The sequence below is a fragment of the Micromonospora sp. R311 genome, assembly GCF_056780015.1.
In genome coordinates this window covers 166,410-220,345 of the sequence record NZ_JBSWCE010000007.1, presented here as the reverse complement: position 1 = coordinate 220,345, position 53,936 = coordinate 166,410, and the positions used below count along the sequence as shown (strand labels likewise).

Genomic DNA, 53,936 nt, shown 5'->3' with positions numbered 1-53,936 from the left:
CAACAAGACCGGCGCACCCGTCACCCGGTCACTGATCGCCTACGACCACTGACCGGGATTCGGAACTACTCGTCTAGTCCGGCGGGCGGCGCACCGGGCTGGCCGACGCCGGTGCGCCCGCCCCCCGGTGAAGCGGCGGGCGCACCGCCCCCGTCGGATACCGGCAACCGGTACCCCCGGTCGAGTGTGGGCCGCACGCCTGTCGATTCGCTATCACATCGCTATCGCCTCGACGCGGTGACCGCGGGGCTACCCTGCTGGAAGTTGCACCATAAGGGCGAGGGAGCAGATGCGGTTCGAGATCCTGGGACCACTGCGGGTCGGCGGCGGCCAGGCCACCGTCACCGCGGGTCGCGACCGGGTCGTCCTCGCCATGCTGCTGTTGCGAATGGGCCGGGTCGTGTCGATCGAGGACCTGGTCGACGCGGTGTGGGAGGAGCGGCCGCCGGCCACCGCCCGGACCCAGTTGCAGATCTGCGTGTCGCGCCTGCGACGGTGGCTCACCGGTGTCGGGCTGCCGCCCGACGTCATCGTCACCGACCCGGTCGGCTACGGCATCCGACCCGATCCGGGAGAGCTGGACGCCGAGGTCTTCACCCGGGGCGTCGACGCCGCCCGGGCCGCCCTCGCCGCCGGCCGGCTCGCCGAGGCCGGGCGGCAGTTCCGGGCCGCGCTGGCGCTCTGGCGCGGCCCGACGTTGAGCGGAATCCAGAGCCGGAGCGTACGCCGCCGGGCCGAGGTCGTCGACGAGCAGCGGCTCACCGCGCTCGAGGAGTGCGTGGACGTCGAGCTGCGCCTCGGCCGGGCGGCCGACCTGCTCGACGAGCTGACCGAGAGCGTCGACCGGCACCCGCTCCGGGAACGGCTGCGCGGCCAGCTGATGCTCGCCCTCTGCGCCGTCGGTCGGCAGGCCGACGCGCTCGTCGTCTACCGGGACGGGCGGCGGCTCTACGCGGAGGAGCTGGGCATCGAGCCGGGACCCGCCCTTCAGGAGCTGCACCAGCGGGTGCTCGCCGGCGACCTCGCGCTGGCCGGCGCGACCCGCGCGCCGGCCGTCCCCGTGCGCACGCTGCCCCGGGCGATCAGCGACTTCACCGGCCGGCAGGAGACGCTGGCCCGGCTGGTCAAGGAGGTCGAGGAGGGGCACACCCGGGTGCAGCTGATCGACGGGATGCCGGGCAGCGGGAAGACCACCCTGGCCGTGCACCTGGCCACCGCGCTCGGCGACCGGTACCCCGACGCGCATCTCTTCATCGACCTGCACGGGCACAGCGACCGGGCGCCCGTCCCGGCCGGCCCCGCCCTCGCCGCGCTGCTGCGCCAGCTCGGCGTGCCCGGCGAGCGGATCCCGGCCGACACCGACGAACGGGCCGCCCTGTGGCGCAGCGAACTCGCCGCCCGACGGGCCGTGCTGGTGCTGGACAACGCCGGCAGCGCCGACCAGGTGGCGCCGCTGCTGCCCAGCGGCCGGGACTGCCTCACGCTGATCACCAGCCGCCGTCGCCTGGTCGGTCTCGACGAGGGGCGGCCCTCGTCGCTGCCGGTGCTGGACGCCGACGAGGCGGTCGAACTGCTCGGCCGGGTGGTGGGCGTCGACCGGGTGGCCGCCGAGCCGGAGGCGGCCGCCGAGGTGGCCCGGCGCTGCGGTTACCTGCCGTTGGCGATCCGGCTGGCCGGCGCCCGGCTGGCCCACCGGCCGCGGTGGCGGATCGCGGACCTCGCCGAGCGGCTGGCCACCGGCCGCGACCCGCTGGCCGGGTTCGCCGTCGGGCAGCGCTCGGTGGGGCACGCCTTCGCGCTGTCGTACGACCAGGTCGGGCCGGCGGCGCAGCGGATGTTCCGGCTGCTCGGCCTGCACCCCGGGGTGCACTTCGACGGCCGGGTGGCCGCCGCGTTGGCCAACGTGGCGTTGCCCGACGCGCAGGACCTGCTGGACGAGTTGGTGGACGCGCACCTGGTGGAGGAGCCGGACGCGGGTCGGTTCCGTTTCCACGACCTGGTCCGCGGCTTCGCCCGCCACCTGTTGGACGACGCCGGATCCGCGGCGGAACGGTCGGCCGCGGTGGACCGGCTGTTGAACTTCCACCTGCACGTCTGGACCCGGATCGGCGCCCGAATGGACCGCTCGGTGAGCGTGGCGCCGTTCGCCCCGCCGCCGGTCGGACGGCCGGACCTGGTCGAGGCGTGCCTGCCGGAGGGAGTCGGCTGGTTCGACGCCAACCGGGACAACCTGGTCGGGCTGGTCCAGCTGGCCGAGTCCGAGGGTCGGTACCCGTACTGCTGGCAGCTCGCCCGGGCCGGCTGGAGCTACTGGTTCGCCGCCGGGCAGATCGACGACCTGGTGGCGGCGCAGCTGACCGGGTTGCGGGCCGCGGAGCGGTACGGCGACGAGGCGGCGGTCGCCACCATGCACAACTACCTCGCCTCCGGCTACCACCGGCTCGGCCGCTATCCCGAGGCGGTGGCGTCCATGCGGGTAGCGCTGACGGTGCGGGAACGCCTCGGTGACGAGGTCGCGCTGGCCGGTGCGCACAAGAACATCGCCGCGGTGTACTCGTCCGCGGGCGACGCCGCAGCCGCGCTGGAGCACTGCGACCGGGCGCTGGCGCTGTTACGGGCGGCGCGGCACGAGCGCGGCGTCATCGTGCTGTACACCAACTGGGCGTCGGTCCTGCTGGCCGCGGGCCGGACCGAGGAGGCCCTCACGCTCTCCCGCCACCAGCTCGCGATGGCCCGGTCGAGCGGCAGCATCGACGACGTGGTGAACGCGATCGGGCACGTCGGCATGGCCCGGGCCCGGCTGGGGCAGCACGAACCGGCGCGGCGCCGGCTCGCCGTGGCCCTGGCGCTCAAGCGCCGGCTCGGCAACCGCTACGGCGTCGGTGAGCTGCTCAACGAGATGGGCGTGCTGGAGCGGCTGGCCGGCCGGCCCGAAGCGGCGGCGGACCGGCACCGGGCGGCGTTGCTCGCGATGACCGAGGTGGGCGACCGGCTCGGCCAGTGCGCCTCGCGCAACCTGCTGGCCCGGGCGATCGCCGAACTCGGCGACCTGCCGAGTGCCCTGGACCTGCACGGCCGGGTGCTGGAGGAGGCCGCCCGGATCAACCTCCGGTACGAGCAGGCCCGGGCGCTGGACGGGATGGCCCGCTGTGTCCGGACGTCGGATCCGGCCGCGGCCCGGTCGTACTGGACCCGGGCGCTGGAGCTGTTCCGCCAGGTGGCGGCGCCGGAGCGGGACGAGGTCGAGCGGCTCCTGGCCGGGCTGGACTGATCGCTCGCGCCGGTACCCGGTCGGCGTACGTTCGACGACTCTTCCGAGGTCATCAAGCCGGTCCTCACCATCGGCCGACACCGAGACGCCGAGACGACGCCGCGCATGATCTTAAGTACCTGACTGCGGACGTGGCCCGGACTTCGGTCATCTCCCATGCTCCTGCCGGCTCCATGGCGGTGGAGCCGGGTGACCGCCCACTTCTGTGCGCACGGATCGGCCGGGGGACATGGATCCGCTCGGCGCGATCATCTGCACGGCGCCGCGCGGCGCGGCAGGATGGTACGCGTGACGACTCCAGAGGCGACGGGCTACCGGATCGAACGCGACTCGATGGGCGAGGTGGAGGTGCCCGCCGAGGCGCTGTGGCGGGCGCAGACCCAGCGCGCGGTGCAGAACTTCCCGATCTCCGGCCGGGGCATCGAGCCGGCCCAGATCCGGGCGCTGGCCCAGATCAAGGGGGCGGCGGCCGAGGTCAACGGCGAACTCGGCGTGATCGACGCGAACGTGGCCGCCGCCATCGCCGCCGCGGCCGCGCACGTGGCCGACGGCGGCTACGACGACCAGTTCCCGGTCGACGTCTTCCAGACCGGGTCCGGCACCTCGTCCAACATGAACACCAACGAGGTGATCGCCACCCTGGCCGGCCGCGAGCTGGGCCGCGACGTGCATCCGAACGACGACGTCAACGCCTCGCAGTCCAGCAACGACGTCTTCCCGTCCTCGATCCACCTGGCCGCCACCGAGGCCGTGGCGCGCGATTTGCTGCCGGCGCTGGCGCACCTGGCCGAGGCGCTGGAGGCCAAGTCGGCGGAGTTCGAGACGGTGGTCAAGGCGGGGCGTACCCACCTGATGGACGCCACGCCGGTGACCCTCGGGCAGGAGTTCGGCGGTTACGCCGCTCAGGTCCGCTACGGCATCGATCGGTTGGAGGGGGCGCTGCCCCGGCTGGCCGAGCTGCCGCTGGGCGGCACCGCCGTGGGCACCGGCATCAACACCCCGCTCGGCTTCGCCGCCGCCGTGATCCGCAAGCTGCGCGAGTCGACCGGGCTGCCGCTCGCCGAGGCCCGCAACCACTTCGAGGCCCAGGGCGCCCGGGACGCGCTGGTGGAGACCTCGGGGCAGCTGCGGACCCTCGCGGTCGGGCTCTACAAGATCGCCAACGACATCCGCTGGATGGGTTCCGGCCCCCGGGCCGGCCTGCGCGAGCTGCGCATCCCCGACCTCCAGCCGGGTTCGTCGATCATGCCCGGCAAGGTGAACCCGGTGGTCGCCGAGTCGATGCGGCAGGTCTGCGCGCAGGTGATCGGCAACGACGCGACCGTCGCCTTCGCGGGCTCGCAGGGCGACTTCGAGCTGAACGTGATGCTCCCGGTGATGGGCCGCAACCTGCTGGAGTCGATCCGGCTGCTGGCCGCCGCCAGCCGGCTCTTCGCCGACCGGCTGGTGGTCGGCCTGGTCGCGGACGCCGAGGTCTGCCTGGCGTACGCCGAGGGCTCGCCGTCGATCGTCACCCCGCTCAACCGCTACCTGGGCTACGACGAGGCCGCCTCGATCGCCAAGGAGGCACTGGCCAAGCAGACCTCCATCCGCGAGGTGGTGATCGCGCGGGGCCACGTGGACTCCGGCAAGCTCAGTGAGACCCAACTGGAGGAGGCGCTCGACCTGCTCCGGATGACCCACCCCTGACCTGCGCCGGCGGCACGACCGCCAGGTGCTGGTGCGGATCGCGGTGACCCGCCGGCTGATGGCGGGCCGGGCCCGCTGGAGGGGCGGTGTCCCGCCGGCCAGCTCGGTCGCCGCACCGGGTTCAGCCCCGGGCGGCGGCCTTGCGGGCGCGGTAGGCGCTGACCGCGGCGCGGTTGCCGCAGCTCGCGTCGCAGAACCGGCGGGAGCGGTTCTTCGACAGGTCCACCAGCACGTCGTCGCAGCCGGGGCGGTCGCAGATCCGCAGCCGGCTCAGCTCGCCGCTGCGGACCAGGTCGGCGATGGCCATCGCCGCCTCGACCGCCATCCGGGTCGCCAGCGGCGCGTCGCGGGGCACGGCGTGGAGGTGGTACGGCTCGTCGTCGTGCGTGATGAGCTGCGGCAGCGCGTTGTGCTCGCGGAGCAGCCCGTTGACGATCCGGACGATCTCGTCGGTGTCGGCGTGCCAGATCCGGCGGAGCCGGGGGCGCAGGTCGCGTACCGACTCGAGTTCGGCCTCGGTGTGCTCGTGCCGCCCGCTGTAGGAGTGGGCGACGAAGAAGGCGTCCAGCGCGGCGACGTCGGGCAGGCCCTCGCCGTCGGTGCCGTCGGTGTTGACGAGCGCGGCGGCGGCGATCAGGGAGCATTCGGTGTCATGGGCGAAAAGCAACTTGACTCCTGTCGGGGTGCCGGCCTAGCGTCATCGGCATAACCATAGTTTGCCCATGACGGCCCGCTCGTGCCAAGGAGAGCCCATGCGTCAACCACCCGTCGCCGGGGTCGGCCTCGGTCTGGCCCTGCTCTCCGCGGTCACGTTCGCCACCTCCGGCACGTTCGCCCGCTCGCTGATCGAGGCCGGCTGGTCGGCTCCCTCCGCCGTGATCGCCCGGGTCGGCATCGCCGCCCTGGTGCTGGCCGTGCCGGCGGCGCTCTCCCTGCGCGGCAGGTGGCACGTGCTGCGGCGCAACCTCGGTGTGCTCGGCGTCTTCGGTCTGCTCGGGGTGGCGCTCGCCCAGGTCTGCTTCTTCAACGCGGTCCGCTACCTGCCGGTCGGCGTCGCGCTGCTGCTGGAGTACCTCGGCATCATCCTGGTCGTGGGCTGGACCTGGCTGGTGCACGGGCAGCGCCCGCGCCGGCTGACCGTGGCCGGCTCGGCGGCCGCGCTGGCCGGACTGGTCTTCGTCCTCGACCTCACCGGCGCCGGCCGGCTCGACCCGGTGGGCGTGCTCTGGGGCCTCGGCGCGGCGATCGGCCTGGCCGGCTACTTCGTGCTGGCCGGCCGGGTCGACGCGGACCTGCCGTCGGCGGTCATGGCCAGCGGCGGGATGGCCGTCGGCGCCGCCGCCCTGCTCGCGCTCGGGTTCACCGGCGCGCTGCCGCTGCACGCCACCTTCGGCGACGTCACCTTCGCCGGGCAGGTCACCAGCTGGCTGGTGCCGATCGCCGGGCTCTCCCTGGTGGCCGCCGTGGTCGCGTACCTGACCGGGATCGCCGGGGCGCGGATCCTCGGCCCCCGGCTGTCGTCCTTCGTCGGGCTGACCGAGGTGATGTTCGCGGTGCTCATCGCGTGGCTGGTGCTGGGCGAACTGCCGACCGTGGTGCAGCTCTTCGGTGGCGCGCTGATCGTCGCCGGGGTCGCCCTGGTCCGCGTCGACGAGCTGCGCGGGTCGCGGCCGGCCGCGGAAGCCGACCAGGGCCCGGCCCAGCCCGTCCTGGCCGCCGAACGGTGACCGCCCACGCGGCGGGCGGCCGGTGCCCGTGCCGGTCGCGCCCCCGGTGAGGGTCGCCGCCCGGGCGGTCGCCTGACACAGTGGTCGTCGTGCTGACCACGGTGGTGTTCGACGCCGACGAGACCCTGCTCGACCTGCGTCCGGCGGTGACCGGTGGGCTGGTGGCCGTACTGGACGAGATGCGCCGGCTGACCCCGGCGGCGGGCGCGGTCTCGCTGGCGGAACTGGAGTCGGACTGGGACGCGGTCTTCGGCGAGCTGAGCGCGGAGCCGGTGCTCGAGATCCGACGCCGGGCGCTGGCCCGGTCGCTCGCCCGCGCCGGGCTCGACGACCACCTGGACGACCTCGCGGCGCTCTTCTTCGCCCGGCGGTTCGCGCTGACCCGGCCGTACCCGGACGCGCGTCCGGCGCTCGCCGCGTTGCGCGAGCGCTGGACGCTCGGCTTCGCCACCAACGGCAACAGCCGGGCCGAACGCTGCGGGCTCGCGGGCGAGTTCTCCTTCGAGTTGTACGCCCACGAGAACGGCCTGCCGAAGAAGCCCGCGCCCGAGTTCTATGCGGCGGTGGTCGAGGCCGCCGGGGTGCCGGCGTCCGAGATCGCGTACGTGGGCGACTCCCTGGCGCACGACGTGGTGGGCCCGCAGCGGGCCGGCCTGCGGGGGATCTGGCTCAACCGGCTCGCCGCGCCCTGCCCGCCCGGCGTCCGGCCGGACGCCCAGCTGTGCACGCTGGCCGACCTGCCCGCGGCGGTGGAGCGTCTCAGCGGGCGATCACGTCACGTTGTCGACCGGTAGCAGCGTGGTAGTGCTGGCGTAGCCGACCGGCCCAGGCTCTCGGTGATCACGGACATCATCCGCGGTCGATTCAGGTCTCTCACCGAGGAGTCCCATTGGGCTGGCTTCGCACGTCCCCTCGCCGATGGAGCGCCCTGGCGCTCACGGCCGTCAGTCTCGGCACGGTTGCCGCGGTGGTACCCACCGCTCCGGCGTCCGCCGCCGCGCCCGCCGATCACGTCCTCTACTGGAACGACGTCCTGCTCCGGACGTACCGCCAGGTCGGCGGCGCGCCCGGACCGCTGGCCCGGGCCGGCGCGATGGTGCACGGAGCGATCTACGACGCGGCCAACTCGGCGCTCTGCGCCACCGGGGCCGACCGGTGCCTGGGCCAGCAGTACCGGATCAAGGTCGCCCCGACCGCGGGCGTCACGCCGGACCTGGCCACCGCCATCGACTACGCCGCCTACGACACGCTGCGCAGCGTCTATCCGGGCATCAACTTCGACGCCGACCTGACCACGGCGCAGGAAGGCACCGTCAGCTCTCCCGCCCGCACCGACGGGCAGCGCATCGGCTCGGCCAGCGCGCAGGCGATGATCGGCTTCCGGAGCGGGGACGGCTCGCCGGACACCTCCACCTACGCCGACGGCACCGTGCCCGGCCAGTGGCGGCGGACCGACCCGACGAGCACGGCCGCCACCCCCGGCTGGGGTCTGGTCAGGCCGTTCGCGATGACGTCGAACACCCAGTTCCGGCCCGGTCCGCCGGCCGGCTTCGCCAGCTACGACACGCTGCTGCGCAGCCCCGAGTACGCCGCACAGGTCAACGAGGTGAAGGACCTGGGCCGGTACAACAGCAGCACGCGCACCGCCAGCCAGACCGAGGCCGCCTGGTTCTGGGCGAACGACCTGGACGGCACGTACAAGCCGCCGGGGCAGTTGTTCGCCCACACCCAGATCGTGGCGAAGTCGGCGAAGCTCACCCAGGCCGGGAACGCCCGGCTCTTCGCGCTGGTCGGCATCGCGATGGGCGACGCCGCAATCGTCGCGTGGGACGCGAAGTACCAGACCAGCGTCGACCTGTGGCGGCCCGAGAGCGCGATCCAGCGGGCGGGCGAGGACAACAACAGTGCCACCACCGCGGACACGGGCTGGAAGCCGCTCTCCGCGGACCGGAACAACGTGAGCTTCTCCCCGCCGTTCCCCGCCTACTCCTCCGGGCACGCCACCTTCGGGGCGGCCTGGGCGGGCGCGATGCGGGGCTTCTTCGGCTCCGATGGCTTCATCTTCGGCGCCACCACCGAGGATCCGCACGCGCTCGGGGTCACCCGGACGTTCACCTCGTTCAGCGCGGCCGCCAACGAGAACGCCCGCAGCCGCGTCTGGCTCGGGGTGCACTACCAGTTCGACGCGGACAGCGGACAGTCGTCGGGCACCGCGCTGGCCAACCACGTGACGGCGAACTTCCTGCGCCCCACCGCGTCGTACACCTTCGACGGCTTCTACCTGGCTGGTGCCAAGGTCACCGGCACCGTGTACGCGGCCCCGCCGCGCTCGTTCCTGTTCGAGTTCTCGCTCCGCGACGCGAGCGGCAACCCGGTCACCGACCTCGGCGCGATCGTCGGTACGTCGTGGAACGGCGACCGGGGCGGCCAGGTGTTCACCGCGCCCACCTACAACGCCACCACGGGCCGGTACCAGGTCTCCGCCTCGGTCAACCGGAACTGCTTCGGGCCGGCGGACTTCTCGGTGCTGCTGCGGGACGGCTCCCGGCGCTCCGTCACGGTCGACTGCGACGTGGCCTGACACCGGACCGACCAGCTGGCGTGGCCGGGTCTCCCGGCCGCGCCGGCGGTCTGTCCGGGGTCAGTGCCGCAGCTCTCCCAGTTCCAGTTGCCGGCGGATGTCCTGCACCATCCGCTCGACCTCGGCGAGCCGGGAGAGAGCCCGGCCGAGGACCTCGTCCCGGGTGCGGGACGGCGCAGGCTCGTCGGCCACCAGCAGCGTCCGGTACGCCGAGGACAACTCCGGGCCCGGATCCAGGCCGAGTTCGTCGCGGAGCAGTTCCCGGGCCCGGTGGTAGCAGGCGATCGCCTCGCTCCGCCGGCCGGCCCGGTGCAGCGCCACCAGCAGGTGTCGCCAGAGCGGCTCGTGCAGGGGGTGCTGCTCGACCAGGGTGGTGAGTTTCGGGATCAGCTCGTGGTGCCGGCCGGCGTCGAGGTCCAGCCTGACCAGCTCGGCCAGCACGCCGAGCCGCTCCTCGGCGAGCCGGGCCGCCTCGGCCCGGGCGAAGGGAGCGTCGACGTCGCCCAGCGGCGGTCCGACGTGCAGGGTCAGCGCGGCGCGGTACGCCTCGGCGGCGGCGACCGGCTGACCCAGGGCGGCGAGCGCCCCGCCGCGACGGGCCAGCCGCCGGAACACCGACACGTCGATGGTGTCCGGGTCGGCCCGGAGCAGGTAGCCGGTGGCATGCGTCCGGATCTCCACGCCCGGCACGGCGAGCAGGCTGCGCCTGATCAACGAGATCTGGGCGTGCACCTGGGTCCGTACGGTGCGGGGCGGCGAGTCGCCCCAGACGGCGTCGATGATCCGGTCGACCGGCACCAGCGCGCCCGGGTGCAGCAGCATCAGTGCCAGCACCGCCCGTGGCCGCTTGCCGTGCAGGCGTACCGGGTGGCCGTTCCCCTCGACGGTGAGCGGGCCCAGCAGTCGGAATCTCATGTCGGACGTCGGTCGTCGTGCGACGGCGCAGACCGGGAACACCCCATCAGTCCTCCACCCCCCGTTTCAGAGGAGAACGCGAAGCTGCCGCAACCATAGAAGTTGCACGATGCAATGGCAATGACACCGACAGTCAAAAACCGGCGCCCGGCCTGCACCTCGGAGGAGCCGATCCCGGAGCCGTACGGGTGCCGGGTCGACGGGCGCGGCCGAGCGCGTGGGCCGGGACGCCCGGTCAGGCGAGGGCGGCGGCGATGGCCTCGGCGGCGGCGAGGACCTGGGCGCCGACCGCCTCGGCGTCCAGCGGGGCCAGCGCCACCACCCCCACGCTCGCCTCCAGGCCGGGCACCCCGAGCACCGGCGCGGCCACCCCGTACGCCCCGGCCTGGAGTTCGCCGGCGCTGCTCACCGGGGCGGCGGCGCCCGCCCGGCCGGCGAGGATGGCCCGCCCGGCCGCCCCCCGCTCCAGCGGGTGCCGGGCTCCGGTGCGGTACGCGACGTGGAACGACGTCCAACTCGGCTCCACCACCGCGATGGCCACCCCTTCTCCGCCCTCGACGACGGTCAGGTGGGCGGTCGCGCCGGCCTGCTCGGCGAGCCGGCGCAGCGCGGGCAGCGCCCCCTCGGCGAGCAGCGGCTGGGCCCGTCGGGCCAGGTGCAGCACCCCGGCGCCGAGGCGCAGCCGGCCCTCGCGGTCGCGGCGCAGCATGCCGTGCCCGGTCAGCGCGCCGACCAGCCGGTAGACCGCGGCCCGGCCGATGCCCAGCCGGTTCGCCGCCTCGGTCACGGTCAGCCCGCCCGGCGCGTCGGCGACCAGGTGCAGCAGCCGCAGCCCCCGGTCCAGCGTCTGCGCGGTCTCCCCGGCGCCGGCCGCCCGGTCACCGGGCCCCCCGGGCGGCGCGCCGGGACCCGCCGGGTCGCCCGGCCGGGTCGTCCGGTCGCCGGGCCCGCCGGGTCGCGCCGCCGTGTCCACAGCACGCAGCGTACGGCCAGGCTCCGGCCGACCCGGAAAGAGCCGGACGGCTACCCTTGTGAGGTGACGCTACGCCTGTATGACACCGCCACCCGATCGGTGCGGGACTTCGTCCCGCGGGAAGCCGGCAAGGTGGGGGTCTACCTGTGTGGTCTCACCCTCCAGGCGGCACCGCACATCGGCCACCTTCGCTCCGGCGTCAACTACGACGTGCTGCGCCGCTGGCTGCTGGCCTCCGGCTACGAGGTCACCTTCATCCGCAACCTGACCGACATCGACGACAAGATCCTGGTCAAGGCGGGGGAGCAGGCGCGGCCGTTCTGGTCGATCGCGTACACCAACGAGCTGACCCTGGCCGCGGCGTACCGGGAGCTCAACGTGCTGCCGCCGACCTACGAGCCGCGCGCCACCGGGCACATCCCGGAGATGCACGAGCTGATCGGCAAGCTGATCGCCGAGGGGCACGCCTACCCGGCCACCGACGGCTCCGGCGACGTCTACTTCGACGTCACCTCCTGGCCGGCGTACGGGTCGCTGTCCAACCAGTCGCCCGACGACATGCAGTCCGCCGGTGACGCCCCGGAACGGGGCAAGCGCGACCCGCGGGACTTCGCGCTCTGGAAGGGCGCCAAGCCCGACGAGCCGGCGAACGCCTACTGGCCGTCACCGTGGGGCCTGGGCCGCCCCGGCTGGCACATCGAGTGCTCGGCGATGTGCTGGCGCTACCTGGGCGCCGAGTTCGACATCCACGGCGGCGGGCTCGACCTCACCTTCCCGCACCACGAGAACGAGCTCGCCCAGTCCCGGGCCGCCGGCCTGCCGTTCGCCCGCTACTGGGTGCACCACGGCCTGCTCAGCATCGGCGGCGCCAAGATGGGCAAGTCGCTCGGCAACAGCCTCGACCTGGCCTACGTCGACTCGCTCGGGGTGCGCCCGGTGGAGCTGCGCTACTACTACGCCGCCGCGCACTACCGCTCCCGGATCGACTACTCCGAAGACGCGCTCCGCGAGGCGGCCACCGCGTACCGGCGGATCGAGGGGTTCGTGCAGCGGGCCGCCGAGCGGGTGGGCGCCGGGCAGCTCGGCGAGCTGCCGGCCGGGTTCGTCGCCGCGATGGACGACGACCTGAACACCTCCGCCGCGCTGGCCGTGCTGCACGACCTGCTGCGCGACGGCAACACCGCGCTGACCGACGGCGACGATGTGACCGTGCGCACCACGCTGGCCGCCGTCCGCGCGATGCTGGATATCCTCGGGGTCGACCCTCTCGACCCGGCGTGGGGCGGTGGCGGCCGCGCGAGCGACCTGCGTGCCGTGGTGGATTCGCTGGTCGCGCTGGCCCTGGAGCAGCGCGCTCAGGCCCGCGCCCGCAAGGACTGGGCCGCCGCGGACGCCGTACGGGACCAGCTCAATCAGGCCGGTGTGGTGGTCGAAGACACCCCCCAGGGCCCCCGTTGGACTATTGGAGAGCAGGACTGATGGCCGGCAACTCACAGCGCCGTGGCCGGCGACTGACGCCGAAGGCGGGCGCCCCCAAGGGCTCGGGCGGCAAGAACCGGGACGCCCTGGCCGGGCGGGGTCGCACCCTGCCCGCCGACGAGCGGCCCTGGCACAAGGCATACTCGGGCACCGAGAAGCTGCCCCAGCGCACCGCCTGGAAGCAGGAGAAGGAGCGCCGGGCGGCCGTCGAGGAGGGGCGCGCCCCGAAGATCGGCCAGCCGGGCACCAAGGACACCACCTGGGGCAAGGGTGGTGGCCGGGGCGTGCCGGGTGGCGGTCGCGGGGCGGCCGGTCGGGGCGGCAAGCCCGCCGGTCGGGGCGGCCCGCGGGTCGCTCCCGGGCGGAAGTTCACCCCGCCGAAGGACAGCCCGGAGCTGCTGGTCGGCCGGAACCCGGTGCTGGAGTCGCTGCGCGCCCAGGTGCCGGCGACCGCGCTCTACACGGCCCAGGGCATCGACATCGACGACCGGGTCAACGAGATCGTCCGGACCGCGGCCGACCGGGGCATCGCGATCCTGGAGGTCAGCCGCGCCGAGCTGGACCGGATGACCGGCGGCGTGCTGCACCAGGGCGTCGGGCTGCAGGTGCCGCCGTTCGCTTACGAGCCGTTCGAGGACCTGGTCGCGGCGGCCCTGGAGTCCAGCGCCCCGCTGCTGGTGGCGCTGGACGGGGTGACCGACCCGCGCAACCTCGGTGCGGTGATCCGCTCCGCCGCCGCCTTCGGCGCGCAGGGCGTGTTCGTACCGGAGCGGCGGGCGGCCGGGATCACCGCGACCGCCTGGCGGACCAGCGCCGGCGCGGCCGCGCGGGTGCCGGTGGCCCAGGTGACCAACCTGACCAGGTCGCTGAAGGCCTGCCAGGACGCCGGTTTCGTGGTGGTCGGGCTGGACGCCGACGGCGAGACCGACCTCTACGACCTGGAGGCCGCGGTCGGCCCGCTGGTCGTCGTGGTCGGCTCCGAGGGCCGGGGGTTGTCCCGGCTGGTCGGGGAGACCTGTGACCTCACGGTGAGCATCCCGATGGTCACCGAGGTCGAGTCGCTCAACGCCAGCGTCGCCGCGGCCGTGACGCTCGCCGAGGTGGCGCGCCGCCGCGCCGCCAGCTGAGTCACGCGGACGAAAAAGGGGCGGCCCGCCGGTTGGCGGGCCGCCCCTTTCGGCGTACGTCAGATCCGGTTGCCGGTGGCGGCGTTGAACACGTGGGTACGGCCCTCGCGCGGCTTGACGAACACGGTGTCGCCCATGTTCGGCATGGTGCGGCGGTCGGTGCGGACGACGAAGCGCTCGGAAGCGCCGCCCAGCGCGGCGTGCCCGTAGATGTTCGCGTCCGAGCCCAGGTCCTCGACCAGCTCGACCACGACCGGCATACCGCCCTCGGTCGGGCTGACCAGGTCGCAGTCCTCCGGACGGAAGCCGACGGTCACCTTGTCGTCGCCACCCTCGGCCCGGGCCGCCTCGACCTGCTCACGGGTGAGCGGGATGTTCATCTCGGCGAACGCGGCGCCGGTGTCGCTCAGCGGCACGGTCTTGATGTTCATGGCCGGGGAGCCCATGAAGCCGGCGACGAAGACGTTGGCCGGGGTGTCGTAGAGCGCCCGCGGGGTGTCCACCTGCTGGAGGACGCCGTCGAGCAGCACCGCGACCCGGTGGCCCATGGTCATCGCCTCGACCTGGTCGTGCGTCACGTAGACCGTGGTGACGCCGAGCTTGGCCTGCAGCGAGGCGATCTGGGTACGGGTCTGCACCCGCAGCTTCGCGTCGAGGTTCGACAGCGGCTCGTCCATCAGGAAGACCTGCGGCTCGCGGACGATCGCCCGGCCCATCGCGACCCGCTGGCGCTGACCGCCGGAGAGCGCCTTCGGCTTGCGGCCCAGGTACTCCTCCAGCTGGAGCAGCGCGGCCGCCTCCTTGACCCGCCGGTCGATCTCCGACTTCGAGGTCTTGCGCAGCTTGAGCGCGAACGCCATGTTCTCGTACACCGTCATGTGCGGGTAGAGGGCGTAGTTCTGGAAGACCATCGCGATGTCGCGGGCCTTCGGCGGCAGGTGGGTGACGTCGCGGTCGTCGATGTAGATCGAGCCCTCGTCGACATCCTCGAGGCCGGCGAGCATGCGCAGGCTGGTGGACTTACCGCAACCGGAGGGGCCGACCAGGACGAGGAACTCGCCGTCGCCGATCTCCAGGTCCAGGGCGTTGACGGCGGGGCGCTCGGTGCCCGGGTAGATCCGGGACGCCTTCGAGTAGGTGACCGTAGCCATGGTGGAGCGCTTCCTTTCACCGGCAGGAACGTGCCGGACGATCCGAGTGAAGAGGAGCGACCGGCACGGTGCCCGTGCCGGCCAACGGGCGACGTGCCGGTCACCGGGGGTGGTCGGGGTGTCGTCCGTGTCACTGCACGGTAAACGGTCTTGGCTGCGCTGCCAAGGCGCGGGACCCGGTTGGGATCGACGGCATACCGCATTCCGGTCAGTCGGGCACGGTCGACCATCAATCGCCGCGCGGGCCCGGGTCGGGACGGTCGGGATGTTGACGTTTCCCGTGCTCGCAAGGCCTGCCGAGCGGGATATTCGGACGTCAGTCGCTATGCTGACCACGACACGACACGCCCCTGTAGCTCAGCTGGCCAGAGCACTCGCCTTGTAAGCGAGATGTCGCCGGTTCGATCCCGGCCGGGGGCTCCAGATCCACCAGGCAGGTCCTCCCGAGCACCGCCGCGCGCCGGCCGACGGCAACGCTGACGGCAGCGCGTCGAGCGCCGCCGGCCGTGCGGAGCCGGTCGATCTCGTCCGCCTGTTGGCGGCCTCGGGGACCGGCCCGGCCGCGGCATATCCTGGCTGCGAGTGAGGGGGTCGGGTGAGCCGCGCGGTCGAGGAGTCGAACCGGGCCATGCTGCGCGCCCGGGACGCCATGGACCGGTCGTACGCGCAGCCGCTGGACATCCCGGCGCTGGCCCGGATCGCGCACGTCTCGGAGGCCCACTTCATCCGGACCTTCCGGGCCACCTTCGGCGAGACCCCGCACCGCTACCTCCAACGGCGGCGGGTGGAGCGGGCGATGTACCTGCTGCTGCAGACCGACCAGGACGTCACCGACATCTGCTACGCGGTGGGCTTCGGCAGCCTGGGCACGTTCAGCCGGACGTTCCGGCAGATCGTCGGCGAGTCACCCACCGAGTACCGCAGGCGCAAGCCGCCCGCGGCCCCGGTGCCGACCTGCTTCACCAAGGCCTGGACCAGACCCAGCAGTTTTGGATAAGCAGCAGGTCAGGGCCGTCTCCTAGGGTCATTGGCATGACGATGATGAACGCACTGACCCGCTCCCAGATCTACGTCCTCGACCAGGACGAGGCGCTCGACTTCTACGTCGGCAAGCTCGGCATGGAGGTGCACACCGACGCCGACCTCGGCTTCATGCGCTGGCTGACCGTCAACGTCCCCGGCGACCGGCAGCGGGAGATCCTGCTGGAGAAGCCCGGCGCGCCGCGGCTGGACCCGAAGACCGCCGAGCAGGTCCGGGAACTGCTCACCAAGGGCGCGATGGGCGGCAGCCTCTTCCTCACCACCGACGACGCCCACAAGACGTACGAGGACCTGGTCGCCAAGGGCGTTGACGTCACCGACGAGCCCACCGACCGCCCGTACGGGATCGACTTCGGCATCCGGGACCCGTTCGGCAACCACATCCGCATCGGTCAGATGCACCCGCAGGGCTGAGGGGAGCGGACCGATGAGCGAGGTGACCGTCGGCGCCCGGCCGGTGGACCGGGTCGCGGGGGACCGGGCGCTGCTGGCCGGCGGCGCGCTGGCCGGGCCGCTCTGGGTGGCCGTCGCCCTGGCGCAGGGGCTCACCCGGGACGGCTTCGACTTCCGGCGGCACCCGGTCAGCGTGCTGAGCACCGGTGACCTGGGCTGGCTCCAGATCGGCAGCTTCGTCCTCGCCGGTCTGCTCTGCCTGGGGGCGGCGGCCGCGCTGCGCCGGGTGCCGCACCCCGGCCTCGGGCCGCGCACCGCTCCCTGGCTCGTCGGTCAGTACGGGCTGGGCATGGTGCTCGCCGGCGTCTTCACCGCCGACCCGCTGGACGGCTTCCCGGCCGGTACGCCCGCCGGTCCGGGTGAGGTGAGCTGGCACGGCCTGGCCCACCTGGGCGCCGGTGTGCTGGCGTTCACCGCGCTGATCGGGGCCTGCCTGGTCGCCGGGCGCCGGTTCGCCCGCCGGGGCGAGCGGGGCTGGGCGGCGTACAGCGTCGCGAGCGGGGGCTACTTCGCGGTGGCTTGGCTGGCGCTGATGGCCTCCGGCGGCGACCCGGTCGCCATGGTCGCCTTCGGGGTGGCCGCGGTGGTCGGCTGGGCCTGGCTCACCGCGACCCTGGTGCGGGCCCTGCGGACGGGCTGACGGCGGTGGCCGTCATGATCGGGAGGCGCGACGGTTGTCGCGCCTCCCGATCCGTGTGAGGTGACCGCGATGGCGACCCGCCTGCTCTACCTGGCCCGGCACGGCGAGCAGGACCGGCCGCCGGAGGCCCCCGCGGGCGTCGACCCGCCGGCGGCCGGGCTCTCCGCCCGGGGCCGCCGGCAGGCGACCCTGCTCGGCGAGCGGCTGCGCGGCGTACCGTTCGACGCGGTGCACCACGGCCCGCTGCCCCGGGCCGCGCAGACCGCCGAGCTGGTCGCCGCCGCCCTGCCCGGGGTCCCGGTGCACGCCGGCCAGGAGGTCGGCGACCACCTGCCGCACGACACCGACCCGGCCGGCCTGCCCCCGGCGTACGCCCGGTTCCTGGCCGGCTTCACCCCGGCCGAACGGGCCGACGGGCCGCGACTGACTGCGGCGGCCGTGCGCCGGTTCGCGACCCCGCCGGCCGACGGCGACCGGCGCGAGCTGATCGTCACGCACACGTTCCTGATCGCCTGGTTCGTCCGGCACGCGCTGGACGCGCCGGAGCGGAGGTGGCTGGGCTTCAACGCGCACAACTGCGGGTTGACGGTGATCCGCTACCGCGAGGCCGCCCCGCCGAGCCTGATCGCGGTCAACGACGTCGCCCACCTGCCGCCGGAGCTGCGGGCCACCGGCCTCCCCGCCGACTACCGGGTCTGAGCCGCGCCGAGGACCTCCACCACGGCCTCGGCCAGGGCCCGGGCGGACTGCGGGTTCTGGCCGGTGACCAGGCGGCCGTCGACGACCACCTGCTCGGTCCAGTTCGGCGCCGGGACGTGCTCGGCGCCGGCCTCGGTGAGCCGGTCGGCGAGCAGGAACGGCACCACCTCGGTCAGCCCGACCGCGGCCTCCTCGTCGTTGGTGAAGCCGGCCACCCGCTTGCCGGCGACCAGTTGCGAGCCGTCGGAGAGCTTCAGGTCGACCAGGGCGGACGGCCCGTGGCAGACCGCCGCGACCAGGCCGCCGCGCTCGTAGACGCCGGCGGCGACGCGGGCCAGCTCCGGGTTGCCGGGGAAGTCCCACATGGTGCCGTGGCCGCCGGCGAAGAGCACCACGTCGTAGCCGTCGGGGTCGACGTCCGCCACCGGACGGGTGCGGGTCAGGTCGTTGGCGGCGAAGAAGTCGTTCTGGGTCGGGTCCGCGACGTCCCGGCCGTCCACCGGGGGCTCGCCGCCGGCCACGGTCGCCAGGTCCACCTGGTAGCCGGCGGCGCGGAACACCTCCCACGGCTCGGCGGCCTCGCCGACGTAGAAGCCGGTCTGCCGGCCGGTGTCGCCGAGGTCGCGGTGACTGGTCAGGACGATGAGTGCACGAGTCATGCCGACCATGCTGACCCGGAGAATCCATAGTCAGCCAATAGGCGCACCTCAGCGCCGCGATAGGTTTCCTGATGTGAAGGTCTCGCTCGACCTGCTCCGCAGCTTCCTCGCGGTGCACCGCTCCGGCTCGATCACCGGGGCGGCCGAACTGCTCGGCCTGGCCCAGCCGACGGTCACCGCCCAGCTGCGCGCGCTGGAGGAGGCGCTCGGCCGGCCGCTCTTCGACCGGGTGCCGCGGGGCGTGCTCCCCACGGCGGCCGGCGACGAGCTGGCCCGCCGGGTGGCCGACCCGCTGGACCGGCTGGACGAGGTGCTGGCCGACGACCGGGCCGTGCCGTACCCGCGGACGGTCTTCCTCGGTGGGCCGGCCGAGTTCCTCGCCGAGCGGGCGCTGCCGGCGGTGGCCGGCCTGGTCGCCGAGGGCCTCCAGGTGCGGGTGGCCGCCGGCCTGCCCGACCAGCTGGCGGCGGACCTGGCCGCCGGGCGGCTCGACCTCGCGGTGACCAGCGTCCGGCCGCGCCGCCGGGGGCTGACCGCCGAGCCGCTCTACGACGAGGAGTTCGCGCTGGTCGCCGCGCCGGTCTGGGCGGGGCGGCTCTCCGGACCGGTCACCCCGCAGACGCTGCGCCCGGTGCCCCTGGTCGCGTACGCGGAGGAGGCGCCGATCCTGCGCCGCTACTGGCGTACGGTCTTCGACACCCGGCTCACCCGGACCCCGAGCCTGGTCGTGGCGGACCTGCGCGCCGTGCTCGCGGCGGTGCTCGCCGGCGCCGGGGCCACCGTGCTGCCGACCTACCTCTGCCGGGCGCAGCTGGCCACCGGCGAGCTGGTGCCGCTGCTCCGCCCGCCGGTGCCGCCGCTGAACACGCTCTACCTCGCGGCCCGCCCCGGTGTCGGCGGGCGGCGCGAGGTGCAGGCGGTGCGTCGGGCGCTGGTGGCCGCCGCGGCCGGCTGGTAGTGGCCGGCGGTACCACGGCACGCCGGGTCCCCAGCTGACCGGACGACGCCGGGCCGACGGCCACCCCGCGCGGCCGGCGGTCGGGCCCGCGCCGTTATGGTCAGCCGGACCGGGGCGAGGGAGGCAGGACGGTGGCGGACGCGGAACTCGTGGTCGAGGTGACCGGGTCGGTGGCGACCGTGGTGATCCACAACCCGGGGCGGCGCAACGCGATGACCCCGGCGATGTGGCGGCAGCTGCCGGTGCTGCTCGACGCCCTGGAGGCCGACCCGGCGGTCCGGGCGCTGGTGCTCACCGGCGCGGCGGGCACCTTCTGCGCCGGCGCCGACCTGGGTGACCTGGACGAGTTGCTCGCCGCGGGGGACGCCAGCATCGCGGTCGTCGCCGAGGAGCGGCTGGCCGGGTTCGCCAAGCCGACCGTCGCGGTGGTGCGGGGCGCCTGTGTGGGCGGCGGGTGTCAGCTCGCCGTCGCCTGCGACCTGCGGATCGCCGCCACCGACGGCCGGTTCGGCGTGCCGCCGGCCCGGCTCGGCCTGGTCTATCCGGCGCCCACCACCCGCCGGTTGGCCCGGCTGGTCGGCCCGGCCGCCGCCAAGCACCTGCTCTTCACCGCCGAGCTGGTGGACGCCGAGCGGGCGCTGCGGATCGGGCTGGTCGACGAGGTGCTGCCGGTCGACCGGCTGGCCGCCCGGGTGGACGAGGTGACCGCGGCGATCGCCGCCCGCTCGCAGCTCACCGTCACCGCCGCCAAGGAGATCGTCGACGGGCGGGCGGACGCGGACCGGATCGCCTGGTGGCACCGGCAGGTCCTGGACAGCGGCGAGGCCCGCGAGGGGGTGGCCGCCTTCGCCGAGCGCCGCCCGCCCCGCTTCGGCTGGACGCCACCGGCCCGAAGCTGACCTTCCGCCACGCGGATCAGCCGTCCATCACGGACGGTGACGCCGCCGCCGGCACCGTGATCGGACACGTTCGATGCGCCGCTGGTGTCCGGCGGTCGGGTGCGGCAGGCTGTCGGTCGTGCAGCGTGATCAGTTGCTCGCCGGCCGTTACCGGCTCGGCGAGCGTCTCGGCGAGGGCGGCATGTCCGTGGTCCACCGGGCGCACGACGAGGTGCTGGAGCGCGACGTGGCGGTCAAGGTGCTGGCCGGCTCCGACGCGGTGGCCAGACGGCGGATCCAGGCGGAGGCGAAGGCGGCGGCCCGGATCTCCCACCCGAACGTCACCAACGTCTACGACTACGGCGAGTCCTCGCTCGCCGGCGAGCGGGTTCCCTTCGTGGTCATGGAGCTGCTCACCGGTCGTACGCTCGAGCAGCGGCTCGCCGCCGGGCCGCTGCCGCCCCGGGCCGGCCTGCGGGTCTGCGCCGAGGTGGCGGCCGCCCTCGCGGCCGCGCACGCCCTCGGCCTGGTGCACCGGGACGTCAAACCGGGCAACGTGATGCTCACCCCGACCGGGGCGAAGGTCCTCGACTTCGGCATCGCCGCGGTCGCCGGCGCGCCGGAGATCGACTTCGAGGGTCGGCTGCTCGGCACCCCGGCCTACCTCGCCCCCGAGCGGCTCGACGCCGGCGAGGTGCTGCCGGCCTCCGACGTCTACGCGCTCGGGCTGCTCGTGCACCGGGTGCTCGTCGGCCGGCTGCCCTGGCAGTTGGCGACCCACACCGGGACGCTGCGCGCCCACGCGTACGCCGAACCGGGCCCGCTGCCCGAGGTGGCCGGGGTGCCGGCCGAGGTCGGCCGGCTGTACCGGCGGTGCGTGGCCAAGGATCCGCTCGACCGCCCCGCCGCCGCCGAGGCGGCCCGGGTGCTCGCCGCGGCGGTCGTCCGGATGGCCGAGCCGGACCCGGTCCCGCCCGCCCGGCCGGCGGCGGACCAGCCCGCCGTCCGGCCACCCGGCACCCCGGTCGTGGATTCCGGAGCGTCCACCCGGCGCGCCTCCCGGCTCGGCCGGCGCGCGGCGCTGGCCGTGGGCACCGCGGTGGTGGCCGCGGTGGGAGTCGCCGGCACCCTCGGCGATCCGTCGGTGCGGCCCGGGCCGGACGGCCGGCCGCGGACCGGCCCCGCCACCAGTGACACCGCCGCCGTCGCGCTACCGGTCACCGCCGACGCCCCGGACCAGGCCACCCCGGGCAGCGGCACGCCGCCCGGTCCGGCGACCACCGCCTCGGCGACCACCGTCGGGCCGGCCCCGCCCGGTCCGACCGCGACCACGCCGGCGCCGGCCCGCACCACCGGCCGCCCCGACCCGTCCCCGACCGGAAAGCCGGGCGTGCCGGTCCAGGCGCGCGGCGGGGTGGTCACGGTCAGCTGCGACCGGCAGACGATCGAGGTGGTCTCCGTGACGCCGGCCGCCGGCTACCAGGTCGAGGCGTACGAGCCGGGCCCGGCGCGGGAGATCCGGGTGGAGTTCGTCTCCGCCGGCAACCGCAGCGTGGTGACGGTCCGCTGCGCCGACGGGCGGCCGGTGCCCAGGGTCAAGGAGCAGGAACGCGAGCCGGGCAGGCCCGGCCCGGCCGCTGACCGGGGCCGGCGCGGCCGCTGACCGGGGGCCGGCGGGCGCCGCGCCGGGGCGGTGCCCGCGACGCGGCCCCCCGTTCCCGCCGGCCGGTCTCAGCGGGCGGCCAGCGCCACCCAGGTCGGCGTCACCGGCTCGCGCCGCAGCGGCATGCCGGCCTCGGCCGGCGTCCGGTCACCCTTGCGCTGGTTGCACGGGTAGCAGGCGGCGGTGGTGTTCTTCCAGGTGTTCCGGCCGCCGCGGGAGCGGGGCAGGATGTGGTCGATGGTGCTCGCCGGCCCGCCGCAGTACGCGCAGCACCGCCCGTCCCGGCGTAACACCCCGGCCCGGGACCAGGCCGGCCCGGCGCTGAACCGCCAGCGGGTCACCACGTACCGGACGAGCCGGACCACCCGGGGGACCGGGAAGACCCCGATCACCCGGTCCGGCTCGGCCTCGTGGATCTCGGCGACCCGGCGGCAGAGCATCCGGATCGCGTGCTGGACGGTGACCCGGTGCAGCGGGCCGAGGTCGGCGTTGATGACAAGGACGGCGTCCACCGGAATCTCCCTCCAGGGCGGTGACGGACGGACGGGCCGGACGACGAAAGAGCCGCCCGGTCCGGTTGCTGCGGAACGGGCGGCTCGACGTCGGGCACGCGTCAGTCGGGCCGGCCGCCCCGGTGGTCTTCGGCTCGGCAACCGCCGCCGGGCAGCACCGACCGCACGTGCGTGACGTGCGACATCGACATGACGGGCTCCCGAGGCGGTGGTTGACCTTGCGCGATCACGGTAGGTGCGACCGCACGCGGGCGGCAACGCATTTCGATCTGGTGCGGCGGCACCGGCCTCCGGCGGGCCGATCGCGGCCCGGTGCCGCCGCTAGCGCCGCTTGGCCAGCAGGCCACGGGGGCGGACCGAGCGCACCGGCTCGGCCGCGCCGCCCGCGGCCCGCAGGATGTGGTTCGCGGCGATGATGCCGGTCGCGGCGGCGCGCTCCATCAGGGCGCTGGGGAAGTCGGTGGCGATCCCGTCACCGGCCAGGTAGAGCCCGGTGGCGTCGGTGCGTACGCCGGGCCGCCCGGCGTGGCTGCCGGGGGTGAACGCCGGGGCCCGCGCCTCCACCCGGGCCCGCAGCTCCCGGACCCGCAACCGGGCCGCCTCCGGCCAGAGCGCGGCCAGCTCCACCCGCATCCGTTCGGCCAGCACCTCGGCGGGCACGTCCGGCTCGCAGGCGTACGCGTGCAGCTCCAGCACCGAGCCGCCGGTGCGCGCCGCCCAGCGCCGGGACTCGTTCTCCAGCCGGTGGTAGAGGGTCACCGAGTCGAGGGTGGGCTGCCGGGACACCCCGCTGAACACCGCCCGGTCGGCGTGGACGTCCCCGTCGCACCAGTAGCGCGCCACCGCGTACGGCGGGCCGGGCGTGCCGAACGCGGGCATCCGCGCCACCAGTTCCGGCGCGGCCCCGACCAGGCCGGGGGAGGCCTTGACCAGTGCGGCGAGCGCCGGCGGGTCGACGGCGAGCACCACGTGCCCGGCCCGGTACGACCGGCCGGCGGCGGTGGCCACCCGCCAGCCACCGTCCTCCCGGTGCAGCGCGGTGGCCGGGACGCCGGTCAGCACCCGCCCGCCGAGCCGCTCGACGTGCCGGGCCAGCGGCGTCCAGATCGCCGTCGCGTAGTCCTCGTCGGGGCAGTCGAAGGCCAGCCCCTCCGGGTTGCCGAGCAGGTAGAAGTGGAACTGGGCGACCAGTTCGGCGGCCGACATCTCGGCCTCGTGGTTGAAGAACGAGTGCGAGAAGACCTCGAAGAGCATCGCCCGGGCCCGGTCCGGCAACCGCAGCGAGGTGAGCAGCTCGTCGGCGGTGGTGTGGTCGAACTCGGCGTAGGTGCGCGCCCGGTCGTAGCTGAGCAGCGGCAGCGCCGCGTCCCGGTCCATCCCGCGCAGGTCGGCCAGGCGCAGGCTGGGGCTGCGCAGCAGCAGTGCCAGCAGGTTCAGCGGGGGCGCGGGCGGCAGGTCGCCGAACTCCTCCGTCGGCCATCGCCGGCTGAGGATCGGGTAGCCCGGAACCGGCTTGAGCAGGCCCAGCCCCGGGTCGATCCGGCGGAGGATAGAGCGCCAGTTGTAGTACTGCCGGAAGAACGCGTGGAAGCCGTGCTCCACCTGCTGGACGCCGTCGGCGAGCGTCTCCGGCCAGGCGCCGAGCCGGCCGCCGAGGGTCGGCGCGGCCTCCAGCACGGTCACCGCGACGCCCCGCTCGGCGAGCACCACGGCCGCCGACATGCCGGCGATGCCACCGCCGACCACCACGGTCTCGACCGGGTGCGGCACGCGGGGGGCGCCACCGCCGCCCGGGTCCACCAGGTGCCGGCGTACGCCGACGAGCCGGCCGAGCACCTGCGACAGCGACATGGACACCTTCCCGGCCGGTGGCTGGGTCCAGTCTGCCCGGTCAGCCCTCGGTCGGCAGCAGACAACGCCGCTCCCGGTCCGAGGCCGGCCAGACGTACTCCAGTTCGGACGGGACGTCGCCGAAGATCGGCCGGTAGTGCTCCGGGTCCTTGCGGACCAGCGACGAGCGGTGGCTCAGGTGCAGGTCCTCCCGGCCCAGCCAGGGCGGCAGCTCACCGGCGGCGGCCAACTCCTCCTGGCTGCGGACGGTGGCGATGCCGCAGGCGGCGGCGAGGTCGCGGGTCATGGTGGCGGCGCAGGTGTCCGCCCGCCCCGGCTCGGACCAGACCGCGCACATGTCCAGCCCGTAGCGGGTCAGGGCCTCCTCGTACCCGGCCCACATCTTCACCGCCGGGTGGTTGCGCCAGCCGTACGTCGGCCAGGTCAGCCCGCGCAGCACCTGGATCGTCTCCACCCGCTGCTTGCCCAGCCGCTTCTGGTCCAGCGTCCGGGCGCTCGCCAGGAAGTCCGGGTACGGGAGGAACGTCTGCATGCCGCCTGCTCTACCCGCCGGCCGGACCGGCATGCCTTGGGTGGGAAACCGGACGGGGTCGCCCAGTGTGATCGTGCTGACTACGATTCGGGCATGGGGGAGCCGTGGCGGGATCGGGCGCGACGGGCGGTCGAGTGGAACTGGCGGCTCCGGCCCGCCGGTGACCCCCGACCCCACTACGTGATCTGCGGGCGGGACGCGCTCGCCTACTACGTCGCCAAGGCGCTGCTGGAGACCGAACTGCCGGCCGGCGGCGCCCGGGTCACCGTGGTGGTGCCGGAGCGCTACCGGGTGGCCGGCCCCGACGTGGCCGGCCTGCGCGGGGTGCGGGTGGTCCGCTCCGACCGGCTGGACGTGCCGACCTTCCAGGCCGCCGGGCTGGCCGGGGCGAGCGGGCTGGCCCTGCTGCACCAGGACGACGTCGGCAACCTGCACGCGGCGCTCTGCGCCCAGGCGGTCGACGACGAGGTCCGCCAGGTGCTCCGGATGTTCAACAACACCCTCGCCGACGGGGTCCGGACGCTGCTCAAGGCCCGGGTCGAGGTGCTCTCCGACGCCGAGATGGCCGCCCCGGCATTCGTCGCCGCCGCGCTCGGCGAGGTCGACCCGACCCACTTCCAGCACCGCGACCGGACGCTGCGGGTGACCCGCCGCGCCGACGTGCGCGAGCAGGACGTGGTGTGCGGGCTGGCCGACCTGGGCGACCCGCAGCGGGTGCGACTGCTCCCCGCCGACCAGTCCACCGCCGACCTGGTGCTCGCCGAGGCCACCGGGCAGCCGCCGGGCACCGAGGTGGCCGCCCGGCGGCTGGTCCGGGCGCGCCGGCGGCGACGGCCGGTCGCCGTCCTGCTCCGCGCGATCCGCGGCTTCGCCACCCGCAAGATCGGCATCGCGGTGATGCTGGTGCTCGGGTTGATCGCGGTGCTCGGCGCGCTGATCTCGCAGGCGGAGGACGTCTCGCCGGCCGAGGCGCTCTACCTCACCCTGGTCACCACGCTCAGCGGCGCCGACCCGGACACCACCAAGCCCCCCGACGCGCAGGTCATGCAGGTGGTGCTGAACCTCGCCGGGCTGGCGCTGATCCCGCTGATCACGGCCGTGGTGGTGGACGGGATCGTCAACGCCCGGCTGGCCCTGCACACCGGCCGGCTACCCGAGCGCTCCGGGCACGTGGTGGTGGTCGGTCTCGGCAACGTGGGCACCCGGGTGATGGCCCAGCTCCGCGAGTACGACGTCGAGGTGGTGGCGATCGACAAGGACCCGGAGCCGCGCGGGGGCACCCTGGCCCGGCAGCTGGAGGTGCCGCTGATCGTCGGTGACGCCGCCCAGCCGGAGACCCTGGAGGCGGCGTCGGTCGGCGACTGCCAGGCGCTGGTGGTGGTCTCCACCGACGACGTGGCCAACCTGGAGGCGGCGCTCGCCGCCCGGGATCTCCGCGCGGACCTGCGGGTGGTGCTGCGGCTGTTCGACGGCGACTTCGCCGAGCGGGTGGAGGAGGCGTTCGGCATCGGCGTCTCCCGCTCGGTCTCCTACCTGGCCGCCCCGGCGTTCACCGGCGCGCTGACCGAACGCGCGGTGATCGCCACCATCCCGGTCGGTCGGCACGCGCTGCCGGTGGCCGAGGTGCCGGTGGCCGCCGGATCCGAGTTGGACGGCCGGCCGCTCAGCGCCGCCTCCCGGGACGGGCAGGTGCGCCTGATCGCCCGCACCCCGGCCGGTGGCGGGCGGACGAGCTGGCGGGACCTCGACCCGCGGCAGGTGATCTTCGCCGGTGACCGGCTCACCGTGGTGGCCCGCCGGGCCGGCCTGGACTGGTTGACCCGGCAGTGCGCGCCGCCGGCCCCGCCGGCCCGGCCCGGCGTCCCGGCGTCCCGGCCGGGCCCACCGCCTCGCCCCGTCCCGCCGGTGTCCGGCGTGCCGAGCGTCCCCCCGTCCGGCGGCGGGGTCCTGCCGGGGCAGCCCGCCGACCGGCCGGGGCCGGTCACGGCACCGCCGTCGGCCGGGAACGGTGGACCGCCGCACGGCCCAGCCTCCGACGACGGCGGGCCGGCTCGCCAGCCGGAGGGCACCGGCCAGCCCGGTTGACCCCGTCGCCCGGCGGCCGGGCGGGGTCTCCCGCGGGTGGTGACGCCGAGTAAGGTGCGCCCGTGCTTGGTGGTGGGGTGGGCCGACGGCTACGCGACGTGCAACGACGGCGGCGCGGTGACGCGATCGCACGGTGGCTGCGGGGCCGGCCCCTGTGGTGGTACGCGGCCGCCGTCGGCGTGCCGGCGGTGGCGCTCGTGGGCTGGGCGGTCTGGCCGGGCGAGGAGCCGGAGCCGCGCCAGCGGGAGTACCGGTCGGAGACGGCCTGCCTGCTCACCGGCAACCAGGGCGTCGCGGCGGCCGAGGCGCGTCCGGTGTGGGCCGGCATGCAGGAGGCATCGCTCAGCACCCAGGTCAAGGTGCAGTACCTCGAGGTGGACGGTCCGCAGACGGCCGAGAACGCCGAGACCTTCCTCGCCAGCCTGGTGCAGAGCCGCTGTGATGTTGTTCTCACTGTCGGCGACGCTCCGGTGCAGGCGGTGCGTGCCACGGCGGCCCGATTCCCCGCTGCCCGATTCGTTGCCTTTGGCCCGGCTGCGGCGAGCCACAACGTGTCCGTTGTGGAGGCATCTGACCAGGATGCGGTGCAGCGGAAGGCGCGCGAGGTCGTCGCCGGGCTGGCGTCCGGCAAGGACTGACGGCTCCAAGGTTCCTCTCAGGATTGGCCGTTCGGACAGCTTGTGCCGAAGATCGGCCGGGCTTCACACTCCGCGAAGACTTTTTCACTGAGCGGGGGAGGGACCGGCCATGAGCCGATCCGTCAACAGTGTCACGCGCCGTGCGGCGATCGTGATCGCGGTGGTCTTCGGGCTGACTGTCGCCGTACCGCCCGAGGCGGTGCGGCCGGGCGGAGAGTTCCCGCTCACCTGGCTCACCTGGTTCGCGCAGCGGCCGGCCTGGTCGTCGGCGGCGGCCTTCGTCGGCCTGCCCGTGCAGGAGAAGGGGACCCCGGTCGCGCTCGACCCGCACGTGCCGGCGTCGGCGACCGACGCCGGGCGGGGCGCCGGACGGGCGCCGAAGCCGGCCCCGGGCACCCTGGAGGCGTACCAGCCGCACCGGATCGAGACGACCCCCGAGCCGACCGGGGTCGCCGAGCCGGGCTTCGACGCCCGGACCAGCAAGCGGGACGCGAAGAGGTCGAGCGCCCGCTCGGACGTCTTCGCCAACGCCGACGGCTCCTTCACCAAGCGCACCTACGACCGCCCGGTCAACTACCGGGCGGCGGACGGCAGCTGGCAGAAGATCGACTCGGACCTGACCCGCCGCTCCGACGGCCGGTTGCACGTCACGGCGAACCGCCTCGGCATCTCGGTCGCCGGCGGCGCCCCGGCGACGACCGCACGGGCCGCGGCCACCCCCGACGCGGTGAGCACCGGCAGCGAACTCGCCCGGCTCACCCTGCCCACCGGCGAGAGCGTCGGCTACCAGCTGCAGGGCGGCACCGTCGGCACGCCCGAGGTGACCGGGGCGACCGCCCGGTACCGGGACATCCTGCCGCACACCGATCTGGAGCTGACCACCTTCGACGCCGGCGTCAAGGAGACCCTGGTGCTGCGCTCGCCGCAGGCGGCGTCGAGCTGGGTCTTCCCGCTGCGGCTCACGGGCCTGACCCCCCGGCTCACCGCCAGCGGCTCGGTGGAGCTGCTCGACGCGGCCGGCAAGGCGGTGGCCTGGTTCCCGCACGGTTCCATGCAGGACTCGAAGGTCGACCCGAAGTCCGGCGCGCCGGCCGAGTCGGACGCGGTGACCTTCGAGATCGTCACCGTGGACGGGGCCCCGGCGCTGAAGGTCGTGGCCGACCCGGCCTGGCTGCGTGACCCGGCCCGGCAGTACCCGGTGCGCGTGGATCCGACCGCGACCACCGGCACCACCGGTGACGTCTTCGTCGACAACGACTCGACCACCACCAGCCACAACGGCGACAACCTGCCGGTCGGCACCTACAACGGCGGCACCGTCAAGGCGCGGTCGTTCATCCACTTCGACGAGTTCGCCGCCGACGGCCTGGCCGGCAAGCGGTTCAGCGCGGCGAAGTTGTACCTCTACCACACCTGGTCCTACGACTGCACCTCGCACAAGCCGTTCTCGGTGCACCGGGTGACCCAGGCGTGGACCGTGGACAACCTCTCCACGGCCAGCCACCCCGGGCCGACCATCTCCGGGTCGATCGGGTCGCTGACCATCGGCGACAACTACCCGGCCTGCACCAACACCAACGCCATCCGCAGCACCGGCAAGTGGGTCAGCGTTCCGCTCACCGTCGACACGTTCAACGACTGGTCGACCGGCGGCATGAACGAGGGGCTGGCGCTGACCGCCTCGGAGACCGACTCGACGGCCTGGAAGCGGTTCACCTCCGCCAACTACTCCTCCGGCGCCTACAAGCCGTACCTGGAGCTGACCTACACCAACAACGTCGCGCCGCAGGTGAACGTCCGCTATCCCGCGAACAACGCGGTGGTGCAGACGCTCACCCCCGAACTGCTCTCGCGCGCGGTCGACCCGGACAACTGGCCGAACAAGGGCTTCACCTACAGCTACGTGGTCACCGACGCCGCGACCGGCGCCGTCGCGGCCAGCTCGGGCTGGGTCGCCACGGCGAGCTGGACCGTCCCGGCCGGGAAGCTGACCTGGAACAAGACGTACCTCTACACCGTCCAGGTCAACGACAAGGCGGGTTCCAGCGGGGTCTATCCCGCGTACGCGTTCACCACCTCGGTGCCGCAGCCGCTGCTCACCGCGAACCTGGCGCAGAACTCGGGCAAGGGGTACGACCCGAGCATCGGCAACTACACCACCTCGGCCACCGACGCCAGCGTCGCCACCGTCGGTCCCTCGCTGTCGATCACCCGGAGCTACAACAGCCTGGACACCCGCCGCCGCAACGCCTTCGGCACCGGCTGGTCCAGCATGCTCGACACCCGGGCGACGCAGGTGCGGGACGTGACCGGGCAGGTGCAGTCGGTCCTCATCACCTACCCGACGGGCCAGGACGTCGCGCTCGGCCGCAACGCCGACGGCAGCTTCACCCCGGCCTCCGGTCGGTTCTCGGTGCTGAAGGAGAACAAGGACCTCAACGGTGCCGTCACCGGCTACACGCTGACCGACAAGGACGCCTCCGTCTACGTCTTCGGGCAGGCGGCCGGCACCGGCGTCTTCAAGATCACCAGCATCACCGACGCCAACGGGCGGGCGCTCACCTTCCAGTACGACGCCGCCTCGAACGCGACGAAGGTGACCTCGGCCGCCGGCCGGTCGCTGCACGTCACCTGGTCCACCCCGGCCGGCTCGGCGCACCCCCACCCGGCCACGGTCTACACCGACCCGGCGGTCCCCGGTGACTGGAACACCTCGACGACCTGGCAGTACACCTACGGTGCGAACGACCAGCTGGCCAAGGTCTGCCCGCCGACGAACTGGACCGCCTGCACCACCTACAGCCACGACAGCACCTCGCAGTACGCCAACGCGACCTTGAACGCCGGGCCGTACTCGTACTGGCCGCTGAACGAGGCGAGCGGCGCGACGATCGCCGCCAGCCGGGTGCTCGGCAACGCCGGTGTCGACAACGCCCGCTACAACAACGTGGCCCTCGGCCAGCCCGCCGCGCTGCCCGGGTCGACCGCCACCAGCGCCGGCTTCAACGGCACCAGCTCGTACGTGCAACTGCCGGGCAAGCTGGTCGCCGACGGCCAGTACCAGTCGATCAGCATGTGGTTCAAGACCACCACCCCGAACGGGGTCCTGTTCAGCTACCAGGCCGACCCGATCAGCAACGGCAGTACATCCGTCAACTACACGCCGTCGCTCTACATCGGCAGCGACGGCAAGCTGCGGGGCGTGTTCTGGAAGGGCGGCGGCACCCCGATCACCACCGACGTGGCGGTGACCGACGGCGCCTGGCACCACGTGGTGCTGGCGGGCGCCGGTGACACCCAGACCCTCTACCTGGACGGCGTCGCCAAGGGCAGCCTGGCCGGCACCATTGCCCAACTGCCCGGCGGTTCGGCGAACGTGCTGGTCGGCGCGGGCTTCATCGGAGGTAGCTGGCCCAACCACGCCAACACCGGTGTTTCGCCGGCCAGGGCGAGCTACTTCACCGGTTCCCTCGCCGAGGTGGCGTTCTTCAACCAGGCGCTCACCGGCACCACCGTGGCGGCCCTGTACGACGCCGGCCGGACCGCCCACCCGGTGCTCAGCAGGGTGACCCGCCCCTCCGGCGGGGTCACCGCCCAGATCGGCTACGACAAGGCCACCGGTCGGGTGTCCACGCTCACCGACGAGAACGGCGGCGTCTGGACGATGGGCACGCCCACCGTCTCCGGCAGCAGCGACGTCTACGCGGCCTCGGTGCTCGGCGCGAAGCCGGCCGACTACTGGCGGCTCGGCGACGTCGAGGCGACCGACGCCGCCAACGAGGTGGCCGGCGGCACCGCCACCTACAACACGGCGACGCTCGGCGTCGCCGGCCCGTTCAGCGACAGCCGGGCCGCGTCGTTCAACGGCACGTCGTCCTATCTCCAGCTCCCGGCGGAGGACATTCCCGCCACCGGGCCCAACTCGGTCGAGCTGTGGTTCAAGATGCCGGCCGGGAACACCGCCGGTGGCGTCCTCTACGGTTACCAAGCCAGCCCGGTGTCCGATCCGTCGGTGACCGGGACCTGGACGCCGGCCCTCTATGTCGGCACGGACGGCAAGTTGCGCGGCGGCTTCTGGACCGGCAGCTCCGCACGGGTGATCACCAGCGCGGCCGCGGTCAACGACAACAAGTGGCACCACGTCGTGCTGTCCGCCGCCAGCAGCACCCAGTCGCTCTACCTGGACGGCACCGCCGTCGGCAAGCTCGACTACCCGCTTGTGGCCACCCCGGACGCGGCGAACGCCTACGTCGGTGCGGGCAAGTGGGCGGGCGGTTGGCCGATGCACGGCACCCGGGACGTCGGCTACTTCACCGGATCGATCGCCGAGGTGGCCTTCTACCGGTCGCAGCTCTCCGCCGACCAGGTCGCGGCGCACTTCCAGGCGTCGAAGCAGACCGCGCCGGTGGCCGTGACCATGGTCAACGGCGTGGCCACCGCCATCCCGATGCCGGTCTCCACCGTGTCGGTGACCGGCCCGACGGGCGAGAAGATCTCGTACAGCTACGACCTGGTCAACGGCAACCGGATGGTGGCGCAGACCGACGGGCTGGGCAACACCACCAAGTTCGGCTACGACGTCGGCGGCTACGGCAACCTGACCTACGACCCGCGCGGCGTGTGGACCCAGGAACTCCAGGACGCCCGGGGCAACACCAAGCAGGTCATCACCTGCCAGGACCAGTCCGCGCAGAAGTGCTCCTCGGTCTACTACACCTACTACGCCAACTCTGCCGAGCCGCTGGACTGGGCGAACGCCGCGCTGCCGATGATGTTCGAGGACTTCAGCGGCGACGGCGCCCCGGACGTCGTCTACCGGGAGGCCGACAACAGCATCCAGATGGTGCAGGGCAACGGCACCGGCGGCTGGCTGACCAGCCTGCCGACGAAGATCGGCACCAGCATGGCCTCGGCCAACCTGGCGGTCGCCGCCAGGGACTTCACCGGTGACGGCAAGCCGGACATGATCTGGCGCAGCTCCGTCGACAGCAACCTCTACGTCCTGCCCGGTAACGGCAGGGGCGGCTGGCTGAGCAGCACCTCGACGAAGATCGGCCCGAGCGTCGGCGCCGCGGACCTGATGACCTTCTCGAAGGACTTCAGCGGTGACGGCAAGCCGGACGTCATCTTCCGCAGCTCGGTGGACAAGAACCTGTACCTGCTGAAGGGCAACGGCACCGGTGGCTGGCTGAGCACCACCGCCACCCTGATCGGCCCGAACGTCAGCGCGGCCAACCTGCTCGTCTCGCCCGGTGACTTCGACGGCGACGGCAAGGCCGACGTGGTGTACCGCAGCGGTGCCGACAACAACCTGTACCTGTTGAAGGGCAACGGCTCCGGTGGCTGGCTGAGCACCACCGCCACCCGGATCGGCACCGGCTGGGGCAGCGCCAAGGCGCTGCTCTCCGCCGGCGACTTCGACGGCGACAAGAAGGCCGACATCGTCTACCACAAGTCGACCGACAACGACATGTACCTGGTGTCGGGCAACGGCACCGGTGGCTGGGCAACCGGCAGCTCGGTGAAGATCGGCGGGGTTCCCGACCCGCGCAACGACGTCATCCTCACCATGCGTGACGGCCGCTCGTCGTCCGAGACCGACAACCGGTACCGGACCAGCTACGACTACGACGGCAAGGGCAACCAGACCGCCATCACCGATCCGCTGGGCCGGGTCACCCGGACCACGTACACGGACGGCACCACCGTGGCGGCGAAGGACGGCGGATTCGCCCCGGCCGGCCTGCCGGCGACGGTGACCACCCCGGGCGGCCAGACCCAGACGATCACCTACTTCGCCAGCGGCGACGTCGCCGAGATCGTGGAGCCGGGCGGCAAGACCACCCGCTACACGTACGACGGGCTCGGGCGGGTGCGCACCGAGACCGAGGTCACCGACACCCACCCGAACGGCCTCACCACCAGCCGGGAGTACGACAAGCTGGGCCGCGAGGTCACCGAGACCGAGCCGGGCGTGACCAACCGGGTCACCGGCGCGGTGCACACCGCCCGCACCACCACCGTCTACGACGACGACGGCAACATCACCGAGGTCACGGTCAGCGACCTGACCGGCGGCGACGCCCCGCGCACCGAGCGGCACACCTACAACGCGTACGGGCAGGAGTCCACGACCACCAACGCGGCCAACCAGACCAGCACCTTCGAGTACGACCGGTACGGCCGGGTGGTCACGGAGACCGAGGCCGACGGCGGCGTCACCACCAGCACCTACGACGTCGAGGGCAACCTGCTCACCACGACGGTGAAGAACTACACCGGCGACCCGAACAACCCGTCGGCTCCGCGCGACCTGGTGACGACCACCCGGTCGTACGACCCGGCGGGCCGGCTCGCCAGCGAGACCGACGCGATGGGCTGGACCACCGCGTACACCTACACGGACAACGGTCTGGAGGCGACGGTCACCCGGACCGACGGCACCAAGACGTTCGTGGTGGAACAGAACACCTACGACGCGGCCGGCAACGTGGTCACCGAGGTGACCAACAACGGCCACACCGTCACCACCACCGAGTACGACGCGGCGGGCCGCACCATCTCCTCCGTCGTCGACCCGAACGGGCTCAAGCGCAAGACCACCGTGACCTACGACGCCGACGACAATGTGGTTTCCACGGTCTCCTCCGTCGACGGCGGGCCGGTCACCGGCATCTCGGAGGCGCTCTACGACAGCGCGGGTCGCGCCGTCGCCGAGATCGAGTACCCGTCGGCCGCGCTGACTCCGGTCGGGCGGTGGAAGCTCGACGAGACCAGCGGCACGAAGGCCGCCGACTCGTCCGGCAACAGCCCGGCCAGCGCGGTCGGCAACGTCACCTGGTCCACCGAGCGCGGCGGCTCGGCCGTCTTCGACGGCACCAACGCCTACCTGAAGGCCGGCCGGGTGTTCGACTCCACCAGGGCGTTCACGATCTCCGCCTGGGCGAACCTCGCCTCGGAGAATCCTGCCCTGGGGAACGCCGAGCAGCTCGTCTTCGCTGCTCCGGGCGCGATCGGCAACTCCGCGGTGAAGGTCTTCTACGCGCCCGGCGATGATCGCTGGTACGCCGGTATGGCGGTCCGAAAGGCGGACGGGACCACTGGGTGGATCGGTGGCGGAGGGCCGAACGGTTCCGCGGCGGCGGGTACCTGGACGCACCTGGCCATCACCGTGGATCCGGCCAGCAGGACGATGAAGCTCTACGCCAACGGCGTGTTGCAGACCACGGTGACCACGACAGAGGCCTTCAACAACGTGGCCACCGGCTTCACCATCGGCGGTGCGGACGGCTTCGGCTGGTTCCCCGGCATGGTCAGCGACGTGCAGGCCTACCAGAAGGCCCTGAGCGACGCCGAGATCGCGCAGGTCAGGGCGGGCAACGCGCCCGCCGCGGACGCGCAGGTCATCCGCACCTCGCAGGTGCTCGACCAGGAGGGCCTACCCACCTCGGTCACCGACCCGAACGGCAACACCACCTTCTACGGCTACGACGAGGAGGGCCGGGCGGTCAAGACCACCGCCCCGGCGGCGACGGTCGAGCAGCCCGGGCAGCTTCCCGCCCAGGCCAACGCGGTCAGCTGGGTCGGCTACAACACCTTCGACGAGCCCACGGACACCCGGGACGCCAACGGTAACTGGTCGGTGGTCGAGTACGACGCCGCCGGCCGGGTGGTGAAGGAGAAGGCTCCGGCGTATACGCCGCCGGGGGCGGCGACGCCGATCGTTCCGGAGACCGTCCAGACCTACGACTCGACGGGTCAGCTGGCCACGGTCACCGACCCGCTGGGCAAGGTCACCCGCTACGAGTACGACCAGCTCGGCCGGGTGTCGAAGGAGATCGCGCCGAACGACGGGGCGACCACCTACACCTACGACGACGCGGGCAATGTGCTCTCGACGACCGACCCGACCGGTGCGGTCACCACCGCCACCTACGACTACCTGGGTCGGACGCTGACCTCGACCGACGTGGTGCGGCAGGAGGGCAAGAACCACACCACCCGGTACACCTACAACGCGCAGGGCTGGCCGTCCCAGGTCACCACGGCGGCCGGGGTGAACGCCTCCACCACGTACAACGCGGTGGGCGAGCCGGTGACGATGACCGACGGCGCCAACAACGTGACCCGGTACGAGTACGACGCCGAGGGCCGGACCACGAAGACGACCCGCCCGGACGGCTCGTATGCCACGGTCACCTACGACCTGGCGGGTCGGGCCACCCGTACCGCCGAGTACGGCCCGACCGGCACCCTGCTGTCGCAGCAGTCCGCCCGGTACGACCGGGCCGGCAACATGGTGGCCAGCACCGACGCCCGGGGCACCACGGTCACCTACGAGTACGACGCGACCGGCGTGGTCACCAAGGAGACCCAGCCGATCTCCGGGTCGGACGCGATCGTCACCACCTTTGGCTACGACCTGGAGGGCAACCGCACCCGGTTCACCGACGGCCGGGGCAACGCCTTCCACACCACGTACAACTCGTGGGGGCTGCCGGAGTCGATGATCGAGCCGGCCACCGCGGCCCACCCGGACGCGGCCGACCGGACCTTCACCATCGCGTACGACGGGGCCGGCCGACCGGCGAAGCAGACCATGCCGGGCGGGGTGACCGTCACCAACGCGTACGACGACATGGGCCAGCTGATCCGGCAGTCGGGTGTGGGGGCCGAGGTCGCCACCGAGGACCGGGTCTTCGCCTACGACGTGGCCGGCCGGATGACGTCGCTGTCCGGCTCGGGCGGCACGAACACGATCAGCTACGACGACCGCGGCCTGCCGCGGTCGGTGACCGGCCCGTCCGGGAACTCGACGTTCGGTTACGACCCGGACGGGCGGCTCGCCTCCCGGCAGGACGCGGCCGGCGCGACCTCGTACAGCTACGACGGCGCGGGTCGGCTCTCGACGCTGGCCAACCCGACGGCCGGCGTGCAGATGGCCTACACCTACAACACGCTGTCCCAGGTCACGAAGATCACCTACGGGTCGAACGGCAACACCCGCAACTTCGCCTTCGACCCGCTGCGCCGGCTCAAGGACGACGAGTTGAAGTCGGCCACCGGGACGTCGCTGGCGAAGATCTCGTACGGCTGGGACGAGAACAGCAACATCGTCTCGAAGACGACGAGCGGCTTCGCCGGCTCGGCGACGAACAGCTACACCTACGACCTGGCCGACCGGCTGACGTCGTGGAACAACGGCACCAGCACCACGGTGTACGCCTACGACAAGTCCGGCAACCGGGTGCAGAACGGCTCCAAGCTGTTCAGCTACGACCAGCGGAACCGGTTGCTCACCGCGGACGGGGTCACCTACACCTACACCGCCCGGGGCACCCTCGCGGAGGCCGGCGGCAGCGTCACCCGCACCGACGCGTTCGGGCAGGTGGTGTCGCAGCAGGCCGCGGGTGGCACGCAGACCTACACGTACGACGGTCTGGGTCGGGCGATCCGCCCCGGCCACTCGTACACCGGTCTCGGCAACGACCTTGCCGGCGACGCGGGCGCGACCTACGTGCGGGGGCCGGCTGGCGAGGTGGTCGGCACGACCGCGGGCGGCAGCCAGCGGATGGTCTGGACGGACCTGCACACCGACGTGGTCGGGCAGTTCACCGCGACCGGGACGGCGCTGTCGGGGTCGGTGACCTACGACCCGCTGGGCAAGGTGCTCACCACCAGCGGCCTGCTCGGCCAGCTCGGCTACCAGTCGGAGTGGACCGACGCGCTGACCAGCCGGGTCAACATGCACGCCCGCTGGTACAACACCGACACCGGCCAGTTCGACACCCGGGACACGGCGAGCAACAGCCCGCTCCCGGACTCGATCAACGCCAACCGCTACCAGTACGGCGACGCGAACCCGCTGACCGTCACCGACCCGACCGGGCACTGGGGCTGGGGCAGCCTGAAGAAGTCCTTCTCCCGGGCGGTCAGCTCGGTCACCTCGACCGTCAGCTCGTACGCCTCGTCGGCCTACTCGTACGCCTCGTCGTACGCGTCCCGCGCCTACTCGTACGGCTACTCGGCCTACAGCTCGGCCAAGGCGACGGTGAAGAAGACCGTCAAGCGGGCCAAGGCGGCGGTCAAGAAGAAGTACCACCAGGCGAAACGCAAGTACAACCAGGTCAAGCAGAAGGTCAAGAAGAAGTACAACCAGGTCAAGCGCGCGGTCAAGAAGAAGATCGACCAGGGCCGGAAGTGGGCGGCCAAGAAGATCGCGGCGGCCAAGAAACGCGCCAAGCAGGCGATAGCCAAGGCCAAGCAGGCCGGCAAGAAGATCGCCGCCAAGGCACACAGAGCGGTCAAGAAGGCCGCCAGCCAGGTACGCGACGCGGCGAACGCGGCGACGAAGTGGGTGAAGGACCACAAGGACGTCCTGCTGGAGGTCGCCGCGATCGGCGGCGCGATCCTCGCCGGTATCGCCTGCACCGCGGTGACCGCCGGCGCCGGTGCGGTCGCCTGCATGGTCGGCGCCGGTGCGCTGATCAACCTGGCCAAGGACGCCGCGCAGGGCGACATCCACAGCGTCGGTGACGCCCTGGGCTCGCTCGGCACCGGTGCGGTCTCCGGCCTCATCGGCGGCGCGGGCGGAGCCATCGCCGCGAAGGTCGGCGCCGCCGTGGCCAAGAAGGCCGGCACCGGCCTGATGGGCCGGCTGGCGACCGAGGCGGCCGAGAACGGCGTCGAGGACGGGATCGAGCAGCTCGCGACGACCGGCACCTACAACCCGCGGGCCGCCGCGGAGAACATGGTGCCGGGGCTGGGTGGGCTCAACCGCAAGAAGGGCGGTGGCGCTCGCTCCGGTGGGGCCTCCAGTGGCGGTTCCGGTGGTGCGGCAGGCGGGGGCGGCTCATGCCCGTGGACTCCTCCGCCGACGCACAGCTTCGACCCCAAGACCCCGGTGCTCATGGCGGACGGCAGCAGCCGGCCGATCGAGGACGTCAACGTCGGCGACAAGGTCATGGCGACCGACCCGGTCGCCGGCACGTCGGAGCCGAAGCAGGTCACCCAGCTGCATCGGAACACCGACAAGGACCTGACCGACCTGACCGTCCGCGACCAGGACGGCAAGGTGACGAAGGTCGAGACGACCTGGCACCACCCGTTCTGGAACGCCTCGGAGCGGAAGTGGAGCGACGCCAAGGACCTGAAGCCGGGCACCAAGCTGCTGGTCCGGGGGAAGGGTGCGGTCACCGTTGTCGCGGTGCTCAACAAGCTGGGCGCCGAGGAGATGCGCGACCTCACGGTCGCCGACATCCACACGTACTACATCGTTGTCGACGGCGAGCCGGTGCTCGTCCACAACAACAACCCTGCGGGCTGTCGGAAGGACTCGCGTGGGCGGGTTATTCCTGACACGGTGGAGCGTCTGCCCAGTGGACGGCTCCCGTCCAACTGGCATTACCACGGACGTACGTACGACGGCGATGGCTGGACTGCTGACATGGAGGCCAAGTACCCGAATGGGGTGAAGTTCGGCGACGACGGCTTCCCGGACTTCAGCCCGTACGCCACCCACACCGCGGACTTCGGGGACGGGGGCTTTGCGGGCAACCACGGATCGGACTTCACTGACGCCAACAGGCAGGTGGGGCTCAAGGAAACTCCTGACGGCTACACGTGGCATCATCACCAGGACGGACGGACGATGCAGCTGATTCCACGGGATGTCCATGACGCCGTCAGGCATGCCGGTGGCGTGGCGCTCGCCAAGCGGAGGAGGTGAGACATGAGTGTGGGGTATCGGCGGCTGGCTCCTCCCGCCAGCGAGGCTGATGTGCGCCGTCTGGAGCAGGAGATCGGCCATGCTCTCCCCCCGGCATACCGGAACTACCTTCTTGAGCAGGACGGTGGTCGTCTGCAGGACAACCACCAGGCGGTCAGTGACATCCTCGGTGTCGGCCCAGATGCTCCTGATTGGGCGAACCTGTGGCGGAAGCTGAAGGTGTTCCATAATCGGGTGCCTGCCTGGCTGCTTCCGGTGGCTCAGGACGAGTACGGCAACCTGTTCGCGGTCTCGCTCAGGGACCAGGACAACGGCAGCGTCTGGTTCTGGGATCACGAGGAAGAAGCCGACGAGGGCGAACCGCCGACGGAGGAGAACATCAAAGTTGTCGCCGAGGATTGGGTGACTTTCCTCGACTCCCTCCAGCCCGTGTCCTGATATCGCGGCCGTTTCTGAGGCCATGGTTCTGGCGCCCTCACCCGATCGACGGGTGAGGGCGCTAGCGCATTCGCAGGGTGTCAATCGACGTGATCCGTGCCAACCCCCGGTCAGCGACGTCGCCGGAGCGACACCACCGGAGAACCGTCTGGTTGACCTACGCAGGCACCGGCCATCCGCGCGAGACGGACTGATGACCGCTCAGCTTCGCGCTTGGCGGAGGGCGTACCAGGCGGCGCCGACGACCAGCACGGCGAAGCCGGCCAGCACGCTGGCCAGCGGCAGGTTGACCGCGAGCAGCAGACAGCCGACCAGCCCCAACGCCGCCAACACCTGAACGGGCAGCTTGCGGGACGGGTCCCGGCCCAGGGTCAGCGCGGAGGCGTTGGTGATCGCGTAGTAGACCAGCACGGTGCAGCTGGAGAAGCCGATCGCGTGCCGGACGTCGCCGAGCGCGACGACCACGATCACCACCGCGGCCACCGCCAGTTCGGCCCGGTGCGGCACCTGGTGGACCGGGTGCACGGCGGCGAGCGCGCCCGGCAGGTCGCGGCGGCGGGCCATCGCCAGGGTGGTGCGTCCGACGCCGGCGAGCAGGGAGAGCAGCACACCGGTCACCGCGACGGTCGCCCCGGCGCGGACCACCCAGGCCAGTCCGGGCAGCCCGGCGGCGGTCACCACGTCGGCCAGCGGCGCGGCGGAGCCGGCCAGCCGGTCGGCCCCGAGCACGCCGACCGCGACCACGGCCAGCACCAGGTAGATCGCCAGTACCACGCCGAGGGCCAGCGGCACCGCCCGGGGAATCGTCCGCTCCGGGTCGCGGACCTCCTCGCCGAGGGTGGCGACCCGGGCGTACCCGGCGAAGGCGAAGAAGAGCAGGCCGGCGGCGGTGAGCACGCCCCGGCCGGAGCCGCCGGGTTCGCCGAGCCGGTCCAGCGAGACGTCCGCCGCGCCGGCGACCGCGACCAGGGCCAGCACCGCCAGCACCAGCCCGACCAGCACCTTCGTCGCGGTCGCGGTCTTGCCGATGCCGCGCAGGTTCACCGCGGTCACCGCCAGCACCGCCGCGATCGCGACCAGCCGGGCCTGCCCCGGCCAGAGGTACGCCCCGATGGTCAGCGCCATCGCCGCGCAGCTCGCCGTCTTGCCGACCACGAACCCCCAACCGGCCAGGAAGCCGGCGAACGGGCCGAGCCGCTCCCGGCCGTAGACGTAGGTGCCGCCGGACTCGGGGTAGCGGGCGGCGAGCCGGGCCGAACTGGTCGCGTTGCAGAAGGCGATGAAGCCGGCCAGTGCCAGTGCCGCCAGCAGCCCGGCCCCGCCGGCGTCCGCGGCGGCCGGGGCGAAGACCACGAAGACGCCCGCACCGAGCATCGACCCCAGCCCGATGACCACCGCATCGGGTACGCCCAGCCGGCGCGCGAGTTGGTTCACGACGGCAGGCTAGGTGGTCGACATGAATGGGCGGCCAACGTCCCGCAGGCCGGGCGGCAGCGGCAGGTCGTCCCAGGGCACCCGGTGCAGCAGCCGGTCCAGCAGCAGGCCCAGCAGCAGCCCGGCCACCGAGTCGGTGAGCCAGTGCCAGCCCAGGTAGGTGGTGGTGCAGAGGACGACCAGCGGCGGCACCACCCGGACCACGGTGACCAGCCGGGGCGGCACGCCGCGCCCGTAGCTGCGCAGCAGCGGGGCGAGCAGCAGGGCGATCAGGCCGTACCAGACGATCGCGTTGGCCACGTGCCCGGACGGGTACGACTGGGCGAACCGGAGCGGCAGGTCCTCCTGGAAGAGCGGCAGGGTCTGCTCCGGCGGCAGGAACGGCTCCTTCACGCTGGCGCTCGGCGCCGGCCGGGCGGTCCACACCTTCAGCGGGCCGATGGTCAGGTAGGTGAGCCCGAACGCGACCACCGGGGGCAGCACCGGCCGCACCGATCTGAGCCGGACCGCCAGCAGCACCCCGAGCCCGAGCGCGATCAGCGTCAACGGGGTGCCCTGGCCGAGGTAGTTGAGGACCACCGCCGTCCAGTGCGCGGCCGTCGGCCGGTGCGCCGCCGACCAGTCGGCGACCGCCCGATCGATGCCGAAGAGCCGCTCGGTGACGAGCGCCACGGTCAGCCCGACGAGCGCGGCCAGCAGCGCGGCGTCGAACCACCAGCCGGCCGGGCGGACCGGCCGGAGCCGCAGCTTCCGCCGTACCGGCGTGGTCTCCCGCACGCGACCACGCTACCGGCCCCGGACGGCGGCCGGGTGGCGCGGCCCCGGGGGTGGCTGTGTGCCCAGCCACGTGGGGAAGCGCTCGGCCGGGGGGAGGCGTCACACTTGTCGCCGTGCGGATCACCTCGGCCCTCGTCGACCCGGCGCTGCTCGACCTCCCCTGGTCGACCCCGCTGGAGGAGTGGCCTGCCCAGCACCTGGTCGCGCTGCCGCAGGGCATCTCCCGGCACGTCGTCCGCTTCGTCCGCCTCGGCGACTACGTCTACGCGGTGAAGGAGACCGGCGAGCGGGTGGCCGAGCGCGAGTACGACCTGCTCCGCGCGCTGGAGCGGATCGACTTCCCGTCGGTCGAGGCGGTGGCGATCGTCGCCGACCGGCAGAGCGACGACGGCGAGCCGCTCGACCCGGTGCTGATCACCCGGCACCTGCAGTTCTCGCTGCCCTACCGGGCGCTCTTCTCGCACACCCTGCGGCCGGAGACGATGGGCCGGCTGCTCGACGCGCTCGCCGCGCTGCTGGTCCGGATGCACCTGACCGGCTTCTTCTGGGGCGACTGCTCGCTGTCCAACACGCTGTTCCGGCGGGACGCCGGAGCGTTCGCCGCGTACCTGGTCGACGCGGAGACCGGAGCGCTGCACCACTCGCTCTCCAACGGCCAGCGCGGCGAGGATCTGGAGATCGCCCGGGTCAACATCTTCGGCGAGGCGCTGGACCTGCAGGCCGCCGGGCTGCTGCACGAGTCGATCGACCCGGAGGTGGTCTGCGAGGAGGTCGTGCAGCGCTACGAGCGGCTCTGGCACGAGATCACCTACGAGCAGCAGGTCGAGCGGGAGGCCCGGCACGACATCGAGGGCCGGATCCGCCGGCTCAACGAGCTGGGCTTCGACGTGGCCGAGGTGGCCATGTCCACCATCGACAACGGCCGTTACCTGATCCGGCCGAAGGTGGTCGACGCCGGCTACCACACCCGGCGGCTGCTCCGGCTGACCGGCCTGGACGCCGAGGAGAACCAGGCCCGGCGGCTGCTCAACGACCTGGACGCGTACCGGGCGGAGAGCGACCTGACCGACGAGCAGCAGGCCGCCCACCGCTGGCTGACCGAGGTCTTCGAGCCGGTGGTCCGGGCGGTCCCCGCGCACCTGCGCCGCAAGCTGGAGCCGCAGGAACTCTTCGCCCAGATCATCGAGCACAAGTGGCTGCTCTCCGAGCGGGCCGGCCGGGACGTCGGGATGGCCCCGGCCGTGCAGTCGTACCTGTCGGACGTGCTGGTGCACCGCCCCGACGAGCAGGCCGTGCTCGGCGTCGAGCTGCCCACCGCCGGCTGAGGTGCGGCGTCGCCCGTCCCCACGGGCCAGTCCAGCGCGTGGTCGGCGACCTCCTCCCACCCCGACTTCGCGGCCGGTCACTCCAACCAGGAGCCGCCGCGCATCACCCGGACCACGTTGAGGTCGTCGTCGAGCACCACCAGGTCGGCGCGGAGCCCGACCTGGAGGGCGCCCAGCCGGTCGCCGAGGCCGATCGCCCGGGCCGGCGTGGTGGCGACCATCCGGGCCGCGTCGGCCATCGGGATACCCGCCGCCACCGCGTGCCGCAGCGCGGCGTCCATGGTGAGCGTGCTGCCGGCGATCGCGCCGTCGCGGGTCAGCCGGGCCACCCCGTCGGACACCGTGACCGCCTGACCGCCCAGCTCGTACTCGCCGTCGGGCATGCCGGCGGCGGCCATCGCGTCGGTGATGAGCGCGGCCCGTTCCGGCCCGGCCACCGAGGTGGCGAAGGTGAGCATCCCGTCGTGCAGGTGCACCCCGTCGGCGACCAGCTCGCAGACCACGTTCGGGGCGTCCAGCAGGGCCACCACCGGACCGGGTTCGCGGTGGTGCACCGGCCGCATCCCGTTGAACAGGTGGGTGCCGACGCTCGCGCCGGCGGCCACCGCGGCCCGGGTCTCGTCGTACGTCGCGTCGGTGTGCCCGACCGCGGCGACCACGCGGTGGGCGGTGAGCAGCTTGACCGCCTCCAGCGCGCCGTCGCGCTCCGGGGCGAGCGTGACCATGCGGATCGCGTCCCCGCCCAGCTCGATCAGCTCGGCCAGTTCCTCGGTGGACGGGTCGCGGAGGAACTCCGGGTTCTGCGCGCCGCAGCGGGCCGCGGAGAGGTACGGCCCCTCGAAGTGGATGCCGGCCAGCACGCCCTCGGCCACCAGCGGCCGGTACGCGGCGGTGGCCGACCGCATCAGCTCGAACGGGGAGCTGACCAGGCTGGCCAGCAGGGTGGTGGTGCCGTGCCGCAGGTGGAACGCGGCGGCCTGCCGGGCCTGCCCGGCGTCGCCGGTGGTGAAGGTGTGCCCACCGCCGCCATGGGTGTGCATGTCGACGAAGCCGGGGAGGATCCAGTGCCCGTCGCGCACCGAGGGGTACTCGGCCACCGCGGTGATCCGGTCGCCGTTGATCTCCACGCAGCCCTGCCGGATCACGCCGGTCGGGGTCACCACCTTGCCGTTGACCCGCACGGTCATCGTTTCTCCAGGTCGTCGAGGGCGAGCAGGGCGGCGCCGAGGCAGCCGGCCTCGTCGCCGAGGGCGGCCGCGACCAGGCGCGGCTCCCGGTGGAAGGTCATCCGCTCGTGCAGTGCCGCGCGCAACGGGTCGAGCAGTTGGGCGCCGGCCTGCGCCAGCCCGCCGCCCAGCACGATCGTCTCCACGTCGAAGAGCGCCTGGCCGCTGGCGAGGCCGTCGGCGAGGGCGTCGACGGTCTCCCGCCACACCTGCCCGGCCAGCGCCTCGCCGTCCGCCGCCCGGGCCGCCACCCCGGCCGCGGTCGCCGGTTCCCCGGCCAGTTCGGCGTAGCGCCGGCCGACCGCGGACGCCGAGGCGACCGCCTCCAGGCAGCCGGGGCGGCCGCAGCCGCAGCGGGGCCCGCCGGGGCGGACCAGGATGTGCCCGATCTCGCCGGCCGCGCCGTGCGCGCCGACCGCGGCCGAGCCGTCCACCACGTGCGCGGCGGCGATGCCGGTGCCGATGGCCACGAAGAGCACGTGCCCGGCGCCCCGGCCGGCGCCGAGCCGGGCCTCGGCGAGCCCGCCGGCCCGCACGTCGTGGCCGAGCGCCGCGGGCAGCCCGAGCCGCGCCTGGGCCAGCTCCCGCAGCGGTACGTCCCGGAAGCCCACGTTCGCCGACCAGACCGCCACCCCGCGCGCCTCGTCGACCACCCCGGGCACGGCGATGCCGAGCGCGACCGGGGAGCGCCCGTCGGCGCGGGCCTTGCCGGCCAGCCCTTCGGCGACCTCGAGGATGGTGTCGACCACGGCCGCCGGGCCGCGTTCGGCGCCGGTCGGGTGCCGTTCGCTGTGCAGCACGGCGCCGTCCGGGTCCACCAGGGCGCACTTCATCCCGGTGCCGCCGACGTCCAGGGCGACGACGGCGTGGGCTGGGGTCACGCCAGCACCACGGAGCGGGTCAGGTGACGCGGGGCGTCCGGGTCGAGGCCGCGGCTGGTGGCCAGCGCGACGGCGAAGCGCTGGGCCAGGATCAGGTCGGCCATCGGGTCGACCGGCGTACGGCCGGCCGCCCAGCTGCTCAGGACGGTCCGGCAGCCGTGGGTGCGGCTGTGCACGAAGGTGGCACCGGTGGACGCCACGTCCTCCGCCAGCCCGTCGGGCAGCTCGCCGAACGCCCAGACCAGCCGGCCGGGCGCGGCGATGGAGATCGGGCCGTGCCGGTAGTCCATCGCCGGGTACGCCTCGGCCCAGAAGGTGGCCGCCTCGCGGCACTTCAGCGCGGCCTCCTGGGCCAGCCCGACCGTCCAGCCCCGGCCGAGGAAGGTGACCTGCTCGATCCGGGACGGCTCGATCGGCAGCGGGGCGCGCACCGCCACCTCGGCGTCGGCGACCAGCGTGGTGATGTTGTCGCCGAGGTGGGCGCGGAGCAGCGCCAGCGCGGTGGTCGCGAAGCGGGTCTGCACCACCGAGCGCTCGTCGGCGAAGGGCATGGTCACCGCGGCGTCGGCCAGCCCGACCGCCGGGGATGCGGGGTCGCCGACCAGCACCGTGCTCGGCACCTGCCCGCGCAGCGCGGTGAGCAGTTCGAGCACCTCGGTGGTGGTGCCGGAGCGGGTGATCGCCACGAGCCGGTCGTAGCGGCGGCCGGTGGGGAACTCGGACGCCTGGAAGGCGTCGGTCTCGCCCTGGCCGGCCGCCTCGCGGCGGGCCGCGTACGCCATCGCCATGAACCACGACGTGCCGCAGCCGACCACGGCCACCCGCTCGCCCGGCCGGGGCAGTTGCCCGGCCACCGTCCCGGCCAGCTGCGCCGCCTCCCGCCAGCAGTCGGGCTGGCTGGCGATCTCCGCGTCCACGTACGCCATGGGAACTCCTCGCAGGGGAGAACGGTGCGCAATACGGCTCGTTTGACCCGTCTTTCGCGCGTCATTCTGCGCGAACCCGATGGGCCGTGGCAACCGGGGACGCGATCGAGCAGGCCAGAGTTTTGCGCCCTCGTAGTTTCGCGCACTAGTGTGCACGCAATCAATCACCGACCGCGCAGTAACTGGAGGCCCTGGGGTGGACCGGTACGCCAGATGGAACGCCCTGCTCGAAATGCTGACCGACAGCGGCCGGGTCAGCGTCGAGGAGGCCGCCGAGCGGCTGGACGTCTCGCAGGCCACCATCCGGCGCGACTTCGACCAGCTGGCCCAGCAGCAGATGATCACCAGGACCCGGGGTGGCGCGGTCGCCAACGGTGTCTCCTACGACCTACCGCTGCGTTACAAGACGGCCAAGCACTCGGCCGAGAAACAGCGGATCGGCGCGGCCGCCGCGGCGCTGGTGTCGCCGGGCACCGTGGTCGGCCTGAACGGCGGCACCACCAGCACCGAGGTGGCCCGGGCGCTGGCCGTCCGCCCGGATTTGAACACCAGCGCCGAGGGCGCCCAGCTCACCGTGGTGACCAACGCGCTGAACATCGCCAACGAGCTGCTGGTCCGCTCCCGGATGAAGGTGGTGGTGGCCGGCGGGGTGGTGCGCCCCAAGTCGTTCGAGCTGGTCGGACCGCTGGGTGGGGCGTTGCTGCGCGAGGTCACCCTGGACGTCGCCCTGCTCGGTGTGGACGCCATCGACCCGCAGCTCGGCGCCGCCGCCCACCACGAGGGCGAGGCGGCGATGAACAACCTCATGGTCGCCCGGGCCAAGCGGGTGGTCATCATCGCCGACTCGTCCAAACTGGGCGGGCACGCCTTCGCCCGGATCTGTCCGGTGGACCGGGTGGAGACCCTGGTCACCGACTCCGGCGCCAACCCGGAGGTGGTCGAGGCGTTCCGGGCCGCCGGGGTCAGCGTCATCTGCGCCTGATCCACTCGTTTTCCTCGCTGTCGGTAACCGTCCGGCGTACCGATGCATACCGGGTATTGCGCGGTTCTGCATACCGAGTATGGTGTCGCCTGTCATACCGCCCATCGGGGGAGGTGCAGCTTGCCAGCTGTCCTGGAGATAGAAGGTCTACGTAAGACGTACAAGAGTCGTCGGCGCGGCACCAGACACGCGCTCGACGGCTTCGACATGCGGGTCGAGGCGGGGCAGGTGCACGGCTTCCTGGGCCCCAACGGCTCCGGCAAGACCACCACCCTGCGTACGCTGCTCGGCCTGATCCGGCCCAACGGCGGGCGGATGGCGATCCTCGGGCACGAGGTGCCCGCGGCGCTGCCCACGGTGGCCGGGCAGGTCGGCGCGATCGTGGAGAGCCCGCAGTTCTTCCCGCACTTCTCCGCCCGGGACACGCTGTCCCTGCTGGCCGGCGCGGGGAACGTGCCGGCGGCCCGGATCGACGAGGTGCTGGAGCTGGTCGGCCTGCGCGACCGGGCCGGCGAGCGGGTGAAGACCTACTCGCTCGGCATGAAGCAGCGGCTCGCCGTCGCCTCCGCCCTGCTGAAGAACCCGAAGCTGCTGATCCTCGACGAGCCGGCGAACGGCCTCGACCCCGGCGGTATCCGGGAGATGCGCACGCTGATGCGCAACCTCGCCGAGTCCGGCATGACCGTGGTGCTCTCCAGCCACATCCTCGGCGAGATCCAACTGATCTGCGACTCGGTCACCATCATCTCGCTGGGCCGGCGGGTGGCCTTCGGCCCGGTCGAGCAGGTGCTGGCCGAGCACTCCTCCGGCGCGGTCCGGGTGCGGCTGGAGGCGGTCACCGACCTGCCGGCCGCCACCGAGGCGCTGGCCGGCGCCGGGATCCGGGTGACCGGTCATCCGGACCACCTGATGCTCGCCGGGGTCGACAAGCCGGCCACGGTGACCCGGCTGCTGGCCGAGCGCGGCCTGTACGTCAGCGAGCTGGCCCCGGTCGCCGTCGACCTGGAGAGCGTCTTCCTCGAACTGACCGCCACCGCGCCGGTACCCGGCCAGCACCGGCAGGTCGACCAGTCCACGAAGGTCGGTGGGGCGGGGCAGCCCGGCGCCACCGGAGGAGGTTGGGGCGCGTGAGTCTCTACCGTACGGAGCTGCGCCGGCTGGCCAAGCGGCGCTTCACCCGCTGGATGACCCTGCTCGGCCTGCTGGTGCTGGCCACCGTGATGATCGGCGTCTTCTTCAGCAACCAGAAGATCGACGCGGGCGCGCACGCCCGGGCCGAGCGCCAGGCCGAGCAGCAGTACCAGGAGCAGGTCCGCTGGAGCGAGCAGGAACGCCTCGCCTGCGAGCGGGCGAAGACCGAGGGCACGGCGGACGCCAACCGCTTCCCCGCGGACTGCTCGGTGATCAGCCCGCCGCCCCGCGAGGCGATCGAGGCGCGCTGGTTCCTGCCGTCCACCTTCGACTTCCGGGAGAACTTCGGCTTCACCCTGCTGCCCTTCGCGGCGATCCTGGCGCTGGTCGGGTTCGTGGTCGGCGCCTCGTTCGTCGGGGCGGAGTGGAGCACCGGCGGCATGATGAACCTGCTGCTGTGGCGGCCGAAGCGGTTGAGCGTGCTGCTCACCAAGCTGGCGGCGCTGCTCACCGGGGTGCTCGCGGTGGCGCTGCCCGCCGCGGTGGCGTGGTTCGGCGGGTTCTGGCTGGTCGCCATGTTCCGCGGCAGCACCGAGAAGGTGACCTCGGGCGTCTGGCAGTCGTTCGCCCTGACCGGGCTCCGGGGCATCGTGCTGGTCCTCGTGACGGCGACCGTCGGGTTCGCGCTGGCCTCGCTGGGCCGGCACACCGCGATGGCCCTGGGCGGGGCGATCGCGGTGATGGTGGTCGGCCAGTTCGGGCTGGCCATCCTGCTCGACATGGCCGGGGTGCGCTTCGCCGAGGTCTGGCTGCTGCCCACGTACGCGGTGGCGTGGATGCAGAAGAAGGTGACCCTGGAGGACTGGGAGGCGTGCAACGCCACCTTCACCGGGGAGTGCCGGCCGGAGACCTTCGACGTCACCTGGCAGCAGTCCTCGGTGCTGCTGAGCGTCGGGTTGGTGGTGATCCTCGGCGCCGCGCTCTGGGCGATGCGCCGGCGGGACATCTCCTGACCGTACGGCGGCGGCGCGGTCCCCGGTCCTCCCCGACCCGGGCCGCGCCGCCGCCGGCGTCTGGTGCGGTTCGGGTGGGCCCTGGTTAGGCTGAGATCCCCCGGTCGGCGTCGCCGTGCCGGCCGACGTTGCCCGCAAGGAGCGCCATGCAGCCCGCCGACGCCTCCCCGGCCACCGAGACCTCCGCGGCCGACCGGGGCGGACGGACGGCCGGCTCCCGCGCCGGCGGTAGCGTTCCGCCGCCGCGTTCCGCGCCGGGCAGCGAGGCGCCCCCGGTCCCGCCGCCGGGCACCGCCCCGGAGGCGGCGACCGCACCCCGCGTCCCGGAGGCGGAGACCGTGCCCCGCGTCCCGGAGGCGGAGGACGCGAGCGGCGCGGAGGCGGCGCTGACCGACGAGACGGCGTCGGCCGGGACAGTGTCGGACGGCGACGCCGCGTCGGGCGCGGCCGGCGGGCTCACCGAGCGGGAACGCGCGATCCTCGACTTCGAGCGGCGGTGGTGGCGGCACGCCGGCGCCAAGGAACAGGCCATCCGGGACACCTTCGGCCTCTCCGCCACTCGCTACTACCAACTGCTCAACACGCTGCTCGACCACCCGGCCGCGCTGGCCGCCGAGCCTGTGCTGATCGGGCGGTTGCGCCGGCTACGGTCCTCCCGGGCCCGCAACCGCCGCCGCTGACCGCTGTCGTGCCGGCCGGCGGGTGCCGGCCGGTAGCGCCCTCCCGGTCCGGTTTCCGCGGGATGCCCCGGCCGACCCGGCGGAATGCCGGCGAGCCGCGCGGGTAGGCGGGTGACGTGCCGGGCCGCGGGTGTCGCGGCCGGTTCACGTTCCGGGGTGGGACCGCTGCCCCGGGGCCGACGGAGGGAGCGGGCTAATGACGGGGATGAACCCCAGCCGGCCACCGGACGGTGCGGCCGGCGCCGGGCAGCAGGCCCGGCAGCAGGCGTCGCGGGTCGGGCACCAGGCGACCCAGGCCGGCGGGCAGATGGCCCATGCCGCGGCCGAACAGGGCGGCCACGTCGCCCAGGAGGCCCGGCAGCAGGCGCGGAACCTGACCGGCGAGGCCACCAACCAGATGCGCGGCCAGGCCCATGCGCAGAAGCAGCGGGCCGCGGACGGCCTGCGCGGCATCGGCCGCGAACTCAATTCGATGGCGGAATGCAGCCAGGACTCCGGGATGGCGGCCCAGGCGGTCCGCCGGGCGGCCCACGTCGCCGAGCAGGCGGCCGGCTGGATCGAGCACCGGGAGCCGACTGCGATGATGGACGAGGTGCGCGCGTACGCGCGGCAGCATCCGGGCACCTTCCTGGCCGGCGCGGCGATGGCCGGCCTGCTGTTCGGGCGGCTGACCCGGAGCCTCAAGGGCGACGGCGGCGGCCGGGGCGCCCCGGGCGAGGAGATGCCGCAACCGGGCGGGCCCGGTGTAATGCCCGGTGCGACCCAGCCCGGACCGCGCCCGTACGAGCAGTACGAACAGACGGTCGCGGCGCCGTACGAGGCCGAGTCGCCGTACGTGGGTGCGGCCCGGGTGCGGAACGCGACGCCGCCGGGTCGGCCGGAGGGCGACATCCGCGGCGGGGTGGCGCCGTGAGTGCCCCGGAGAAGGAGCGAACCCAGGCGTCCGTCGGCGATCTGCTCGGCGACGTGACCCGGGATCTCTCCACGCTGGTCCGCAAGGAGGTCGAACTGGCCAAGGCGGAGCTCCGCGAGGAGGCGAGCCAGGCCGGCAAGGCCGGCGGTATGTTCGGCGGCGCGGGACTGGCCGGCTTCCTGGCCGTGCTGTTCGTGTCGTACGCGGTGTGGTGGGGCTTGTCCAATGTGATGGACGAGGGCTGGGCCGCGTTGCTCGTGGCGATCGCCTGGGCCGTGGTCGGCGGCATCCTGCTCGTCAACGCACGGAAGAGGCTGCGCGAGATGCGCGCGGTGCTACCCCGCACCCAGGAAACTGCGCGGGAGCTGCCGAACGCGCTGCGTGGCCGGTGAACCGACCGGAAGGGAGCAGACGATGTCCGATCCGGACCGGATCCGGTGGGAGATCGAGCACACCCGGAACGAGTTGAGCAGTGACATCGACGCGTTGGCCGACCGGGTCAACCCGCGACGGATCGCCGGTGAGCGTGTCGGGCAGGCCCGTGGCGCGCTGACCCGAGCGAAGGAGAAGGTGATGGGTGCACAGTCGGACGGCCACGGTGCCGCCCAGCGGATGTCCCAGGCGGCGGGCTCGGCCCGCCAGTTCGGACAACAGGGCCGCGAGCAGGTGTCGCACGCGGCGGGCTCGGCCCGCCAGCTCGGGCAGCAGGGCCGCGAGCAGGTGTCGCACGCGGCGGGCTCGGCCCGCCAGCTCGGGCAGCAGGGCCGCGAGCAGGTGTCGCACGCGGCGGGCTCGGCCCGCCAGCTCGGGCAGCAGGGCCGCGAGCAGGTGTCGCACGCGGCGGGCTCGGCCCGCCAGCTCGGACACCAGGGTCGCGAGCAGGCGCAGGGCAATCCACTGGCCGCCGGCCTGATCGCCTTCGGCGCCGGGCTGCTGGTCTCGTCCCTGATCCCGCCGAGCCGCCCCGAGCGGCAGTGGGCCGGGCAGGCCCGTGACATGGTCAGCGAGCACTCGGACGTGCTGCGTCAGCAGGCCAGCCAGGTGGGCCACCAGGTTCGCGACAACATGCGCCAGAACATGCGCGAGCCGGTGCAGCACGCCGCGGCGTCGGTGGGCTCGACCGCCATGCACGGCGCGTCCGCCGTACGGGAGCAGGGCCGGTCGGCCGCCCACCAGGTGCAGGGGCAGGCGCATGAGGCAGCCGACGATCTCCGCCGCCGCTGAGGCGACCCGGGGGGTCGGGGCGGCGCGGACGATGCGGGTACGCTCCGCGTCCGCGCCGCCCCCCGGCCAGCCGGTCAACGAGGACCTGGTCTTCCGGTTCGGTCCGCTGGTCGGCGTGCTGGACGGCGCGACCGTGCCGGAGGGCTTCGACACCGGCTGCGTGCACGGCCCGTCCTGGTACGTCCGGCACCTCGCCGCCCGGCTCGGGCTGGCCGAGGCGGCCCGGCCCACGGCGACCCTGATGAGCAACCTGGCGGCGGCGATCCTGGCCGTCCGCTCCGACCACAGCGACGAGTGCGACCTGGACCACCCGGGCACCCCCTCCAGCACCGTGTGCCTGCTGCGCGACGGCGGCCACCACGTCGACTACCTGGTGCTCTGCGACAGCCCGCTGGTGCTCGACACGGGCGACCAGGTGACCGTGGTCTCCGACGACCGGCTGGACGCCGCGATGGCCGAGCTGCGCGAGACCGTGGCGGCGGTGCCCGCCGGTTCGGTCGACCGGACGACCCGGTTCCGGCAGGCCGTCGCGGTGCAGCGGGAACGGATGAACCGTACGCACGGCTACTGGGTGGCCGCCGCCGACCCGGACGCGGCGTTCCACGCGGTGGCCGGCACCCTGCCGCTGCGCGGGCCCGGGGCGGTGCGCCGGGCGGTGCTGCTCAGTGACGGCGCGTCGGCCGCGGTGGAGCAGTTCGGGGTCCTGGACTGGGCGGGGCTGCTGGACGTGGTGACCGCCGAGGGGCCGGGCGCGCTGGTCGACCGGGTCCGGGCGGCCGAGCGCGACCACCCGGACCGGCTGCGCCGGCACAAGCCCGCCGACGACGCCTCGGTGGTCCTCTGCGAGTTCGACACCGCCTCCTGAGCCGCGGCGAGCCCGGCCCCGCGGACGGGACCGGGCTCGACCGGACGGGCTCAGAACGCGGCGAGCACCGAACCCTGGTACTTCTCCGCGATGAACGACTTCACCTCGGCGGAGTGCAGCAGCTGCTCCAGCTTGGCCACCCGCGGGTCGTCCTCGTCGCCGTCCCGGACCACGACCAGGTTCGCGTTCGGGTTGTTCTCGGCCTTCTCCAGCGCGAGCGCGTCGGTGGCCGGCTTCAGGCCGCTCTCGATCGCGTAGTTGCCGTTGATCACCGAGGCGTCGGTGTCGTCCAGGCTGCGTGGCAGCTGAGCCGCCTCCAGCTCCTTGAACTGGAGTCGCTTCGGATTGTCGGCGATGTCCCGCTGGGTGGCGGCGACCCCGGCCCCCTCCCTCAGGGTGATCACGCCGTGCTGGGCGAGCAGGTTGAGCGCCCGGCCCGAGTTGGTCGGATCGTTCGGGATCGCCACCACCGCCCCGGCGGGCAGGTCGGCGAGGGTGCGCACCTTCCGGGAGTAGAGGCCCAGCGGCTCGATGTGCACCGGCTGCAGCGCGGTGAACCGGTAGCCCTTGGCCTTCTCCTCGGTTTCCAGGTAGGGCACCGTCTGGAAGTAGTTGGCGTCCAGCTGCTTCTCCTGCAGCGCGCGGTTCGGCTGCACGTAGTCGGTGAACTCGACGATCTCCAGCTTCAGCCCGGCCGGCTCGGCGAGGTTGTCCCTGATGTAGGTGAGGATCTCCCCGTGCGGGACGGGGCTGACGCCGACCTTGAGCGGGGCGTTCGGGTCGGTCGCGCCGCCGCCGTCGGCCCCGCAGGCGGCGAGGCCCAGGGCGAGTGCGGCCGCGGCGAGGGTTGCGGTGATGCGTCGCACGGTTG

41 protein-coding genes and 1 tRNA gene are annotated in these 53,936 nt (G+C 73.4%); 28 read left to right on the top strand and 14 right to left on the bottom strand.

What is annotated here, in order from left to right:
* Window positions 1-289: 289 nt before the first annotated feature.
* Window positions 290-3,271, top strand: coding sequence for an AfsR/SARP family transcriptional regulator (locus AC1WTP_RS08440; protein WP_481648645.1), 2,982 nt, complete (start codon window positions 290-292; stop codon window positions 3,269-3,271).
* A gap of 279 nt (window positions 3,272-3,550) precedes the next feature.
* Window positions 3,551-4,960 (top strand): class II fumarate hydratase, encoded by a 1,410-nt coding sequence (locus AC1WTP_RS08435; protein WP_481648644.1) that lies wholly within the window; start codon window positions 3,551-3,553, stop codon window positions 4,958-4,960.
* Between the two features lie 121 nt (window positions 4,961-5,081).
* On the opposite strand, the gene AC1WTP_RS08430 is transcribed toward AC1WTP_RS08435, so the two are convergent.
* A complete protein-coding gene (locus tag AC1WTP_RS08430; RefSeq protein ID WP_481648643.1) occupies window positions 5,082-5,627 on the bottom strand; it encodes a CGNR zinc finger domain-containing protein in 546 nt (181 codons plus the stop codon).
* An 85-nt stretch (window positions 5,628-5,712) separates the two neighbouring features.
* On the opposite strand from AC1WTP_RS08430, the gene AC1WTP_RS08425 reads away from it, so the two are divergent.
* The 3 genes from AC1WTP_RS08425 to AC1WTP_RS08415 all read left to right on the top strand — a co-directional run bounded on the left by AC1WTP_RS08425 (window position 5,713) and on the right by AC1WTP_RS08415 (window position 9,268).
* Window positions 5,713-6,687 carry an EamA family transporter gene (locus tag AC1WTP_RS08425; protein WP_481648642.1) on the top strand — a complete coding sequence of 325 codons (975 nt, stop codon included), beginning with the start codon at window positions 5,713-5,715 and terminating at the stop codon, window positions 6,685-6,687.
* Between the two features lie 89 nt (window positions 6,688-6,776).
* Window positions 6,777-7,481, top strand: a complete 705-nt coding sequence (locus AC1WTP_RS08420; protein WP_481648657.1) for an HAD family hydrolase — start codon at window positions 6,777-6,779, stop codon at window positions 7,479-7,481.
* A gap of 173 nt (window positions 7,482-7,654) precedes the next feature.
* Window positions 7,655-9,268 carry a vanadium-dependent haloperoxidase gene (locus tag AC1WTP_RS08415; protein ID WP_481648641.1) on the top strand — a complete coding sequence of 538 codons (1,614 nt, stop codon included), beginning with the start codon at window positions 7,655-7,657 and terminating at the stop codon, window positions 9,266-9,268.
* A gap of 60 nt (window positions 9,269-9,328) precedes the next feature.
* Here the strand turns inward: AC1WTP_RS08415 and AC1WTP_RS08410 are convergent, their stop codons facing one another.
* Together AC1WTP_RS08410 and AC1WTP_RS08405 are read right to left on the bottom strand one after the other, a co-directional pair.
* Window positions 9,329-10,183 carry an AfsR/SARP family transcriptional regulator gene (locus AC1WTP_RS08410; RefSeq protein ID WP_481648640.1) on the bottom strand — a complete coding sequence of 285 codons (855 nt, stop codon included), beginning with the start codon at window positions 10,181-10,183 and terminating at the stop codon, window positions 9,329-9,331.
* Window positions 10,184-10,418: 235 nt separating this feature from the next.
* Window positions 10,419-11,156: an IclR family transcriptional regulator gene (locus tag AC1WTP_RS08405; RefSeq protein WP_481648639.1), complete on the bottom strand. Its 738-nt coding sequence runs from the start codon at window positions 11,154-11,156 to the stop codon at window positions 10,419-10,421.
* Between the two features lie 63 nt (window positions 11,157-11,219).
* Between AC1WTP_RS08405 and cysS the strand changes: the two genes are divergently transcribed.
* Window positions 11,220-12,635: a cysteine--tRNA ligase gene (gene cysS, locus AC1WTP_RS08400; RefSeq protein ID WP_481648638.1), complete on the top strand. Its 1,416-nt coding sequence runs from the start codon at window positions 11,220-11,222 to the stop codon at window positions 12,633-12,635.
* Window positions 12,635-13,762 (top strand): 23S rRNA (guanosine(2251)-2'-O)-methyltransferase RlmB, encoded by a 1,128-nt coding sequence (gene rlmB, locus AC1WTP_RS08395; RefSeq protein WP_481648637.1) that lies wholly within the window; start codon window positions 12,635-12,637, stop codon window positions 13,760-13,762. Before cysS ends, rlmB begins: the two co-directional genes overlap by 1 nt.
* A 59-nt stretch (window positions 13,763-13,821) precedes the next feature.
* Here rlmB and AC1WTP_RS08390 read toward each other — a convergent pair whose 3' ends face one another.
* Window positions 13,822-14,913 (bottom strand): ABC transporter ATP-binding protein, encoded by a 1,092-nt coding sequence (locus AC1WTP_RS08390; RefSeq protein WP_481648636.1) that lies wholly within the window; start codon window positions 14,911-14,913, stop codon window positions 13,822-13,824.
* Window positions 14,914-15,259: 346 nt separating this feature from the next.
* Here AC1WTP_RS08390 and AC1WTP_RS08385 point away from each other — a divergent pair.
* From AC1WTP_RS08385 to AC1WTP_RS08365, 5 genes are all read left to right on the top strand, one after another.
* Window positions 15,260-15,336: transfer RNA gene (locus AC1WTP_RS08385), tRNA-Thr, on the top strand.
* Between the two features lie 172 nt (window positions 15,337-15,508).
* Window positions 15,509-15,910, top strand: a complete 402-nt coding sequence (locus tag AC1WTP_RS08380; RefSeq protein ID WP_481648635.1) for a helix-turn-helix domain-containing protein — start codon at window positions 15,509-15,511, stop codon at window positions 15,908-15,910.
* Between the two features lie 44 nt (window positions 15,911-15,954).
* Window positions 15,955-16,368 carry a VOC family protein gene (locus AC1WTP_RS08375; protein WP_447134350.1) on the top strand — a complete coding sequence of 138 codons (414 nt, stop codon included), beginning with the start codon at window positions 15,955-15,957 and terminating at the stop codon, window positions 16,366-16,368.
* Between the two features lie 13 nt (window positions 16,369-16,381).
* Entirely contained in the window at window positions 16,382-17,047 is a 666-nt protein-coding gene (locus tag AC1WTP_RS08370) for a DUF998 domain-containing protein (RefSeq protein ID WP_481648634.1), read from the top strand.
* Window positions 17,048-17,116: 69 nt separating this feature from the next.
* Entirely contained in the window at window positions 17,117-17,746 is a 630-nt protein-coding gene (locus tag AC1WTP_RS08365) for a histidine phosphatase family protein (protein WP_481648633.1), read from the top strand.
* Here AC1WTP_RS08365 and AC1WTP_RS08360 read toward each other — a convergent pair.
* Window positions 17,734-18,405, bottom strand: coding sequence for a type 1 glutamine amidotransferase domain-containing protein (locus tag AC1WTP_RS08360; RefSeq protein WP_481648632.1), 672 nt, complete (start codon window positions 18,403-18,405; stop codon window positions 17,734-17,736). The genes AC1WTP_RS08365 and AC1WTP_RS08360 overlap by 13 nt on opposite strands.
* 73 nt (window positions 18,406-18,478) lie before the next feature.
* On the opposite strand from AC1WTP_RS08360, the gene AC1WTP_RS08355 reads away from it, so the two are divergent.
* The 3 genes from AC1WTP_RS08355 to AC1WTP_RS08345 all read left to right on the top strand — a co-directional run bounded on the left by AC1WTP_RS08355 (window position 18,479) and on the right by AC1WTP_RS08345 (window position 21,904).
* Complete coding sequence (locus AC1WTP_RS08355) at window positions 18,479-19,363, top strand: LysR family transcriptional regulator (RefSeq protein ID WP_481648631.1); 885 nt, start codon at window positions 18,479-18,481, stop codon at window positions 19,361-19,363.
* Window positions 19,364-19,494: 131 nt separating this feature from the next.
* Window positions 19,495-20,262 (top strand): enoyl-CoA hydratase/isomerase family protein, encoded by a 768-nt coding sequence (locus AC1WTP_RS08350; RefSeq protein ID WP_481648630.1) that lies wholly within the window; start codon window positions 19,495-19,497, stop codon window positions 20,260-20,262.
* Window positions 20,263-20,380: 118 nt separating this feature from the next.
* Complete coding sequence (locus tag AC1WTP_RS08345) at window positions 20,381-21,904, top strand: serine/threonine-protein kinase (protein ID WP_481648629.1); 1,524 nt, start codon at window positions 20,381-20,383, stop codon at window positions 21,902-21,904.
* 68 nt (window positions 21,905-21,972) lie between these two features.
* On the opposite strand, the gene AC1WTP_RS08340 is transcribed toward AC1WTP_RS08345, so the two are convergent.
* The 3 genes from AC1WTP_RS08340 to AC1WTP_RS08330 form a co-directional block, all read right to left on the bottom strand.
* Window positions 21,973-22,416 carry an HNH endonuclease gene (locus AC1WTP_RS08340; protein ID WP_481648628.1) on the bottom strand — a complete coding sequence of 148 codons (444 nt, stop codon included), beginning with the start codon at window positions 22,414-22,416 and terminating at the stop codon, window positions 21,973-21,975.
* A 321-nt stretch (window positions 22,417-22,737) separates the two neighbouring features.
* Window positions 22,738-24,267, bottom strand: coding sequence for an FAD-dependent oxidoreductase (locus tag AC1WTP_RS08335; protein WP_481648627.1), 1,530 nt, complete (start codon window positions 24,265-24,267; stop codon window positions 22,738-22,740).
* A 40-nt stretch (window positions 24,268-24,307) separates the two neighbouring features.
* On the bottom strand, window positions 24,308-24,799 hold the full coding sequence (locus tag AC1WTP_RS08330; RefSeq protein WP_447134129.1) for an MSMEG_6728 family protein: 492 nt from the start codon (window positions 24,797-24,799) through the stop codon (window positions 24,308-24,310).
* A 93-nt stretch (window positions 24,800-24,892) separates the two neighbouring features.
* Between AC1WTP_RS08330 and AC1WTP_RS08325 the strand changes: the two genes are divergently transcribed.
* The 4 genes from AC1WTP_RS08325 to AC1WTP_RS08310 all read left to right on the top strand — a co-directional run bounded on the left by AC1WTP_RS08325 (window position 24,893) and on the right by AC1WTP_RS08310 (window position 39,688).
* Window positions 24,893-26,884 carry an NAD-binding protein gene (locus AC1WTP_RS08325; RefSeq protein WP_481648626.1) on the top strand — a complete coding sequence of 664 codons (1,992 nt, stop codon included), beginning with the start codon at window positions 24,893-24,895 and terminating at the stop codon, window positions 26,882-26,884.
* Between the two features lie 188 nt (window positions 26,885-27,072).
* On the top strand, window positions 27,073-27,522 hold the full coding sequence (locus AC1WTP_RS08320; RefSeq protein ID WP_481648625.1) for a hypothetical protein: 450 nt from the start codon (window positions 27,073-27,075) through the stop codon (window positions 27,520-27,522).
* Between the two features lie 109 nt (window positions 27,523-27,631).
* Window positions 27,632-39,250, top strand: a complete 11,619-nt coding sequence (locus tag AC1WTP_RS08315) for a LamG-like jellyroll fold domain-containing protein (RefSeq protein ID WP_481648624.1) — start codon at window positions 27,632-27,634, stop codon at window positions 39,248-39,250.
* 3 nt (window positions 39,251-39,253) lie between these two features.
* Window positions 39,254-39,688 carry an SMI1/KNR4 family protein gene (locus AC1WTP_RS08310; RefSeq protein WP_481648623.1) on the top strand — a complete coding sequence of 145 codons (435 nt, stop codon included), beginning with the start codon at window positions 39,254-39,256 and terminating at the stop codon, window positions 39,686-39,688.
* Between the two features lie 201 nt (window positions 39,689-39,889).
* Here AC1WTP_RS08310 and AC1WTP_RS08305 read toward each other — a convergent pair whose 3' ends face one another.
* Together AC1WTP_RS08305 and AC1WTP_RS08300 are read right to left on the bottom strand one after the other, a co-directional pair.
* Window positions 39,890-41,122: an APC family permease gene (locus tag AC1WTP_RS08305; protein ID WP_481648622.1), complete on the bottom strand. Its 1,233-nt coding sequence runs from the start codon at window positions 41,120-41,122 to the stop codon at window positions 39,890-39,892.
* Window positions 41,123-41,131: 9 nt separating this feature from the next.
* Entirely contained in the window at window positions 41,132-41,869 is a 738-nt protein-coding gene (locus AC1WTP_RS08300; RefSeq protein ID WP_481648656.1) for a phosphatase PAP2 family protein, read from the bottom strand.
* A 143-nt stretch (window positions 41,870-42,012) separates the two neighbouring features.
* Between AC1WTP_RS08300 and AC1WTP_RS08295 the strand changes: the two genes are divergently transcribed.
* Window positions 42,013-43,224 (top strand): DUF4032 domain-containing protein, encoded by a 1,212-nt coding sequence (locus AC1WTP_RS08295; RefSeq protein ID WP_481648621.1) that lies wholly within the window; start codon window positions 42,013-42,015, stop codon window positions 43,222-43,224.
* A 77-nt stretch (window positions 43,225-43,301) separates the two neighbouring features.
* On the opposite strand, the gene nagA is transcribed toward AC1WTP_RS08295, so the two are convergent.
* The 3 genes from nagA to AC1WTP_RS08280 are packed head-to-tail and all read right to left on the bottom strand — an operon-like array spanning window position 43,302 to window position 46,257.
* On the bottom strand, window positions 43,302-44,411 hold the full coding sequence (gene nagA / locus AC1WTP_RS08290; RefSeq protein ID WP_481648620.1) for an N-acetylglucosamine-6-phosphate deacetylase: 1,110 nt from the start codon (window positions 44,409-44,411) through the stop codon (window positions 43,302-43,304).
* A complete protein-coding gene (locus tag AC1WTP_RS08285) occupies window positions 44,408-45,331 on the bottom strand; it encodes an ROK family protein (RefSeq protein ID WP_481648619.1) in 924 nt (307 codons plus the stop codon). The genes nagA and AC1WTP_RS08285 overlap by 4 nt, the downstream gene beginning before the upstream one ends.
* The gene (locus AC1WTP_RS08280) at window positions 45,328-46,257 is read right to left on the bottom strand and encodes an SIS domain-containing protein (protein ID WP_481648618.1); all 930 of its coding nucleotides are present in this window, start codon (window positions 46,255-46,257) and stop codon (window positions 45,328-45,330) included. Before AC1WTP_RS08280 ends, AC1WTP_RS08285 begins: the two co-directional genes overlap by 4 nt.
* A 196-nt stretch (window positions 46,258-46,453) precedes the next feature.
* Here AC1WTP_RS08280 and AC1WTP_RS08275 point away from each other — a divergent pair, with 196 nt between their 5' ends.
* From AC1WTP_RS08275 to AC1WTP_RS08240, 8 genes are all read left to right on the top strand, one after another.
* On the top strand, window positions 46,454-47,239 hold the full coding sequence (locus tag AC1WTP_RS08275) for a DeoR/GlpR family DNA-binding transcription regulator (RefSeq protein ID WP_302920712.1): 786 nt from the start codon (window positions 46,454-46,456) through the stop codon (window positions 47,237-47,239).
* 120 nt (window positions 47,240-47,359) lie between these two features.
* Window positions 47,360-48,370: an ABC transporter ATP-binding protein gene (locus AC1WTP_RS08270; RefSeq protein WP_481648617.1), complete on the top strand. Its 1,011-nt coding sequence runs from the start codon at window positions 47,360-47,362 to the stop codon at window positions 48,368-48,370.
* Entirely contained in the window at window positions 48,367-49,383 is a 1,017-nt protein-coding gene (locus AC1WTP_RS08265; RefSeq protein ID WP_481648616.1) for an ABC transporter permease subunit, read from the top strand. Before AC1WTP_RS08270 ends, AC1WTP_RS08265 begins: the two co-directional genes overlap by 4 nt.
* A gap of 146 nt (window positions 49,384-49,529) precedes the next feature.
* The gene (locus AC1WTP_RS08260) at window positions 49,530-50,063 is read left to right on the top strand and encodes a DUF3263 domain-containing protein (RefSeq protein ID WP_481648615.1); all 534 of its coding nucleotides are present in this window, start codon (window positions 49,530-49,532) and stop codon (window positions 50,061-50,063) included.
* A gap of 196 nt (window positions 50,064-50,259) precedes the next feature.
* Window positions 50,260-50,976, top strand: a complete 717-nt coding sequence (locus AC1WTP_RS08255) for a hypothetical protein (protein ID WP_481648614.1) — start codon at window positions 50,260-50,262, stop codon at window positions 50,974-50,976.
* Complete coding sequence (locus tag AC1WTP_RS08250) at window positions 50,973-51,368, top strand: phage holin family protein (RefSeq protein ID WP_481648613.1); 396 nt, start codon at window positions 50,973-50,975, stop codon at window positions 51,366-51,368. Before AC1WTP_RS08255 ends, AC1WTP_RS08250 begins: the two co-directional genes overlap by 4 nt.
* Window positions 51,369-51,390: 22 nt before the next feature.
* Window positions 51,391-52,200 (top strand): DUF3618 domain-containing protein, encoded by an 810-nt coding sequence (locus AC1WTP_RS08245; protein ID WP_481648612.1) that lies wholly within the window; start codon window positions 51,391-51,393, stop codon window positions 52,198-52,200.
* Window positions 52,169-53,065, top strand: coding sequence for a hypothetical protein (locus AC1WTP_RS08240; protein ID WP_481648611.1), 897 nt, complete (start codon window positions 52,169-52,171; stop codon window positions 53,063-53,065). The genes AC1WTP_RS08245 and AC1WTP_RS08240 overlap by 32 nt, the downstream gene beginning before the upstream one ends.
* Window positions 53,066-53,115: 50 nt before the next feature.
* Here the strand turns inward: AC1WTP_RS08240 and AC1WTP_RS08235 are convergent, their stop codons facing one another.
* Window positions 53,116-53,931, bottom strand: a complete 816-nt coding sequence (locus AC1WTP_RS08235) for a MetQ/NlpA family ABC transporter substrate-binding protein (protein WP_481648610.1) — start codon at window positions 53,929-53,931, stop codon at window positions 53,116-53,118.
* Window positions 53,932-53,936 lie beyond the last annotated feature (5 nt).

Coding starts and splice junctions, on each gene's coding strand:
- AC1WTP_RS08370 (WP_481648634.1), top strand. CDS start 16,382: ATGAGCGAGGTGACCGTCGGCGCCCGGCCGGTGGACCGGGTCGCGGGG.
- AC1WTP_RS08425 (WP_481648642.1), top strand. CDS start 5,713: ATGCGTCAACCACCCGTCGCCGGGGTCGGCCTCGGTCTGGCCCTGCTC.
- AC1WTP_RS08335 (WP_481648627.1), bottom strand. CDS start 24,267: ATGTCGCTGTCGCAGGTGCTCGGCCGGCTCGTCGGCGTACGCCGGCAC.
- AC1WTP_RS08280 (WP_481648618.1), bottom strand. CDS start 46,257: ATGGCGTACGTGGACGCGGAGATCGCCAGCCAGCCCGACTGCTGGCGG.
- AC1WTP_RS08435 (WP_481648644.1), top strand. CDS start 3,551: ATGGTACGCGTGACGACTCCAGAGGCGACGGGCTACCGGATCGAACGC.
- AC1WTP_RS08325 (WP_481648626.1), top strand. CDS start 24,893: ATGGGGGAGCCGTGGCGGGATCGGGCGCGACGGGCGGTCGAGTGGAAC.
- AC1WTP_RS08310 (WP_481648623.1), top strand. CDS start 39,254: ATGAGTGTGGGGTATCGGCGGCTGGCTCCTCCCGCCAGCGAGGCTGAT.
- AC1WTP_RS08440 (WP_481648645.1), top strand. CDS start 290: ATGCGGTTCGAGATCCTGGGACCACTGCGGGTCGGCGGCGGCCAGGCC.
- AC1WTP_RS08390 (WP_481648636.1), bottom strand. CDS start 14,913: ATGGCTACGGTCACCTACTCGAAGGCGTCCCGGATCTACCCGGGCACC.
- AC1WTP_RS08315 (WP_481648624.1), top strand. CDS start 27,632: ATGAGCCGATCCGTCAACAGTGTCACGCGCCGTGCGGCGATCGTGATC.
- AC1WTP_RS08410 (WP_481648640.1), bottom strand. CDS start 10,183: ATGAGATTCCGACTGCTGGGCCCGCTCACCGTCGAGGGGAACGGCCAC.
- AC1WTP_RS08330 (WP_447134129.1), bottom strand. CDS start 24,799: ATGCAGACGTTCCTCCCGTACCCGGACTTCCTGGCGAGCGCCCGGACG.
- AC1WTP_RS08365 (WP_481648633.1), top strand. CDS start 17,117: ATGGCGACCCGCCTGCTCTACCTGGCCCGGCACGGCGAGCAGGACCGG.
- AC1WTP_RS08255 (WP_481648614.1), top strand. CDS start 50,260: ATGACGGGGATGAACCCCAGCCGGCCACCGGACGGTGCGGCCGGCGCC.
- AC1WTP_RS08260 (WP_481648615.1), top strand. CDS start 49,530: ATGCAGCCCGCCGACGCCTCCCCGGCCACCGAGACCTCCGCGGCCGAC.
- AC1WTP_RS08375 (WP_447134350.1), top strand. CDS start 15,955: ATGAACGCACTGACCCGCTCCCAGATCTACGTCCTCGACCAGGACGAG.
- AC1WTP_RS08240 (WP_481648611.1), top strand. CDS start 52,169: ATGAGGCAGCCGACGATCTCCGCCGCCGCTGAGGCGACCCGGGGGGTC.
- AC1WTP_RS08245 (WP_481648612.1), top strand. CDS start 51,391: ATGTCCGATCCGGACCGGATCCGGTGGGAGATCGAGCACACCCGGAAC.
- rlmB (WP_481648637.1), top strand. CDS start 12,635: ATGGCCGGCAACTCACAGCGCCGTGGCCGGCGACTGACGCCGAAGGCG.
- AC1WTP_RS08360 (WP_481648632.1), bottom strand. CDS start 18,405: ATGACTCGTGCACTCATCGTCCTGACCAGTCACCGCGACCTCGGCGAC.
- nagA (WP_481648620.1), bottom strand. CDS start 44,411: ATGACCGTGCGGGTCAACGGCAAGGTGGTGACCCCGACCGGCGTGATC.